This window comes from Streptomyces zaehneri, from assembly GCF_032248645.1.
Taxonomy (GTDB): domain Bacteria; phylum Actinomycetota; class Actinomycetes; order Streptomycetales; family Streptomycetaceae; genus Streptomyces; species Streptomyces coriariae.
Map to the genome: position 1 here is coordinate 168,662 of NZ_JASTTJ010000005.1, position 56,783 is coordinate 225,444.

At 72.9% G+C, this 56,783-nt stretch carries 46 protein-coding genes and 1 pseudogene (2 of these 47 running past the window's edge); 22 read left to right on the forward strand and 25 right to left on the reverse strand.

The annotated features are described in order from the left end of the window. The 6 genes from QQM72_RS10965 to QQM72_RS10990 all read left to right on the forward strand — a co-directional run. On the forward strand, positions 1-165 hold the 3' portion of the coding sequence (locus tag QQM72_RS10965; RefSeq protein WP_314220637.1) for a hypothetical protein. Its footprint begins 483 nt before the window's first position; the window shows 165 of its 648 coding nt (coding positions 484-648); its start codon lies beyond the left edge, outside the window; its stop codon occupies positions 163-165. Positions 166-214: 49 nt separating this feature from the next. Beyond that, the gene (locus QQM72_RS10970; protein ID WP_314220638.1) at positions 215-1,186 is read left to right on the forward strand and encodes a helix-turn-helix domain-containing protein; all 972 of its coding nucleotides are present in this window, start codon (positions 215-217) and stop codon (positions 1,184-1,186) included. Positions 1,187-1,611: 425 nt separating this feature from the next. Then, the gene (locus QQM72_RS10975) at positions 1,612-3,162 is read left to right on the forward strand and encodes an MFS transporter (protein ID WP_399076760.1); all 1,551 of its coding nucleotides are present in this window, start codon (positions 1,612-1,614) and stop codon (positions 3,160-3,162) included. A gap of 152 nt (positions 3,163-3,314) precedes the next feature. After that, positions 3,315-4,205, forward strand: a complete 891-nt coding sequence (locus tag QQM72_RS10980) for a DUF1932 domain-containing protein (protein WP_314220639.1) — start codon at positions 3,315-3,317, stop codon at positions 4,203-4,205. An 11-nt stretch (positions 4,206-4,216) separates the two neighbouring features. Next, positions 4,217-4,663: a hypothetical protein gene (locus tag QQM72_RS10985; RefSeq protein WP_314220640.1), complete on the forward strand. Its 447-nt coding sequence runs from the start codon at positions 4,217-4,219 to the stop codon at positions 4,661-4,663. Positions 4,664-4,868: 205 nt separating this feature from the next. Continuing rightward, positions 4,869-5,570 carry a 2-phosphosulfolactate phosphatase gene (locus QQM72_RS10990; protein WP_314220641.1) on the forward strand — a complete coding sequence of 234 codons (702 nt, stop codon included), beginning with the start codon at positions 4,869-4,871 and terminating at the stop codon, positions 5,568-5,570. A 155-nt stretch (positions 5,571-5,725) separates the two neighbouring features. Here QQM72_RS10990 and QQM72_RS10995 read toward each other — a convergent pair whose 3' ends face one another. Genes QQM72_RS10995 through QQM72_RS11015 form a run of 5 tightly spaced genes read right to left on the reverse strand, consistent with a single transcriptional unit; the run spans position 5,726 to position 9,897 of the window. Continuing rightward, positions 5,726-6,301, reverse strand: coding sequence for a hypothetical protein (locus QQM72_RS10995; protein ID WP_314220642.1), 576 nt, complete (start codon positions 6,299-6,301; stop codon positions 5,726-5,728). Next, positions 6,298-7,695, reverse strand: coding sequence for a hypothetical protein (locus QQM72_RS11000; protein ID WP_314220643.1), 1,398 nt, complete (start codon positions 7,693-7,695; stop codon positions 6,298-6,300). The genes QQM72_RS10995 and QQM72_RS11000 overlap by 4 nt, the downstream gene beginning before the upstream one ends. Then, positions 7,692-8,525 (reverse strand): ABC transporter ATP-binding protein, encoded by an 834-nt coding sequence (locus QQM72_RS11005; RefSeq protein WP_314220644.1) that lies wholly within the window; start codon positions 8,523-8,525, stop codon positions 7,692-7,694. Before QQM72_RS11005 ends, QQM72_RS11000 begins: the two co-directional genes overlap by 4 nt. Further along, the gene (locus tag QQM72_RS11010; RefSeq protein WP_314220645.1) at positions 8,522-9,340 is read right to left on the reverse strand and encodes a zf-HC2 domain-containing protein; all 819 of its coding nucleotides are present in this window, start codon (positions 9,338-9,340) and stop codon (positions 8,522-8,524) included. The genes QQM72_RS11005 and QQM72_RS11010 overlap by 4 nt, the downstream gene beginning before the upstream one ends. Continuing rightward, positions 9,337-9,897 (reverse strand): RNA polymerase sigma factor, encoded by a 561-nt coding sequence (locus QQM72_RS11015; protein ID WP_314220646.1) that lies wholly within the window; start codon positions 9,895-9,897, stop codon positions 9,337-9,339. Before QQM72_RS11015 ends, QQM72_RS11010 begins: the two co-directional genes overlap by 4 nt. A 499-nt stretch (positions 9,898-10,396) precedes the next feature. Here QQM72_RS11015 and QQM72_RS11020 point away from each other — a divergent pair, with 499 nt between their 5' ends. Together QQM72_RS11020 and QQM72_RS11025 are read left to right on the forward strand one after the other, a co-directional pair. Further along, positions 10,397-13,438, forward strand: coding sequence for a glycosyl hydrolase (locus tag QQM72_RS11020; RefSeq protein WP_314220647.1), 3,042 nt, complete (start codon positions 10,397-10,399; stop codon positions 13,436-13,438). 235 nt (positions 13,439-13,673) lie between these two features. Continuing rightward, positions 13,674-14,714, forward strand: a complete 1,041-nt coding sequence (locus QQM72_RS11025) for a YihY/virulence factor BrkB family protein (protein ID WP_314220648.1) — start codon at positions 13,674-13,676, stop codon at positions 14,712-14,714. Between the two features lie 8 nt (positions 14,715-14,722). On the opposite strand, the gene QQM72_RS11030 is transcribed toward QQM72_RS11025, so the two are convergent. The 3 genes from QQM72_RS11030 to QQM72_RS11040 all read right to left on the reverse strand — a co-directional run bounded on the left by QQM72_RS11030 (position 14,723) and on the right by QQM72_RS11040 (position 18,362). Then, entirely contained in the window at positions 14,723-15,499 is a 777-nt protein-coding gene (locus QQM72_RS11030) for a polysaccharide deacetylase family protein (RefSeq protein ID WP_314220649.1), read from the reverse strand. A 188-nt stretch (positions 15,500-15,687) separates the two neighbouring features. Next, positions 15,688-17,616: a glycoside hydrolase family 5 protein gene (locus QQM72_RS11035; RefSeq protein WP_314220650.1), complete on the reverse strand. Its 1,929-nt coding sequence runs from the start codon at positions 17,614-17,616 to the stop codon at positions 15,688-15,690. Positions 17,617-17,789: 173 nt separating this feature from the next. After that, complete coding sequence (locus QQM72_RS11040) at positions 17,790-18,362, reverse strand: AMIN-like domain-containing (lipo)protein (RefSeq protein WP_314220651.1); 573 nt, start codon at positions 18,360-18,362, stop codon at positions 17,790-17,792. Positions 18,363-18,547: 185 nt separating this feature from the next. Between QQM72_RS11040 and QQM72_RS11045 the strand changes: the two are divergent. After that, positions 18,548-18,742: pseudogene (locus QQM72_RS11045) on the forward strand (LLM class F420-dependent oxidoreductase); the annotation flags it as partial. A gap of 18 nt (positions 18,743-18,760) precedes the next feature. On the opposite strand, the gene QQM72_RS11050 reads toward QQM72_RS11045, so the two are convergent. Beyond that, positions 18,761-20,125 (reverse strand): hypothetical protein, encoded by a 1,365-nt coding sequence (locus tag QQM72_RS11050; protein ID WP_314220810.1) that lies wholly within the window; start codon positions 20,123-20,125, stop codon positions 18,761-18,763. A gap of 165 nt (positions 20,126-20,290) precedes the next feature. On the opposite strand from QQM72_RS11050, the gene QQM72_RS11055 reads away from it, so the two are divergent. Continuing rightward, positions 20,291-21,571, forward strand: a complete 1,281-nt coding sequence (locus QQM72_RS11055; protein ID WP_314220652.1) for a molybdopterin-dependent oxidoreductase — start codon at positions 20,291-20,293, stop codon at positions 21,569-21,571. A gap of 334 nt (positions 21,572-21,905) precedes the next feature. Here QQM72_RS11055 and QQM72_RS11060 read toward each other — a convergent pair whose 3' ends face one another. From QQM72_RS11060 to QQM72_RS11070, 3 genes are read right to left on the reverse strand one after another with little or no spacing between them, the layout of a single operon-like run. Next, positions 21,906-22,724, reverse strand: a complete 819-nt coding sequence (locus tag QQM72_RS11060; protein ID WP_314220653.1) for a class I SAM-dependent methyltransferase — start codon at positions 22,722-22,724, stop codon at positions 21,906-21,908. After that, entirely contained in the window at positions 22,721-23,338 is a 618-nt protein-coding gene (locus QQM72_RS11065; protein WP_314220654.1) for a TIGR04282 family arsenosugar biosynthesis glycosyltransferase, read from the reverse strand. The genes QQM72_RS11060 and QQM72_RS11065 overlap by 4 nt, the downstream gene beginning before the upstream one ends. Then, a complete protein-coding gene (locus QQM72_RS11070; protein WP_314220655.1) occupies positions 23,335-24,024 on the reverse strand; it encodes a glycosyltransferase family 2 protein in 690 nt (229 codons plus the stop codon). Before QQM72_RS11070 ends, QQM72_RS11065 begins: the two co-directional genes overlap by 4 nt. A 123-nt stretch (positions 24,025-24,147) precedes the next feature. Between QQM72_RS11070 and QQM72_RS11075 the strand changes: the two genes are divergently transcribed. Beyond that, positions 24,148-24,879 (forward strand): response regulator transcription factor, encoded by a 732-nt coding sequence (locus QQM72_RS11075; RefSeq protein ID WP_314220656.1) that lies wholly within the window; start codon positions 24,148-24,150, stop codon positions 24,877-24,879. 2 nt (positions 24,880-24,881) lie between these two features. Then, on the forward strand, positions 24,882-25,991 hold the full coding sequence (locus QQM72_RS11080) for a sensor histidine kinase (RefSeq protein ID WP_314220657.1): 1,110 nt from the start codon (positions 24,882-24,884) through the stop codon (positions 25,989-25,991). A gap of 54 nt (positions 25,992-26,045) precedes the next feature. Here the strand turns inward: QQM72_RS11080 and QQM72_RS11085 are convergent, their stop codons facing one another. Then, complete coding sequence (locus QQM72_RS11085; RefSeq protein ID WP_314220658.1) at positions 26,046-27,047, reverse strand: NAD-dependent epimerase/dehydratase family protein; 1,002 nt, start codon at positions 27,045-27,047, stop codon at positions 26,046-26,048. A gap of 145 nt (positions 27,048-27,192) precedes the next feature. Here QQM72_RS11085 and QQM72_RS11090 point away from each other — a divergent pair, with 145 nt between their 5' ends. Beyond that, a complete protein-coding gene (locus QQM72_RS11090) occupies positions 27,193-27,924 on the forward strand; it encodes a flavodoxin family protein (protein ID WP_314220659.1) in 732 nt (243 codons plus the stop codon). A gap of 295 nt (positions 27,925-28,219) precedes the next feature. On the opposite strand, the gene QQM72_RS11095 is transcribed toward QQM72_RS11090, so the two are convergent. The 3 genes from QQM72_RS11095 to QQM72_RS11105 all read right to left on the reverse strand — a co-directional run bounded on the left by QQM72_RS11095 (position 28,220) and on the right by QQM72_RS11105 (position 31,354). Further along, positions 28,220-28,717, reverse strand: coding sequence for a peptidylprolyl isomerase (locus tag QQM72_RS11095; RefSeq protein WP_314220660.1), 498 nt, complete (start codon positions 28,715-28,717; stop codon positions 28,220-28,222). Positions 28,718-28,812: 95 nt separating this feature from the next. Beyond that, complete coding sequence (locus QQM72_RS11100; protein WP_314220661.1) at positions 28,813-30,291, reverse strand: glutamate-cysteine ligase family protein; 1,479 nt, start codon at positions 30,289-30,291, stop codon at positions 28,813-28,815. Positions 30,292-30,415: 124 nt separating this feature from the next. Beyond that, a complete protein-coding gene (locus tag QQM72_RS11105) occupies positions 30,416-31,354 on the reverse strand; it encodes a hypothetical protein (protein WP_314220662.1) in 939 nt (312 codons plus the stop codon). A 303-nt stretch (positions 31,355-31,657) separates the two neighbouring features. On the opposite strand from QQM72_RS11105, the gene QQM72_RS11110 reads away from it, so the two are divergent. Beyond that, positions 31,658-33,280 carry an MFS transporter gene (locus QQM72_RS11110; RefSeq protein WP_314220811.1) on the forward strand — a complete coding sequence of 541 codons (1,623 nt, stop codon included), beginning with the start codon at positions 31,658-31,660 and terminating at the stop codon, positions 33,278-33,280. A 500-nt stretch (positions 33,281-33,780) separates the two neighbouring features. Here QQM72_RS11110 and QQM72_RS11115 read toward each other — a convergent pair whose 3' ends face one another. Continuing rightward, on the reverse strand, positions 33,781-34,980 hold the full coding sequence (locus QQM72_RS11115) for an MFS transporter (RefSeq protein ID WP_314220663.1): 1,200 nt from the start codon (positions 34,978-34,980) through the stop codon (positions 33,781-33,783). A 325-nt stretch (positions 34,981-35,305) separates the two neighbouring features. Then, entirely contained in the window at positions 35,306-35,746 is a 441-nt protein-coding gene (locus QQM72_RS11120; RefSeq protein ID WP_314220664.1) for a hypothetical protein, read from the reverse strand. 317 nt (positions 35,747-36,063) lie between these two features. Here QQM72_RS11120 and QQM72_RS11125 point away from each other — a divergent pair, with 317 nt between their 5' ends. Then, entirely contained in the window at positions 36,064-37,710 is a 1,647-nt protein-coding gene (locus tag QQM72_RS11125) for a sigma-70 family RNA polymerase sigma factor (protein ID WP_314220665.1), read from the forward strand. 106 nt (positions 37,711-37,816) lie between these two features. Here the strand turns inward: QQM72_RS11125 and QQM72_RS11130 are convergent, their stop codons facing one another. Both QQM72_RS11130 and QQM72_RS11135 read right to left on the reverse strand, forming a co-directional pair. Continuing rightward, complete coding sequence (locus tag QQM72_RS11130; RefSeq protein WP_314220666.1) at positions 37,817-42,994, reverse strand: hypothetical protein; 5,178 nt, start codon at positions 42,992-42,994, stop codon at positions 37,817-37,819. Between the two features lie 219 nt (positions 42,995-43,213). Continuing rightward, positions 43,214-44,392, reverse strand: coding sequence for a S1 family peptidase (locus tag QQM72_RS11135; RefSeq protein WP_314220667.1), 1,179 nt, complete (start codon positions 44,390-44,392; stop codon positions 43,214-43,216). 311 nt (positions 44,393-44,703) lie between these two features. On the opposite strand from QQM72_RS11135, the gene QQM72_RS11140 reads away from it, so the two are divergent. Continuing rightward, complete coding sequence (locus QQM72_RS11140; protein ID WP_314220668.1) at positions 44,704-46,461, forward strand: cation:proton antiporter; 1,758 nt, start codon at positions 44,704-44,706, stop codon at positions 46,459-46,461. After that, on the forward strand, positions 46,458-47,774 hold the full coding sequence (locus tag QQM72_RS11145; RefSeq protein ID WP_314220669.1) for a DUF2254 domain-containing protein: 1,317 nt from the start codon (positions 46,458-46,460) through the stop codon (positions 47,772-47,774). The genes QQM72_RS11140 and QQM72_RS11145 overlap by 4 nt, the downstream gene beginning before the upstream one ends. Before the next feature lie 113 nt (positions 47,775-47,887). On the opposite strand, the gene QQM72_RS11150 is transcribed toward QQM72_RS11145, so the two are convergent. Continuing rightward, on the reverse strand, positions 47,888-49,711 hold the full coding sequence (locus QQM72_RS11150; RefSeq protein ID WP_314220670.1) for a glycoside hydrolase family 15 protein: 1,824 nt from the start codon (positions 49,709-49,711) through the stop codon (positions 47,888-47,890). A 208-nt stretch (positions 49,712-49,919) separates the two neighbouring features. Here QQM72_RS11150 and QQM72_RS11155 point away from each other — a divergent pair, with 208 nt between their 5' ends. From QQM72_RS11155 to gap, 3 genes are all read left to right on the forward strand, one after another. Further along, positions 49,920-50,354, forward strand: coding sequence for a DUF7144 family membrane protein (locus tag QQM72_RS11155; protein WP_314220671.1), 435 nt, complete (start codon positions 49,920-49,922; stop codon positions 50,352-50,354). A gap of 226 nt (positions 50,355-50,580) precedes the next feature. Next, the gene (locus QQM72_RS11160; protein WP_314220672.1) at positions 50,581-51,540 is read left to right on the forward strand and encodes a GlxA family transcriptional regulator; all 960 of its coding nucleotides are present in this window, start codon (positions 50,581-50,583) and stop codon (positions 51,538-51,540) included. Positions 51,541-51,681: 141 nt separating this feature from the next. Continuing rightward, entirely contained in the window at positions 51,682-52,680 is a 999-nt protein-coding gene (gene gap / locus QQM72_RS11165; RefSeq protein WP_314220673.1) for a type I glyceraldehyde-3-phosphate dehydrogenase, read from the forward strand. Positions 52,681-53,014: 334 nt separating this feature from the next. Here gap and QQM72_RS11170 read toward each other — a convergent pair whose 3' ends face one another. Next, on the reverse strand, positions 53,015-53,674 hold the full coding sequence (locus QQM72_RS11170; protein WP_314220674.1) for a DUF305 domain-containing protein: 660 nt from the start codon (positions 53,672-53,674) through the stop codon (positions 53,015-53,017). 91 nt (positions 53,675-53,765) lie between these two features. Further along, positions 53,766-54,197: a DUF6153 family protein gene (locus QQM72_RS11175; protein WP_314220675.1), complete on the reverse strand. Its 432-nt coding sequence runs from the start codon at positions 54,195-54,197 to the stop codon at positions 53,766-53,768. Between the two features lie 201 nt (positions 54,198-54,398). On the opposite strand from QQM72_RS11175, the gene QQM72_RS11180 reads away from it, so the two are divergent. Continuing rightward, a complete protein-coding gene (locus QQM72_RS11180) occupies positions 54,399-54,716 on the forward strand; it encodes a hypothetical protein (RefSeq protein ID WP_314220676.1) in 318 nt (105 codons plus the stop codon). A gap of 103 nt (positions 54,717-54,819) precedes the next feature. Here the strand turns inward: QQM72_RS11180 and QQM72_RS11185 are convergent, their stop codons facing one another. Then, complete coding sequence (locus QQM72_RS11185; protein WP_314220677.1) at positions 54,820-55,737, reverse strand: SGNH/GDSL hydrolase family protein; 918 nt, start codon at positions 55,735-55,737, stop codon at positions 54,820-54,822. A 189-nt stretch (positions 55,738-55,926) separates the two neighbouring features. Next, positions 55,927-56,457, reverse strand: coding sequence for a TetR/AcrR family transcriptional regulator (locus QQM72_RS11190; RefSeq protein WP_314220678.1), 531 nt, complete (start codon positions 56,455-56,457; stop codon positions 55,927-55,929). A gap of 194 nt (positions 56,458-56,651) precedes the next feature. Here QQM72_RS11190 and QQM72_RS11195 point away from each other — a divergent pair, with 194 nt between their 5' ends. Then, positions 56,652-56,783, forward strand: the beginning of a protein-coding gene (locus QQM72_RS11195; protein ID WP_314220679.1) for an SDR family oxidoreductase. The gene runs 603 nt beyond the window's last position; 132 of the gene's 735 nt are visible here — the first part of the coding sequence; it begins with the start codon at positions 56,652-56,654; the stop codon falls past the right edge of the window.

The following is a 56,783-nucleotide window of genomic DNA, read 5'->3' on the forward strand; positions in this document are numbered from 1 at the left end:
GCGGAGGGCTGCCGCAAGGCCGTCTCCGAGGACCCGGTGCGCAAGACGTCCGTCTCCGTCGGCTACGCGATGTGCTACCTCGACCGCAACGGCGATCCCGGCTACATCACCGTCACCGCCTCCGACACCGCCTCCGTCACCGTCGACACCGCTCACCTGGGCTGATCCGAACGCTGTCAACAGGCCCGTGGCGCCCGTGTGGTTGACTACGCTCGTGCTGAACGAGTCGGTCTTCCGCACCACGGACCTGCCGGTGAGCGACCGGTTCGAGGCGTGGGCGGAGCGCATGGGCCGGACCCACGCGCCCATGCGGCTCAGCAGCGATCGACACGCGGACTACCGCGGCTCCCAACGCGTGATAGCCCTGGGCGAGGTCGTCGTGTGGCCGGCCACCTTCGACCAACTGGTATTCCGCCGTACGCCGAGACTCATCCGCGAGTCCGACCCCGAGACGTACCACCTGTCCCTTCTGCTGAAGGGCGAGGGAGCGGCCGACTGGGGCAGGCAGCAGGCGGCCTACCGGATGAACGACTTCCACATCAACTCCTCCTCGCGGTCGTGGGAGGTGCTCACCGGCTCCGAGCCCGTCACCGTCCTCGGCGTCGAGGTCCCGCGTGCTCTGGTGGCCGTGCCAGGGCACCGGGCGGATCAGGTGCTGGGGAGCCTCCTGTCGGGCCGCGAGGGGATCGGCGCGCTGCTCTCGCAGTTCCTCCGCCAACTGGTCGCCGACACCTCCTCGTACCAGCCCTCGGACGCACCGCGGCTCGGCACGGTCGTCGCCGACCTGGTCACGGCCCTCTTCGCACACACCGTGGACGCCGACCTCCGCCTCCCGCCGGAGACCCGCGACCGCACCCTCGTCCTCCACGTCAAGACGTTCATCCACCGGCACCTGGGCGACCCGGATCTGACCCCCGCCGGGATCGCCGCCGCGCACCACGTCTCCCGCAGCTATCTGTACCGCGTCTTCCAGGCCGAAGGCCTCACCGTGGCCTCCTACATCCGCGACCAGCGGCTGGAGCACGCCCGCCGCGATCTCGCCGACCCCCGGCTGCGCGCCCTGCCCATCCGGGCCGTCGCCGCCCGCTGGGGCTACCCACGGGCCGCCGAGTTCACCCGGGCGTTCCGCACCGCCTACGGTCTCCCGCCGAGTGAACTGCGCGAACAGGCGCTGACCGAGGCGTAGGACGGGCTGCTTTCGGGTTTCCTGCGGCTGACTCGGCCGCTTCGACCGCCCCTTGACTTCCCCCGGTACCACCGGTGGACGCTCCGCCAAGCAGATGTGGACCGTCCGCCAACGACATGCCACCCACCCCGCCCGCATCATGGTGATCACCGCGGCGCACCGCCGCGACAACGGGGGCCGTGCCAGGACGACGGGGGAGTCCTGGCACGGCACGGACCCGCCCGCCCACGCGCATCGCTCACGGACGGCTCGCGGACGGCTCGCGGGCGGCCCGCGGATGGGCCACGGGCGGCTCGCGGATGGGCCACGGATGATCGAGTGGTGACGGTCCGGCCACGGGCGTACCGTCAAACGGTGGACCCGACAGCGGACAGCTCCGTCCACTGGCCTCTCCCCAGGGCCCGCTCCCCAGCGGGCGACACGTCATGAGCAGCCTCCCGCAGCCGACCTCAGCACCCCGGACCACCGCCCGACAGGGCGGCGGGGGCAACGCGATGGCGCTGCTGGTGATCGCCTCGTGCCAGCTGATGGTGGTCCTGGACATCACCATCGTGAACATCGCGCTGCCGGACATCCAGCGCTCCCTGGACTTCTCCACCACCAGCCTGGCCTGGGTGGTCAACGCCTACACCCTCACCTTCGGCGGCCTGCTGCTGCTCGGCGGCCGGGTCGGCGACATCCTCGGCAGACGGCGGGTGTTCATCTTCGGAGTGCTGCTCTTCGTCCTCGCCTCCCTGCTCGGCGGACTCGCCCAGAACGAGGCCCAACTCCTCGCCGCGCGCGCCCTTCAGGGCGTCGGCGGCGCCATCGCGTCCCCGACCGCCCTGTCCCTGGTCAGCACGACGTTCCAGGAAGGACCCGAGCGCAACCGGGCGTTCGGGGTCTTCGCCGCGGTCTCGGCGGGCGGTGGCGCGATCGGCCTGCTCGCGGGCGGCATCCTCGTCGAGTGGCTGAACTGGCGATGGGTGCTGTTCGTCAACGTTCCCATCGGGCTGCTCATCGCCCTCGCCACGCCCCGCTTCATCAAGGAATCCGAGCGCCACCCCGGCCACTTCGACATCGCCGGCGCGCTGACGTCCACCGTGGGCATGGTGTTGCTGGTGTACGGGTTCATCAGAGCCGCGCAGGAGGGGTGGCGGGACACGCTCACGATCGCCTCGTTCGTCGCGGCCGTCGTCGTCCTCGCGGTGTTCATCCTGGTCGAGCGGCGCTCCCGGCAGCCCATCACACCGCTGCACATGTTCGCCGACCGCAACAGAGCGGGCACCTACGGCATCATGTTGTGCCTCGCCGCCGCGATCTTCGGCATGTTCTTCTTCCTCACGCTCTTCGTGCAGAACGTGCTGGGCTTCAGCCCGCTCGCGGCCGGGTTCGCCTTCCTGCCGGTCAGCGCGGTCATCGCGGTCGGCGCCGGCCTCGCCTCGCGGTTCCTGCCCACGTACGGTCCCAAGCCGTTCATGGTGGTGGGCGCGATCCTCGCGGCCGGAGGCCTCTCCTGGCTGACCCTGACCGACGTCCACTCCACGTACGCGGGCAGCGTCCTCGGTCCGATGCTCGTCTTCAGCCTGGGCATGGGCATGGAGTTCGTCTCGCTCACGCTGATGGCGCTCTCGAACGTGTCCCCACTGGAGACCGGCGCGGCCTCCGGACTCCTCAACGCCACCCAGCAGGTGGGCGGTTCGCTCGGCCTGTCCATCCTGGTCACCATGTACGGCACCGCCAGCCGCAACGAGGCGGAGAAGCAGATCCCCGACTTCCTGGCCCAGGCGACCCCGGCCGAACGCCTGGACTTCCGGCGCACCGGCCAACTCCCCGCGCCCTGGTCCGACGAGGTCCTCACGGCCGGCGTCTCGGCCGCCTTCGTCATGGCGGCGATCTTCACGGTCCTCGCCGCCCTGATCGCGATCATCGTGATCCAGGTCCGTCCCTCGGACCTGGAACGTCTCAAGGGCGGCACGGTCCCTGGCGGCGGCTGAGACGTGACTCACCGGCAGGCGCGGTGAGAGTGACGGGACATGAGGGTCGTCTGGTCAGCGATGCGTGCGGTGGGCGGTCGGCGCCCCGCCTCGTGCCGTTCGCGGTCGAAGGTCGTGGTCCGAGCGGGCCGACTGCCGGTTAGGGTCCGCACATGGGGCATCGAGACGTGGGAATTCTGCATCCGGGAGCCATGGGCGCCCGCGTGGCGGCGCAGGCGGTGACGGCGGGAGCCGCGGTCTGGTGGCTGCCGCAAGGGCGTTCGGAGGCGAGTCGGGACCGGGCCGTCGAGCACGGACTGCGGTCCGCCGCCGGCGTCCAGGAACTGGCCGAGACCTGTGAGGTCGTGCTGAGCGTCTGTCCTCCCGCCGCCGCGCTCGACGTCGCCGGACAGGTGGCCGCGGCCGGCTTCCGGGGCGTCTACGTGGATGCCAACGCGGTGAGTCCCGAGCGGATGGCCGAGATCACCGGCGTGTTCGCGGACAGCGCCGTGACCGTGGTGGACGGAGGGATCACCGGACCGCCCCCGCGCGAGACGGGCCGGACCCGGCTCTATCTCTCGGGCGACGACACGGCCGTGGCAAGGGTCTCGGCCCTGTTCGACGGCACCGTGCTCACCCCGGTCACCCTGGCGGGGCCGATCGGGCGGGCGTCGGCGCTCAAGCTGGCCTTCGCCGCGTACAACAAGATCTCGTACGCCCTTGCCGCCCAGGCCTGCGCCCTGGCCGACGGTCACGGGGTTCTGGACGACCTGCTCGACCTGGCGCGACAGATGCTGCCGGACACCCCGCTGGCCGGAACGGAACACCTGGCCGCCGCCGGGCCGCGGGCCTGGCGCTGGGAGCCGGAGATGCGCGAGATCGCCCAGGCCTGCCGGGGAGTGGGCGTACCGCCCGACTTCGCCGAGGCGGCCGCGGAGACGTTCGCCCGGTGGGAAGCGCACAAGGACGACCCGGCCGTGACCGGTGAGCGGTTGATCGCCGATCTCGTTCAGGGGACTTCGCCGTCCATGTCGCGCGACCGGACGGGTTTGCCGTCGCGGTGAGCGGCAACGCGATGTCCATGAGTGAACCGAACAGGAAGACGAATGAACAGTCCGCGGCCGAGCGGGTGACCGCGTCCAAGGCGCGGCGCACGGCGGACAAGGCGACCGCTCCGGCGGCCCGCGCCGCGAAGAGCGCCGCGACGAAGACGGACGACGCCGCGTCGGCCGCCAGGGCCGGAGTCCAGCGCTCGGCCGAGGCGACGACCGGTGCCGTGCAGAGCGCGGCGCACAGTGCCTCACGCGGTGTCGAGGCGGGCCGTCAGGCGATCGTCGCGACGTCGGGCCAGGTCGCCGCGACCGCCAAGACGGCCTGGACGGTCATCGCGCACCGGAAGCTGATCGCCGCCGGTGTCGGCGCCGGCCTCTCCGCGCTGACCGCGGCCTCGTACGCCGTGGGCCGTCGCTCCGGTCGCCACCCGCAAGGCCCTCTCACCCGGCTCACCGGCGGTCGGATCTGACCCTTTCAGGTCGCGGTCAGGAGATCGGCCCCCGGCGGGTTCCCGCCGGGGGCCGGGTCGTGCCCGGCCCGATCGCGCCCAGGTCGTCCGCGGCGGAGGCCCCGCGGCGGGAGGCGTTGCATTCCAGGCGCGACGGTGCGACCTTCGATGTGAGGCGCGCCACTTTCCGGGCGTTTCGGGTGGGGCATAGGCGATCGTGACCGGAATGGACGCTCGTTTCCTTGGCATCGCTGATCTGGTCGAAGTTCCGTCCGTGGCGGTCGTGGTGGATGTCATGCGTGCTTTCACGGTGGCTGCCTGGGCCTTTGCCCGCGGGGCGGAAAAGATCGTTCTCGCCGAGTCGCTGGACGAAGCCCTGGCGCTCAAGGCCCGCCACCCGGATTGGGTGGCGCTCAAGGACGGTCCGCCCGCGCCCGGGTTCGACGCCGTCAACTCCCCGGGCCTGCTGCGGTCTGCCGACCTCGGCGGACGTACCGTTGTACAGAAGACCACGGCCGGGACGGTCGGCGCCCTGGCGGTCAAGGACGCGTCGCTGGTGCTCTGCGCCGGTTTCGTGGTGGCGCAGGCAACGGTTCAGCTCCTGCGGACACGCAGGAGTGACACCGTCACGTTCGTCGTCACCGGCGAAGACGGCCAGGCCGATGAGGATCTGGCGTGTGCTCAGTACATCGCACGCAGGGTCACCGAGGGCGGGACGGGCGCCGCTGAGTTCCTCCGCCGCGCTGCCGAGTCGCGCGCCGCCGCCGAACTGGCGCAGGGGATGCGTCAAGGAGTCCATCCTGACGACGTCGCGCTCTGCCTCGAGCTCGACCGGTTCCCCTTCGCCATGGTGGCGGCCTCGGAAGGCTCACTCATGGTCCTGCGCCCACACACCATGCCTTCGCCGGCCGGCGATGCCCCGATCTGACGACCCGGAACGCCGAGCCGTCCCGGCAGCGCGCCGTCTCCGTCCTGGAAGAACCACTCCTTCGCCCGCCCGTCCAGGCACGAGTCGTCCACGGTGACCGGGCCGAGGGGTGTGGTCCGACGCGTGCGGATCCGCACCCGACCGCGCCGCGGTCGTCACCGTCTCGGTCCCGCGACGGCGTAGGCCGCGGTGCCGGTGACCGCGAGGACCAGGGCCGTCCAGGTGCCCGCTGCCGTGCCGGGCGGCAGCAGCATCCAGCTCATCACCCGCATCGGGGCACTCGCCGGGGGCGGGGCGAAGAACGCGAACGAGAGCCAGGCGAACGGCGGCGTCCAGGCGTACTGGCCGCCCGAGAGCGCCGCGCCCAGGGCGACCAGTCCCGTCAGGCCCGCGCTGTCCCGCACGACGAACGCGGTGGTGGCCAGGTCCTCACCCATCGCCTGCACGGTCAGCAGCATCATGCCGACGACCGCCCCGCAGAGCAGCACGTGTGCCGCTCTGCGGGGCACCCAGCGGATCGCGGCCGTCCGGTCCAGCGCGAGGTCCTGCCCGCTGAGCCCGACCGAGGCCGCCATCGCCCCCGTGGCGAGGACGAGCACGGGCAGCCGCGGATCACCGGGCCCCCCGCTGCCGTCCCGGGCGAGTGAGCACACCGCCACCGCGCTGATCAGCACCGCGGCGAGCGACGCGGGTACCTGACGCGAGCGCGCGTACAGCGTCAGCCATCTCACCTGGACGCACCACCGCTCAGCGCGTCGAACGCGTCGCCCTTGCAGGAGAACGCGGCCGTGCGCATCGCGTCGATCCGCGAGAGCTGTTCGGCGCGCGGCAGCGCCTCGAGTTCCTTCCACACCGGGCGGGCCTCGGCGTCGACCTCGCGGCGCAGACTCGCCGACAGGGTGCCGGGAAGCGGCCTGAGGTCCCCGAGGACCCAGCCCACCGCGACGGTCTGCGCGAAGTCGTCGTTCCCGAAGCCGCTCCAGCCGACGGGCGAACATCCCGGCACCATGCCCTTGGCGATCAGGGCCCGGGTCAGCTCCTCGCCCTTCGCGGCGGTGATGATGTCGTCGTCGAAGTCGAAGAGCACCGTCTTGCGGGTCCACCGGGGCGTCGAGCCTTCCGGCAGCACGGTGGCGTTCTCCCGGACCGCGACCGGCGCCCGGCTGCCCAGGGCGGCGTGCAGCCGGCGCAGCGCCTCCTTGCCGGGGCCCGCGAGGTCGGCGAGTCGCCCCTGCTGTGTCTTCGTCACGCACACCGGGCCGTCGCACACCGGCTCCGCGGCGGCCTCGTCGACGACGTATATCCGGTGCGGGTCGGAGGGCAGGACGAGCAGGGCGAGCGCCGCGCCCGCCAGGACGGGTGTCAGGGCGATCAGCCGGGCGCGCGGGGTGGCGGCGACCAGCAGCGCGAAGCCGGTCGTGGCCATGGCGAGCAGCCAGATCGTCTGCCCGACGTGCACGGAGGCGGAGAGCGTGAGGAGTGCGCTGCGTGCCTCCTGCACCGCCGGTGACAGCAGGGAGACCCGGTTCGGCTCCGTGCTCGGGACCCCCGTCGCCGTGGTCGTCTCCGTCCGGCCCAACGACATCTGCAGGAGAGCCGTGAACACGAAGGCGCCCATGGCCAGCGCGGGCGGCGTGAGCACGGACGGCAGGGCCCGCCCGGCCCCCATGCCCAGCAAGGCCCCCGCCACCAGAGAGAGTGCCCCCACCAGCGAGATCGGCAGCCATCCGAGGTGCGTGTACTCGGTGTTGGCGACCACCTGGACCCCGCCCACGAGGACGAGGAGAGCAAATGCCGAGGTCAGCGTGACCGCCGTGGGGCCTGCCAGCGCGGCCGCGCGGTGCCGGGCGGGCCGCGGCGTGCTCGTCAGCAGCTCGGACATCTTCGAGCGGTGGTCGCGCAGGCCCTGCAGCGCCCCGAGCCCCACGGCGAGCGGCCACAGGTAGAACAGCAGACCGCGGGTCCGCAGGGCCATGGACGTCCACTGGGCCGTCCACGCCGTGGTCCCCGTCCACCACGATCCGGGAATCAGGTACAGGAACGCCAGCGCCGGCACCAGGACCAGGGCACCGGCCCACAGGGCGACGGAGCGCCTCAACTCGATACGCAGAACGCGGACGTTCACCAAGTTCCCCTTCCCTGCTCGGGGTTGAGCAACAGTGCCGAGTAGCCGCGCTCCAGCGGGCTGTCACCCACGTGCTCGGGGCCGCCCACCGAGGCCAGTTCGTCCGGGGGGCCCTGGAAGACCAGCCGCCCCTCGGCGAAGAGCACCACACTGGTACAGGCGGCGGCGACGTCCTCCACCAGATGCGTCGAGACGACCACACAGGTGTCCGTGCCCAACTCCTGCAGCAGCTCACGGAAGCGGAGCCGCTGCGCCGGGTCCAGACCCACCGTCGGCTCGTCCAGCAGCAGGATGGCCGGGTCGTTCACGATCGCCTGGGCGATGCCGACCCTGCGCACCATGCCGCCCGACAGGGTCTTCATCCTCTCGTCGGCGCGGTCGGCCAGCCCCACCCGCTCCAGGGCCCGCTGCACGGCGGCGGGGATGTCCGCCCTGGGTACCTCCTTCAACCAGGCCATGTACTCGACGAACTCACGCGCCGTGAAGCGCTTGTAGTAGCCGAACTCCTGCGGCAGGTAGCCGATCCGGCGGCGCAGCGCACGATGTTCGCCCCTGCCGCCCGCGGACTCGCCGAGCATCTCCAGGGTGCCCTCGGTGGGGCGCAGTACGGTGGCCAGCGTCCGGATGAGGGTGGTCTTGCCTGCCCCGTTGGGGCCGAGGAGGCCGTGTACACCGGTGCCCAGCGACAGGTCGAGGCCGTTGACGGCCATCCGTCTCCTGCCGACCCTGACCTTCAGTCCGGTCGCCCGGATCTCCCAGGCGTAGGTCGTCGGTGCGATGTCGGCCGCACTCACCGCGGACGTCATGTGGTGTTCCTCTCCGCTCGTCATCGATGGACTCCCAGCACGGAGTACGCGCCTCTGCGGGCGATCACGACACCGATGCCGAGAGCGAGAACCAGCCCCCACGCGGGCAGACCGCCCGTCTGCAGGGCGAAGCTCGTACGGCTGGTGGCCAGGGTCGGCGCCACGACCACGGCGGCCCACACGGCAGCCAGCGCGACGGCGGCGCGGGTCACCCCGACCACACCGCCGAGCGCCAGTGTCGTCGTCGTGAAGGCCAGACACGGCAGCAGCCACTGAGCCACCATCACCCCCGTCACCCATCCGCCCACCAGCAGCGCGGGGACGACCACGGCGAGCACGGACGCGGTGCGTCGCAGCACCAGACAGAGCCCGGCCCTGGGCACCGAGGCAGTCAGTTCGTACGCCGGGTCCAGACCGCGCGACCAGGACGCCGCGACGCCGAGCACCGGCAGAACCGGAGCGAGCAGCAGCACCAGCGACACCTCGCCGTAGCCGGTGTCGGCCAGGTCGAGCAGCAGGGCCAGCAGCGTCACGCCCACGACCATGGCCAGCCACGGCACCATCGTCGGCGTCATCCAGCGCGAGAGCGGCGCCGACCAGCGCCGGCCGCGCGGCATCGTGGCGGTGACCGCCAACCGGGGTTCGAGGCCGGACCATACGGCGTCGACCAGCGCCGCCACGGCGGGCACCTCGGCCTCGACGGTGGCGGACAGCCGGTCACGGCACCCCCGGCACGTCTCCAGATGGGCCTCCACGGCCCACACCTCGTCGGCGGTGAGGTCCGCGCCGCCGCGCCCGTAAGCGTCGATGATCCGCTTCGACGCGTGTTCCCTGCTCATGCCAGCGCCCTCCGCATCGCGATCCTGGCCCGGCGGGCACGGGTCTTCACCGTTCCCTCGGGCAACCCGAGCAGGACCGCGGTCTCCCGGACGGACAGTCCGTCGAGCACCATGGCCTGCAGTACCTGTCTCAACTCCGGCGCGAGGCACCGCAGCGCGTCCCCGACATCGCCGCCGACGGTCGCCGCGAGGGCTTCCTCCTCGGCGGCGGGCGCGGCATCGGGCACAGCGGCGGCCGGCGGCGGCTCCGCGTGGTGGGCCCTGCGCCGGAACGCGTCGACGAGACGGCGCGCCGCGATCGTCCACAGCCAACCGGTGGCCGATCCTCCGGCGGCTGCCCCGGCGAAGGCGCCCGCCGCGCGCCACACCGCCAGATACGTCTCCTGCATGACCTCCGCGACGATCTGCTCGTCCACGCACCGGCGGCGCAGCCGCACCGCCAACCATGGCGACGTACGGCGGTACAGCTCCTCGAACGCGGCACGGTCACCTCTTGCCACCAGCCGGACGAGACGCTCCTCGTCCAGTGCGCGCGGTCCCTTGCTGATTGATCTCACACCGGCTAGACGCCCGAGCCGGACCGCAGGTTTTCCTCCCGACGTGATCCCCGCCACATGCGGAGGAACCCGCGGGCTCCACTCCACCGAAGCGTCACCCGTCGACGCAGCGGCTGTCCCGCCGGTCCGCAGGGGCTCGCAGGCGCCGCACGCGGACTGCCTGACGGGGAGCCCGGCGCCGCTTCCGCGCCGGCCTGCCGTCCCCGAACTCCTTCGGTATCGCCTCCCGTCCTGCGCAACTTCCCCACCGCAAAACAGGCGTCGTCGTCACCCGTCACCCCAGGGCTCACCGAGGACCTCGCCGCGATCGAGCCTCGAAGTCCATCGCGCTCGCCCCCCCACCCCCGTGATGTGCCCACCACCCCGCCGTCACCCCGCGCCATCTCCTCGACTTGATCCGTCCGACATCTTGACCTTGCTCCGAGCCGAGGCTTAGCGTTCCCGCGTTCGAGTCGGATTGAAACGATTCAAAACCAAGAACGATCATCTGGGAGCGCTCATGCGGGAACCGGTCGAGCAGGTCGAGCAGGGCGGCGGAATGTCACGGCGGGCGGTTCTCGCCGCCGGGGCGACGGTGGGCATCGCGGCCGGGATCGTGGCCGCCCTGGGATCCGGGACGGCGGCCGCTGCGGCGCCCTCCGTCACCGGGGAGCCCGGTCCGGCCGCCGACTGGTTCGCCGCTCCCGCCCGTTCGGTGCGGCCCAAGTTCCGCTGGTGGTGGCCGGACGGTCTGGTGAACACCGACGAGATCGCCCGCGAGGTCGACCAGATCGCGGACGCGGGGTTCGGCGGCGCGGAGATCGCCGCCGTCCATCACAGCATCAAGGACAAGTCGGTCCTGGACACCGCGCACCACGGGTGGGGCAGCGGGCCGTGGCGCGACGGCGTGGAGGCCGCGCTGCGCCGGGCGGCGAGACGGGGCCTCACCATCGACCTCACGCTCGGCCCGAGCTGGCCCGTCGCGGTCCCCGGCGTCACCCCGGACGACGACGCGGCCGCCAAGGAACTCGTCCACGGCCGGGCCTCGTTGAGCGCCGGAGCCACCTTCCAGGGGCCGGTGCCGCCACCCGTGCACGCGCCCGCCGCCGGCGTGACCCGGCAGCGACTCCTCGCCGTACAGGCCGCCCGCGTCGAGCCCGCGTACTCCACGCGCAAGGAGACCGGACTCGACCCCTCCAGCGTCCGCGACCTCACCTCCACCGTCGCCGAGGACGGCACCCTGACCTGGACGGCTCCCGACACGGGGGAGTGGACGCTGATCTCCTACTGGACGCGCGGCAGCGGTCAGCAGCCCGAGTCCGGCCCACACTCCGCGCCCGCCGCCTACGTCGTCGACCACCTCGACCCGGCGGGGACCGCGGCCGTCACCGGCTTCTGGGAGCGGCAACTGCTGACCCCGACCGTGCGGAGCCTGCTGAAGGCGGCCGGCGGCGCCTTCTTCGAGGACTCCGTGGAGCTGGAGACGGACGGCCTGACCTGGACTCCTTCCCTGCCGGACGCCTTCGCCGAGCACACCGGCCGGCCCCTGCTGCCCTACCTGCCCGCCCTCGTCCTGAGCGACAGCAACCAGGTGTTCGCCTTCGAGGCGCAGCTGACCCGGCAGATCAGACACGACTTCTGGGAGACCTTCTCGGAACTCTTCAACCGCCACCACGTGCGCGCTCTGCGGGACTGGGCCCATTCCCTCGGCATGACCCTGCGCGCCCAGCCCTACGGACTCCAGACCGACGCGATCGAGTCCGCGGCGATCCTCGACATCCCCGAGGGCGAATCCCTCGGGTTCAAGAACCTCGACGACTTCCGCTGCCTCGCGGGCGGCAGGGACATGGCGGGCCACACGGTGCTGTCCTGCGAGTCCGGCGCCTACAACGGCTCCGCCTACAGCACCACCTGGGACCGCTTCCTGCGCACCATGGGCGGCGCCTACGCGGCGGGCGTCAACCAGACCGTCGTCCACGGGTTCTCCTACGCCACCGCGCCCGGCGTGAGCTGGCCCGGCTTCGCCGCCTTCAGCCCGTACAACGGGGCCTCGGGGTACGGCGAGTCGTGGGGACCCCGGCAGCCCAGCTGGCAGCACGTGGCGGACATCGCCGCCTACCTCGGCCGGGTGCACGGCGTGCTCCAGTCCGGCACCGCCCGCGCCGACGTCGCCGTCTTCCGCCAGACCGGTTACGCCGCCACCGGCATCGGCGCGTCCTGGTTCACCGCGACCGGCATCCCGCTCGGCTGGACCCACCAGTTCCTCAGCGGTCCGCTGCTCGACCTGCCGAACGCCACCGTCTCGGGCGGCCGGCTGGCTCCGAACGGGCCTGCCTACAAGGCCCTGTTCGTCGAGGGCGACTTCTTCTACTCCTCCACCCCCACCCTCGCCACGGCCGACGCCCGCCGCCTGCTGGCGCTGGCCGAGGCCGGCCTGCCGATCGTCCTGCTGGGCGCCTTCGACCAGCCGCTCACCCCGGGGGTCCCCGACGACGGCGAGACCGACCGGCTGCGGGAGCTCCTGACCCGGCTGCTCGCCCTGCCCCACGTCACCCGGGTCACCGACAAGGCCGCCGTGGGCGACGCCCTCGCCGGGCTCGGTGTCACCCCGGACGTACGCCACGCCACCGCCTCCACGCTCTTGAACGCACACCGTGTCACGCGGGACGCCGACTTCTACTACCTCTGCAACGGCAAGCACGCGGAGACGGTCAAACCGCCCGTGGCCGCGATCGACCACCAGGTGACACTGCGGCACACCCGCCGCACACGGGGCGCGACGACGATCCCCTATCTGCTCGATCCCTGGACGGGAGAAGCCACGCGGATCGCCCGTTACACCGAGGACGACGGCGACGTCACCGTGCGGGTCGCCCTCCAGCCCGGCCAGGTGATGATCGTCGCACTGGGACGTCCGGGACTCTTCGGCGACCGGAACGGGGCCAAGCCGCACGTCGTCGACACGGACGCCTCCGAAGTCCTCTTCGACGGGAGCTCGCTGACGGTCCGTTCGGCCGAGGCGGGCACCCGTACGACCCGGCTGTCGTCGGGCCGTACGGTCACCACGGCCATCTTGTCCGTACCCGCCCCCATCACCCCGGGCCGCTGGCAGCTGGACGTCGACGACTGGTACCCCGGATCCTCCCCGACCCGGACCGACCACGTCCACCGCACGCTGACCCTCGACACGCTGCTGCCCTGGTCGCGGATCCCGGAACTGGCCGACTCCGCGGGCATCGGACGCTACCGGACGACGATCGACCTGCCGGCCGGGTGGACCTCCGCGCACGGCGCCCACCTGGAACTCGGCCAGGTCTCCGACACCGCCCGCGTCACCGTCAACGGCACCGTGGCCCCGCCCCTCGACCGTCTCCATCCGGTCGTCGACGTGGGCCCCCTGCTCCGGCGCGGCCACAACGTGATCGAGATCGAGGTGGCGATCCCGCTCGTCAACCGGCTCCGGGTCGCCCAGCCCACGGTCTTCGGAGCCGTCGCCCGACAGGACTTCGGTCTCATGGGACCCGTACGGCTCGTCCCGTACGGGCAGGGCACGATCGGCTGAGCGGACCGGGGGCCGCGGCGCGACACCTTCCGGGCGACGCCTTTCGGACGTGTCCCTGCCGCCGGGACGACCGCGGGCCCGGCCCCCTCACCGACCTTCGTCGCGCCGGCCCCGGCCATCGGCGGACCGCGGGCACGAGGCGGGCGACGCCCCCCGGCTCCAGCAGCACCCGGCTGCGTTCCGGCCGCTGCCCTGGCCGACGCATGGAACGGCCGGTCGCGGTTACTCCGTTGTCATGGCACGCACATCGAAATCCGACCATGACGACACCACGCCGTCGGCGACCGGTCGGGCGGGCAGGTCGGGGCCGGACGAGCAGGTGGAACGGCGCACGCCGGACGGTCCTGGACAGTTGCCGAAGCGCTCCTGGCCGGCCGTGCTCAAAGGCACCCTGCGGGAGTTCAAGGACGACGAACTCACGGACCGGGCCGCGGCACTGACGTACTACGGGGTGCTGTCGATGTTCCCGGCCCTGCTGGTGCTCGTGTCGCTCCTGGGACTGGCGGGGAAGTCGGCCACCGACGAGGTCCTGGACAACCTCCGCAAGGTGGCGCCCGGTTCGGCCCGCGACATCATCAGCGACGCGGTGCAGCAGTTGCAGGGCCGGGGCGGCGTCGGCTCGGTCATGGCGATCGTCGGTCTGGTGCTGGCGGTGTGGTCGGCTTCCGGCTACACGGCGGCCTTCATCCGCTGTGCCAACGCCGTCTACGACATGCCCGAGGGGCGGCCGGTGTGGAAGGTGCTGCCGCTGCGCGTGGGGGTGACGGTGGTGCTTCTGGTGCTCGCGGTCGCCAGCGCGCTGATCGTGGTGTTCACCGGCGGTCTGGCCCGGCAGGCCGGCGCGGCGCTGGGCATCGGGGACACGGCGCTGACCGTGTGGTCCCTCGCGAAGTGGCCGGTGCTGGTGCTCCTGGTCACGATCATGATCGCCCTGCTGTACTGGGCGACGCCGAACGTCCGGGGGCGCGGACTGCGGTGGATCACGCCCGGGAGCGTGCTGGCGTTGGTGATCTGGCTGGTCGCCTCCGCCGGCTTCGCCTTCTACGTGGCCAATTTCGGCTCGTACAACAAGACGTACGGCACGCTCGCCGGTGTCATCGTCTTCCTGGTGTGGCTGTGGATCAGCAACATCGCGATCCTGCTCGGCCTGGAGTTCGACGCCGAGCTGGCCCGGCAGCGGGCCGTGGCCGACGGGCTGCCCGAGGGTGAGGAACCGTACGTCCGGCCCCGGGACACCCGTGCCTGGAGCGAGGACGACCGGCGCGACGCGCAGTGACCGCGCGTTCAGCGCACCGGGAAGCCGAAGGAGTACCCCTGCTGCCGCAGCCACGGCAGGATCTCGCGCAGGGCCGCCACGGTCTGCGAGCGGTCCCCGCCCGCGTCGTGGAAGAGGATCGTCGGGCCGCCCGACACCTCGCTCTTCACGGTGGCGACGATGGCGGCGGCGCCCGGCCGTTCGAAGTCCTTGGTGTCGACGTTCCAGCCCAGCGGCCGCATCCCGCGGGAGGCGGCGAGATCGCGGCTGTAGGGCGTGAAGGCGCCGCCCGGCGCCCGGTAGTACACCGGGCGGACGCCCCCGGAGGCCTCGGTGATCATCCGTTCGGCGTCCAGGATCTGCTGCGACTGGTAGGAGTCGGGCTTGGTGTCCATGGTGGTGTCGTGCGAGACCGTGTGGTCGCACAGCCGGTGGCCGTCCGCCACCACGGCCTTGACCAGGTCCGGGTGGGCCTGGGCCTGCGTGCCGACCATGCAGAAGGTCGCCTTCACGCCGTTCTCCCGCAGCACCTCGAGGACCTGCGGCGTCCAGTCGGGGTCCGGACCGTCGTCGATCGTGATGTTGACGCCACGGGCACCGTGGTCAGAGGCATGGGCGATGTCCACCGACACCCGGGACGGCACGGAACCCGCGGAGGGGTGCGCCGAGGCGCCCGCTCCCGCCTGCCCTGCGTCCACCGGTCCGGCCTGCGCGGTCCATACCGAGGTGACGGCGGCCATGGCCGTCACACCGACCGCCGCCGCGATAACCCGGCCGTACCATCCCCGCCCGCCATGCCGCGCCATGTCTGCCCTGTTCGTGTCGTGTCGGCGGATCCCGTGCCCCGGTGATCCCGTGCAGTTGTCAGGACGGGGAAACGGCCCGGCGGGATCCGCCTGTTACCGAGCACGGACAATTTCGCAGGGGTTCCGGGACGCAAGGACGTCCACGCCCCCAACGGGCGGCTGTGAGCAGCCCGTTGGGGGCGCGCCGGTCACGGCCCCAACGGGACGCACAGCAGGGCGGCGGGGCCCGGTGCGCTGCCGAACCGGGTGGTGAAGGCGATGCCCGCGGCGTACTCGTCGGCGGCGCACTGGCCCTTGTAGTGGCCCTGGGCGAAGTCGCCGCCGGTGTCGGCGGGCCGGTTGTCGGACCGGTCGAACCAGACGGTCCGCCCGGCCCGGCCCAGCGCGGTGCGGGCGGGCACGCACAGGGCGGCCGACACGCGCTCCCCGCGGCGGCTGTAGCCGATGAGGAACTGCCCATCGGGGCACTGGAGTTTGGTGTACCCGCCGGCCCAGTCGCCGCCGGCGGGGACGTGGCGTTCGTCGGTGACGACCGTCTGCGTGCCGTCCGGGGCCCGCAGGTCGCCGCCGGTGGTGTCGGTGCACATACCCCGGCCGCCGGTGTGGCTGAGGCCGATCAGCCGAAGGCCGTCCGGGCAGGCGGCCTTGGAGGCCCCGGGATCCCAGTCCCCGCCGGCCCGTACCCGCCGGGACTGCACCGCGTCGCCGTGGTCGGTGGCGAGCATGCGCCGGACCGGCACCGGCGGGACGGTCCCGGTGCGGGTCGCGGACGTCATCAGGTGGTCCCAGGCGGTGGCGCGCCAGTCGGCCTGGTCGAGGATGCCGAACCGGCGCCCCGACGTGTCGTAGCGCAGCAGCGACCAGTCGTCGTGGCCCTCCCAGCCGACCAGGGGCCAGTACGCGAAGTCGGCGTCGTGGTCGGCGAAGTAGTCGGTGAGGTTGCCGAACCAGGTGCGGGCTGCGACGCCGGTCTCCTGGGCGCCGATGCCGAACTCGCTGATCCACACGGGGGCGGAGTAGTGCTGCCCCTCGGCGGTGACGAAGAAGGCCTGGTCGGTGAGGACCTGGGACAGCTGGTCGCGGGTCAGGTCCTGGTAGCGCGGGTCGTGGGTCTCGCCGATCCCGGTGGCACCGCTGTGCCGGGGGCCGGTGTAGCCGTAGAAGTGGGCGGAGTAGACCAGCTTGTGCGCGTCCAGGAGCGTGTGCGAGAGCGTGCGGACGGGCGTGAGGGTGGGGCGCTCGTGGGGCAGCCCGTCCACGGGCAGCCCGGTCCAGTTGATGCCTTCGACGACGATGAGGAGGTCGGGGTCGGCCTCGGTGAGGATGCGGTCCGCCGCGAGCTGGGCCGCCGCGTACCAGTCGTGGTCGTCGCCGAGGCCCCAGTTGGGGTCGTCCAGGACGTCACGGCGCACCTCGTTGTAGAGGTCCGCGCCCACGACACGGGGGTCGGCGGAGTATCGGCGGGCCATGAAGACCCAGTCGTCCGTCCACTGCCGGGTGGTCCGGCCGCTGTTCCAGCGTTCGTTGCCGTCCAGGCCGCAGCACCAGCGGGTGGTGTTGGTGTGGTTGTTGAGGATGACCGCGAACCCGTCGCCGGTGAGGGCGGCCACGACGGCGTCGAAGATCTGCAGGGGTGTGCTGCCGCGCAGTCGCGGGTTGGCCGCGACCGCGGTGTCCGGCACCGGGGTCGTCGTGCGGATCATCTCGTTGGAGAACGGCAGCCGGATGCTGTTGATGCCGAGCCGGTGGAAGTCGGCGAGCAGCTCGGACAGCGGGGCGCGGTCCAGGCCGAGGGGTATGCCGGAGGAGTCCTGGCCGGCGTGGTGGTTCGCGGGATCGGCGGTGCTGCCGCTTCCCGACCACGACCCCTGGGCACCGTCCCAGTTGGCGGACTTCAGGCGGAAGCGGCGCCCCTGCGCGTCGACGATGTAGCGGCCCCGGGTGGACAGGGGTGGCTGCCAGTCCTCCGCCGCCGGGGGAGCGGCCTCGGCGGCGGACGCGGCGGCGTCCTCGGCGGCGGCGACCGGGATCGCGGCTGCCGCGGTCGGTGCCGGGGCCAGCAGCGTGAGAACCACGGCTGCTGATGTCAGGTACTTGACAAGTCTGAAGGTCTGCATCCGGTCCTCTGCGGGGCGCGGTGGGGGTGGCGAACGGCGACCGACAGCCTACGAAATCCCGGCCGGGATGTCCCGGGGGCTGCGAGAACACGCGCTCGCGACGGGCGTACCCTCGCCGCGCCCGGCGCCGGCCCCTGGAGGCCGGGCGCCGGGGACGGGCCGGACGGCCGGTGTCACCAGGTGTGCGCGACGTCCACCACGAGGTGGTCGGCCAGGCGCTGCACCCGGAACGGCAGGCGCGCGCGAACGCCGAGCCCGAACTGCGTCACCCCTTCGAAGCTCCCGGCGTACCGGGTGTCCCGGAAGGTGCTGTATCCCGTGAGGTTCACGCCCGGCAGCGGCTGTGCCACCCGGCCCGGATAGGTGGGTGTGCCGGTCTCGGGGTCGTAGGAGGGCGCGTTGACCCGCACCTCCAGGATGGCACCGCCGCCCACGGTGATGGGGCGGCCCGAGCCGTCCTGGTAGAGCCGGTCGACATACGCGACCGAGAAGCCGAGTTCGGCGGCGCCCGCGCCCGGCACGTCGACGACGAACCGGTCGTAACAGTCGTGGCGGCCGGTCCTGACGTTCGTCAGCGGCGTCGCCGTGCCGGCGGAGTAGGTCTTGTCCAGGCTGCCCCAGCCGGTGGGGCAGGCCGTGGCGGCCCGGGTGGCCGTGGCCGGGGCGGCGGTTGCCGGGACCGCGGCCACACCCAGGGTGGCGGCCAGCAGAGCGGCGGTGGCCCAGAGTGTTCTGTTTCGCACCATGATCTCCCCCGAAGGACGTGTGTGGTGATGTGTCGGTTAAAAACAGAGACAACCTGATTGCCCCATAGGTTGCACTGTTTTCCGTCTCGATGTGGCGTCGGTGTGCCCGGCCGCCTCGGGCGGTCGCGCGGGCTCCGGCGGGCCGGGCGCCGGACGCGCGTCACGCGCTCGTTCACACGACTGACGCGCGGGTCGTCGAACTCTCCGGCGGCCGGCGGGCCGGCGACGTGGCGGTGACCGGCGACGAGCGGACGGTCGCCGCCGAGGTGCGCCGCCACCGCGACGCCGGGGCGACGGAGGTGGTGTTCTCGGGCACGGGCGTCGCCGGGGAGGCCGCGCGCCGCCGCACCTGGGCACTCCTCGGAGAACTCGCCGGCTGAGCGCCGTCGCGCCCCGGCTCACCAGCCGGTCAGCAACAGGTGGTTGACCAGCAGGGCCAGGACGGCCTGGGCGGCCAGCCAGGCACGCGGGCGGGTGAGGAACGCGCAGGACGGGAGGAGCCACAGGGCGAAGGGGAGCCAGATGCGTTCCGTCTCGGCCTTGCTCATGCCGGACAGGTCGGCGACGAGCAGGGCGAGCACGGCGGCGGCCACGAGGAGGGCGAGACGGGCGTCCGCGCCGGAGCGGTGCGGACCGCCGGGCCGCGCGGGGCTCTCGCCGCGGTGGTGGCGGAGCGTCGCGCCGGTCCGCCGAAGGCCGGCCGCCGTCGCCAGGCCCGTGATCAGGACCGTGCAGGCGAGATTGGCCCACACCCAGTAGCCGTAGGGGCGGATCCCGCCCGCCCCCTGCCGGTAGCGCGTGACCAGCAGCCGGTACGCCTCCCACCAGTCGAATCCGGCGAGGGTGAACGCCGTCGGCACGACGGCCGCCCCGGCCAGCAGGAGGACGAGCAGTCCGGGGCGCTCCCGGACGCGCCCCCGGCCGAGCAGCAGCACCGCCGCGCCGATCAGCGCGAAGAGCGTGAGGCCGTAGGAGAGGTAGCAGCTCAGGCCGAAGAGCAGGCCTGAGCCCAGCGCCCCGCTCCTGACCCGCCGTCCGGTGACCGCCAGGGCCAGCAGCGCCACGGACCACGCGGCGACCGCGGCGAAGTACGCGTCCGCCGACGTCCCCATCCACACCGCGGCCGGAGCCAGCACCAGGAAGGGCGCCGCCCGCCGCGCGAGCCCCTCGTCGGCAAGCGCCCGCACCGCCACCAGGACGGCCACACAGGCCGTCGCGCCGACGGCGACGCACCAGGTTCCGGCCCAGCCCCCGCCCCGCAGCCCGATCCGGTCGAGCAGGACGAACGTCAGCGTGGCCGCCGGGGGATGACCGGCGACATGCGCGGGCCAGTTGTCGGGGGACTCCAGAAGGATGTGGTGGGTGAAGTCGCGCAGTGCCGCCGGGACGTCGTGGAAGCGGCCGACGACCTGGAGGTACTCGTGGCGGGAGGTGAGCCGGCCGGCGACGCCGCGCTGCCAGCCGTCGATCAGGGCGAGGGAAAGGATCCAGGCCGTGGCGGCGCCCCAGGCCGCAGCGAGCAGGGCCCGCCAGGGCAGGCGGGCGGCCAGGGCGGGACCGTATGCCACGGTCGCGACCGCCAGCACGACGGCCACCGGCGTGCCCGGTCCCAGATGGGGCCCCCAACTTCCAAGCAAGGGAGGCCAGTTGACGCGCAGGGTGTGACGGGTGTGCTGGATGTGGTGGCCGATCAGCACGGCCGCCGTCACGAGCAGGACGGCGGCGCCCACCGCGTACAGGTCGCGGCGGAGGTCGCGGGTGATGCCGCCGGAGCGCCGGACACGCGGCTCGGCGGAGCGCAGGGTGCTGTTCACACCGGCACGCTAGGCCGGGCGGCGGGCCGCGGACCGCCGTCCGGGGCCGGACGTCAGCGTTTCGTCATGGGTCGCGCACCCGTTTCCGGGGGTGCCGCGGCCTACGGTCGGATCATGCGAGACGACGCACGGCTCCCCACCTCCCCCGGCTTCTGGCGCAGCCCGCTGCGCGGCCCCTGGTTCACCTCGGTGCTCGGCCTGGTGCTGCTCGCCGGCATCACGGTGCTGTTCGTGACGGGCCTGCTCTCGTACGCCGCCTACAACCCGGACCTCTCCCCGGTGAACGACAAGACCCCGGACAAGGGGATCCTCGGCTTCTACCTCTTCTCCTGGCCGACCGGCCCGCACTGGCTGTACCGGGTCAACCAGGGCGTGCACGTCACCCTCGGCGTCACCCTGATCCCCGTCCTGCTGGCCAAGCTGTGGTCGGTCGTGCCGAAGCTGTTCACGCTGCCGCCGGCCCGCTCGCTCGCCCACGCGCTCGAACGGATCTCCCTGCTGCTACTGGTCGGCGGCGCGCTGTTCGAGTTCACGACCGGCGTCCTCAACGTCCAGCTCGACTACGTCTTCCCCGGCTCCTTCTACCCCCTGCACTTCTACGGCGCATGGGTCTTCTTCGCCGCGTTCGTCGCCCACGCCGTGCTGAAGGTCCCGGCGGCCGTCCGCAATCTGCGCCGCCTGCGGGCGCAGGAGCCGGCCTCGTCGCAGGAGCCGGCCTCCTCGCAGGAGCCCGCGCCCGAGCAGGAGCTCGTCTCCCCGCGCCCGGACCCCGCGACCGTCTCCCGGCGCGGAGCGCTGTGGTTCGTCGGAGGGGGCTCGCTGCTGCTGTTCGCCACGACGGCCGGCCAGAGCTTCGACGGACCGCTGCGGCGCACCGCCCTGCTCGCTCCGCACGGTGGACCCGATCCGGGGAGCGGTCCGAACGGCTTCCAGATCAACAAGACGGCCGCGTACGCCGGGATCACCGCGCCTCAGACGGACGAGGACGCCTGGCGCCTCGTCGTCACGGGGCGCACCGGCACCCTCCGTCTCGGCCGCGCCGAGCTCCGTGAACTCCCTCTGCACAGTGCGGCGTTGCCCATCGCCTGCGTCGAGGGCTGGTCGACCTCGGACCAGTGGTGGCGGGGCGTACGGCTACGGGACCTCGCCGCGCTCGTCGGCTACGACGACCCGCCGGACGTGTTCGTCGAGTCCCTCCAGCGGCGCGGCGCCTTCCGCCACGCCGCCCTGCGCGCCAACCAGGTCGCCGACCCGCGCTCCCTGCTCGCCCTGTACGTCAACGGCGAGTCCCTGAGCCCCGACCACGGCTACCCGGCGCGCGTCATCGTGCCCGCCGCTCCCGGCGTGCTCAACACCAAGTGGGTGGCCCGGATGACCTTCGGAGAGACGCGATGAAGCCCGTGCTGCGACGGCCCGTGCTGCGACGGCCGGTGATCGGCAGCCCCTTCCAGATCCTCCTGCTCGCCTTCTCGTTCGCGCTCGCCGCCTACGCGGGCGTACGTCTCCTCGCCGACGACTGGTTCGGCGTGGCGCTGTGGTGGGCGGGGGCGGCGTTGCTGCACGACCTGGTGCTGCTGCCCATGTACGCCGTGGCCGACCGGGCTGTCGTACAGGGGCTCGGCGCGACCGGCCGGCGGCGCCTGACGATGTACGTCCGGGTACCGGCCGCGCTCTCCGCGCTGCTGCTGCTCGTGTGGTTCCCGCTGATCAGCGGGAAGGTGGAAGTCCGCTACCGGTCGGCCACCGGCCGCTCGGCGGACGGGTTCCTCGCCCACTGGCTGCTGATCACCGCGGTGCTCTTCGGCGGCTCGGCGCTGCTCCTCGCGCTGCGGGTGCGCAGGGCGAGGAAGCAGCGGTCGCCGGCCGTCCACTGACCGGCCGTCCGCCAGTCCCCGCGGCCCGCGTACCGCAGCAGGGCCGGCGTGCCGAGCCGCGCCCAGGGGAACGCGCGGCCGGTGCCGCCCGCCCCGGGCGGGCCGACGACCTCGACCTCGGCCCGCTCGTCCACGTCCACCGGCGCGGTCTCGGCGATCAGCAGGCCACCCGGGACGAGCAGAGCGGCCGTCCGGCGCAGCAGGGCGAGCGGATCGCCGCCGATGCCGACGTTGCCGTCGATGAGCAGCACGGTCGCCCAGCGCCCCTCGCCCGGCAGCGGGTCGAAGACCGACCGCCGCAGCGCCTGGCCGCCCAGCCCCAGCGTGTGGGCGACGGCGGCCTCGCTGACGTCGATGCCCAGCACGGGCCGTCCCCGGGCGGCGAGTTCGGCCACCAGCCGGCCGGGCCCGCAGCCCACGTCGAGTACGGCTCCCTCGCACCGGTCCAGGATCGCCAGATCGGCCGCGTCGGCGCGGGCGCACCACCGTTCCACCTCCAGCGGCAGCAGCCAGCCGTCGGCGCGGCGCAGGAACAGCGGGCCCCGGCCGGTGCGCAGGGCGGCGCTGTACGGGTCGGCGGCGGCCCAGTCGGTGGCGGCCCCCGCGACCCTCGCGGCCTCGGCCACGCCGACGTCGGCGGGGTCGGCCCCCGTGAGGTCGTACGCGGTGCTCATCGGCCCACCGCCGCCGTGCACCCGGCGAGACGGTCGGCGAAGCGGCTGCGCGGGGCCAGCGCGGCGACGGCCGTCGCGTCCGCGGCGGTGTCCACGTCCCGCAGACACGGCAGGTCGCGCACCCGCAGCCCCGCGCCGACGAGCCGCGCCCGCTGCACGGCCCCCGTCGCAGGCGTCGACATGGGCACGCCCCGCAGCAGAGCGGGATCGGGCTCGGCGAGCCCCAGCGCCCAGAAGCCGCCGTCCCTCGCCGGGCCGAAGTACGCGTCACAGCCGTCGAAGTCGGCGGTCAGCAGCTCCGGCGTCACCTGCGGGGTGTCCATCCCGATGAGAAGGGCCGGGCCGTCGCACCGGGCGAAGGCGTCCGCGAGCCGTTCGTCGAGCCCGCCCGCGCACTGCGGTACGACCTCGAAGCCGGACGGCAGCCAGGGTCCGGGGACGCCGTCCAGCACCAGGACACGGCGGGAGGCGGGCGTGGCCGCCACCGCCCGCAGGGTGTCGGACAGCGCCGCCTCCGCCAGCGCGGCCGCCTCCCGTGGGGTGAACGGCGGGGTGAGCCGGGTCTTCACCCGGCCAGGCAGCGGCTCCTTGGCGATGACGAGCAGCGTGGTCACCGTGCGACTCCTTCGCGCGCCGGAACGCCGTTGAGGACGCGGCTCATGTCCCGGACCGCCTGCCAGGTGCCACGCCAGGTGCCCGTCACCTTCGACACGCCCGTACGGGGCAGGTAGGGGACGTCGTGCTCGGTGATCCGCCAGCCCGCGTCGGCCGCGCGCACCACCATCTCCAGCGGGTAGCCGCTGCGCCGGTCGGTGAGACCGAGCGCGAGCAGCGGCTCACGGCGGGCGGCCCGCAGCGGGCCCAGGTCGTGCAGGCGCAGACCGGTGCGGCGGCGCAGCAGCCGCGCGAGCGCGAGGTTGCCGGCCCGGGCGTGCGCGGGCCACGCGCCCCGGTCGGTGGGCCGCCTGCGGCCGAGCACCAGATCGGCCGTGCCGCCGCGGACCTCGTGGACGAACGGCGCGAGCAGCGCCGGGTCGAGGGAGGCGTCGCAGTCGCAGAAGCAGACGACGTCGGCGGTGGCCGCGGTCAGTCCGGCGTGGCAGGCGGCGCCGAAGCCCCGACGGGGCTCGTGGACGACTCTCGCGCCGAGTGCGCGGGCGATCTCCGGCGAGCCGTCGGTCGATCCGTTGTCGACAACGATGGCCCGCCAGCCCTTCGGAATGCGGGCGAGCACCCAGGGGAGGGCCTCGGCCTCGTTCAGACAGGGGAGTACGACATCTGCTTCTGCGTCCGTGGTCACGGTCTCACCCTACGAACGCGAATCGGGCAAACCGGACCTCGGCTCCTTACGAAACGCGGACGTCAAGCCGCCTGGGCGCCCCCGGACGCCGCACGGAGCCGGGCGCGGTGCGAGGCTGGGCGCATGGAGCAGCCGCACGAGTCCCCGCCCCCTCCACCGGCATCGGCCCGGGTCCTGGTCGTGGACGACGACCCCACGGTCTCGGAGGTCGTCGCCGGATACCTGGACCGGGCCGGCTATGTCGTCGACCGGGCCGACGACGGCCCGTCCGCGCTGAGCCGGGCCGCCGCGCACTGGCCCGACCTGGTGGTGCTGGACCTGATGCTGCCCGGCATGGACGGTCTCGAGGTGTGCCGCCGGATGCGCGGACACGGGCCCGTGCCGGTCATCATGCTGACCGCGCGCGGCGACGAGGACGACCGCATCCTGGGCCTGGAGGTCGGGGCCGACGACTACGTCACCAAGCCCTTCAGCCCCCGTGAACTCGTGCTGCGGGTGGAGTCGGTGCTGCGCCGCAGCCGGCCCGCCACCGGTGCGCGGGTGCTGGGCGCGGCCGGCCTGTCTCTCGATCCCGGAGCCCGCCGCGCCACCAAGGACGGCGCCGAACTCGCCCTCACCCTGCGCGAGTTCGACCTGCTCGCGTTCTTCCTGCGGCACCCCGGGCGGGCGTTCGGCCGGGAGGACCTGATGCACGAGGTGTGGGGCTGGGAGTTCGGTGACCTGTCCACCGTGACCGTCCATGTGCGCCGGCTGCGCGGCAAGGTCGAGGACGACCCGGCGCGGCCGCAGCTGATCCGGACGGTGTGGGGCGTGGGCTACCGCTTCGAACCCGGACCCGACCGAGAGGGGGAGTGACTGTGCGCGACACCCTGCTCATCGCCCTGTTCGCCTTTCTCGGCGCCCTGCTCGCCGGGCTGCTCGGCGCGGGGGCGCTGTGGCTGCTGCGCCGCCGTTCGCTCACCGCGTCGCTCACCGTGGTGGCCGCCGTCGCCGTGACCGCGATGCTGGCGGGCACACTGGCCGTGGCGCAGGCGATGTTCCTGTCCGGGCACGACCTGAGCGTCGTGACGACGGTCGTTGCCATGGCCGCGGTGGTCTCGCTGGCCACCGCACTGCTGCTCGGCCGCTGGGTGGTCGCCCGCAGCCGTGAACTCACCCGTGCCGCCCGTTCGTTCGGCGACGGCGGAGCCTTCACCGCCCCCGACGGCCCGACCACCGCCGAACTGGACGCGCTGAGCCGTGAGCTGGCGGCGACCAGCGGGAAGCTCGCCGAGTCCCGGGACCGCGAACGCGCGCTGGAGGCGTCCAGACGCGAACTCGTCGCCTGGATCTCGCACGACCTGCGCACTCCGCTGGCCGGACTGCGGGCGATGTCGGAGGCGCTGGAGGACGGCGTCGCGGCCGACCCCGGCCGCTATCTGCGCCAGATCCGCACCGAGGTCGAGCGGCTCAACGACATGGTGGGCGACCTGTTCGAGCTCTCCCGCATACACGCCGGCGCGCTGGCCCTGTCCACCTCCCGCATGTCCGTGTACGACCTGGTCGGCGATGCCCTCGCCGGCGCCGACCCGCTCGCCCGCGAACACGGCGTACGGCTCGTCGGCGGCCGGGTCGAGCCCCTTCCGGTCGAGGTGGACGGCAAGGAGATGAGCCGGGTGCTGGGCAATCTGCTCGTCAACGCCATCCGGCGCACGCCGGCCGACGGCACGGTCGCCGTCGCCGCCGAACGCTCGCCCGCCGGGGTCGTCGTCTCCGTCACGGACGGCTGCGGCGGCATCCCCGAGGAGGATCTGCCGCGTGTCTTCGACACCGGATGGCGCGGCACGCACGCCCGGACGCCGCCGGCCGGCGCGGGGCTCGGCCTCGCCATCGTGCGGGGGATCGTGGAGGCCCACCAGGGATGGGCCACGGTACGCAACATCCCTGGCGGCTGCCGCTTCGAGGTGACCCTGCCGGCGGCCCGCTGAGACCCCGCCGACGCCCGGCTCACGGCGCCCGGGGCGCCGTCAGCCGGGCGCGGTTCAGTCCCCGCGCAGTCCGGCCCGCGCGAACTCGCGCATTCCCTCCTGGAACCCGACCTGGGGCTTCCACCCCAGCTCGGCCCGCAGCCGGGCGGAGTCCGCCGTGATGTGGCGGACGTCGCCCAGTCGGTACTCGCCGGTGACGACCGGCTGGGGCCCGCCGTACGCGGCGGCCAGGGTCCGGGCCATCTCGCCCACCGTGTGCGGCTCCCCGCTGCCGGTGTTGTACGCCGTCAGCATGCCCTTCGGCATGTCGGCGTCCAGCGCGGCGAGGTTGGCGGCGGCCACGTCCCGTACGTGCACGAAGTCCCGCCGCTGCCGCCCGTCCTCGAAGACGCGCGGGGCCTCGCCCCGGGCCAGCGCGGAGCGGAAGAAGGAGGCGACTCCGGCGTACGGGGTGTCCCGGGGCATCCGGGGCCCGTACACGTTGTGGTAGCGCAGCGACACCGCGGTCCCGCCCGTCGACCTGGCCCAGGAGGCCGCCAGATGCTCCTGGGCGAGCTTGGTCGTGGCGTACACGTTGCGCGGGTCGGCGGGGGCGTCCTCGGCGACGAGCCCGGGGGCGAGGGCCCTGCCGCACGCCGGGCACGGCGGCTCGAACCGTCCCTCGTCCAGATCGGCGACGGCCCGGGGCCGCGGTCGCACCACCCCGTGCTCCCGGCACTCGTAGCGTCCCTCCCCGTAGACGACCATCGACCCGGCGAGCACGAGCCGCCCGACGCCGGCCGCGGCCATGGCGGCGAGCAGGACGGCCGTTCCCAGGTCGTTGCGCGAGACGTATTCCGCCGCGTCGGTGACCCCGTCGCCGAGCCCGACCATCGCGGCCTGGTGACAGACGGCGTCGACGCCGTCGAGGGCGTGGGCGACGGCGACGGGATCGCGCACGTCGGCGGCGGGGTCCTGCCGGACGTCGTACACGAGCGCCTCGTTCCCGCGCGCACGCAGGGCGTCGACGACATGGGACCCGATGAATCCGGCACCGCCGGTGACCAGTACACGCATACGGCCACGCTAGGGCCGCGGCCGGGCCGGACCCCGCGACCCGCCCGGCACGTCATCACTCCGTAAGACGCAGAGCGCGCGTCGGACCGGGACGGAACGGACCCCCCGCGAGACGCTTCCCAGGCCTTCAGCAAGGGAGACCGTCATGGCAGCCTCGCCCTCCTCCGGCGACACGTACCGCTTCGCCGACCTCAGCGCCCTGTTCGTCAACTGCACCCTCAAACCGTCTCCGCAGCTCAGCCACACCCAGGGCCTGGTCGACAAGAGCCGGGCCCTCATGGACGCGCACGGGGTGACCACCGACGAGATCCGGGCCGTCGACCACGACATCGCCCCCGGCGTCTACCCGGACATGACCTCACACGGCTTCGCCACCGACGCCTGGCCGGCCCTGTACGAGCGGGTGATGGCGGCCGACATCCTGGTGCTGGCCGGACCCATCTGGCTCGGGGACAACAGCTCCGTGACGAAGAAGGTCGTCGAGCGTCTCTACAGCTGCTCCAGCCTGCTCAACCCGCAGGGCCAGTACGCCTTCTACGGCCGGGTCGGCGGCTGTCTGATCACCGGCAACGAGGACGGTGTGAAGCACTGCGCGATGAACCTCCTCTACAGTCTCCAGCACCTCGGCTACACGATCCCGCCGCAGGCGGACGCCGGCTGGATCGGTCCGGCGGGTCCGGGGCCTTCGTACCTGGATCCCGGCTCGGGCGGTCCGGAGAACGACTTCACCAACCGGAACACGACCTTCATGACGTGGAACCTGATGCACCTCGCGGCCCTGCTCAAGCGCAACGGCGGCGTTCCCGCGCACGGCAACCAGCGTTCGGAGTGGGACGCGGGCTGCCACGTCGACGCGCCCAACCCCGACTACCGCTGACGCCCGCCGTCGACTACCGCTGACGTCGGACGTCGACAACCGCCGACGTCCGACTTCGAGGAGCTGATCCCGCGACCGGCGGGCATCCGGCCGGCCGGCGAGGTCCCTCGCGTGCGGTCCGACTCGTCAACGGCATCAAGAAGCTGCCGGTCGAGGTGACCCTGGCCTGACCAGGTCGAGCGCGCCCGTGGATCCGCGCATGCGCATCCGCTGCGGTGCATCCGCGCCCGGTACGACGGCGCTCGCGCCGCCGGCCGGGGGCGGACCCCCGGCCGGCGGCCGCTCGATGCCCCGGTCAGAGCTGGCCGGACTCCGCGATGGTGATCTTCGCCGAGGTCTTGCCGCTGCCCGAGCCGTAGGACTCGATCTTCCTGACGAGAGCCATGCTCTCCTCGTCGGCGACCTCGCCGAACACCACGTGCTTGCCGTCGAGCCAGCCGGTGACGATCGTGGTGACGAAGAACTGCGAGCCGTTGGTGTTGCGGCCGGCGTTCGCCATGGAGAGCAGGCCGGGCCGGTCGTGCTTGAGCGTGAAGTTCTCGTCGGCGAACTTCTCGCCGTAGATGCTCTTGCCGCCCGTGCCGTCGCCGCGGGTGAAGTCACCGCCCTGGAGCATGAACTCGGGGATGACCCGGTGGAAGGAGGAGCCGGCGTAACCGAAGCCCTTCTCGCCGGTGGCCAGCGCGCGGAAGTTCTCCGCGGTCTTGGGGACGACGTCGTCGAACAGGTTGAAGTTGATCCGCCCGGCGGGCTTGTCGTCGATGGTGATGTCGAAGTAGATCTTGATGGTCATGGTTACATCCTGCACGCTCCGGCGAGCACTGCCGAATCGAGGGGTCGTGTCGGCCCTCACAGACCCCGATCGGGGCGGTCGGCGAGGGGCGCCGCTCAGTCGACAGGCCAGGTGTGAGCAGGGGCGTTGAGGTGCATGTAGTCGATGTAGAGCTGTGTCATCCGCCGCAGCGCCTCATGGCGGCCGGTCCGGGCGGAGCCGGCGATGCGATGGAACATCTCCTTCTGCCAGACGGCGCCGTTACGGCCGGTGACGCACCGCTGTTCGATGATTCCGAGCAGTGGCTCCCGCCAGGCCGCGTCCATCCCGGAGAGTTCCAGCCCCCGGTGGGCCAGCGGCAGCAGCCGCCGCAGGACGAGCTCGGCCACCGGCGCCTCGCCCATGCCGGGCCAGTACAGCCGGGCGTCGATGCCGTCCCGCGCCGCCGTGTGCAGATTGTCCTCGGCGGCCCGGAAGGACATGCGCGACCACACCGGCCGCTCGTCCTCCACCAGGGCCCGGGTGAGGCCGTAGTAGAAGGCGCCGTTGGCCAGGGTGTCGGCGACGGTCGGACCGGCCGGCAGACAGCGGTTCTCCACCCGCACGTGCGGCTGGTCGTGGGCGACGGCGTAGACCGGACGGTTCCAGCGGTAGATGGTGCCGTTGTGCAGGGTCAGCTCGCCCAGTTCCGGCACGTCCCCTCCGGACAGCGTCTCGCGCGGATCCTGCTCGTCGCACAGGGGCAGCAGCGCGGGGAAGTAGCGCAGGTTCTCCTCGAAGAGGTCGAAGACGCTGGTGATCCACCGCTCCCCGAACCACACCCGCGGCCGTACGCCCTGCACCTTGATCTCCTGCGGGCGGGTGTCGGTGGCCTGCTCGAACAGCGGGATACGGGTCTCGTGCCACAGTTCCTTCCCGAACAGGAACGGTGAGTTGGCCGCCAGCGCCACCTGGACGCCGGCGACCGCCTGCGCCGCGTTCCAGTAGGCGGCGAACTCGTCGGGGGAGACCTGGAGATGGAACTGCGTGCTGGTGCACGCGGCCTCCGGGGTGATCGTGTCCGCGTACGTGCGCAGCCGGTCGACACCGTCCATCTCGATGTGCAGATCCTCGCCCCGCGCGGCGAACACCTGGTCGTTGAGCAGCCGGTAGCGGGCGTTCTCCGACAGCGCCGACTCGCCGACGTCCTCCTGCCGCAGGGTCGGGAGGATACCGATCATGATCAGATGCGTGCCGACCGTCCGGGCACGCTCCTCGGCGTGGTTGAGCGCGGCACGGATCTCCGCTTCCCAGGCGTCGGGACCACCCTGCGTCAGACGGCGCGGCGGCAGGTTGATCTCGAGGTTGAAGCGGCCGAGCTCGGTGGACCAGGCGGGATCCGCGATCACGTCCAGCACGTCGCTGTTGCGCATCGTCGGCTCGGCCTCGTCGTCGACCAGGTTCAGCTCGATCTCGAGACCCACCTGGGGCCGCTCGGACTCGAACCGCGCCTCGCGCAGCATCTGCGCGAAGACGTCGAGGCACTCCTGCATCTTGATCCGGTACCGGCGGCGGTCCTCGCGGGTGAAGACCAGCGCCGGGACATCACGTCCCATCGGCCCTCCCGGCTTGCCCTGTGTCGGACGCCCTTGCCTCCAGCGTCGCACCACCGGACGCCCCCCACCATGCGGGAAGCGTGGCCGCGGGCGCGTCCCGCCCGGCGCCCGGACACCAGTGGGCCTACGTGATCGGCTCGGTCAGCCGGGCCACCTCCTGCGCGGCGTCCCGGGCTGCCCGCTCGGCCCGGTCCACCGCCTGAGCGGCGGTCCGCAGCCGTTCCTCGGCCTCCTTCCGCTCCTGCTCGGCCTGCCGGAGCTCCTGGCGCGCCGCGCGCAGCCGCTCCTGCGCCGCGGACTCGCGCTCACGGGCCCGGTCGTGCCGTTCGCGGGCCTGCCGGAGCGACGCGTCGGCATCGGCCCGTCCGGCGCTCAGCGCACGCAGCCGCCGGTCGGCCGCTTCCGCCGACCGGCGGGCCTGGCCCAGCTGCCCCTGCCGCAGGCGGCGCCGCTCGGCGAGTTCGTCCTTCGCCCGGGACCGCGTATCCGGCGCTGCGGGCGCCGGACGGGCCGGCCTGTGCGCAGGGCCGGCGGCCGCCGGCCCACGGGAGGGGAAGTCGGCCGGCGGGGTGAGGGCACTCTCCAGACGTCCGGTGGCCCACCGCTGCGCCGCGTCCTCGTCGGCGAGCACCGCGCGCAGGGTGGACTCGACGTCCTGCCGAGCCGCGCCCGACAACTCGTGCCCGGCCTCGCGGGCCAGCTCGGCGGCCTGCCGGGACAGCGCGGAGACGATGCTCCGGCGCTGCTCGGACAGTTCCCTGATCCCGTCGGAGTCCAGGGACCGGTACGCCTCGCGCAGTGCCCGCCCCAGCTCCAGGAACCGCCCGCTCTCCTGCGGCTGCGAGCGCAGCAGCAGGTTCGCCGCCCAGGCCGCGAGCGTGGGACGCCGGGCGGCATGGATCCGACGGGCATCGTCGCCGCGCCCGTCGCTCTTGGCCTCGACGGCCAGCTGCTCCCTTCGGGAGACGAAGCCGGACGGCGGTGCGGCGTAGAGCTCGTCGAGTATCCGCTCCACGTCCTGTCCCGCAGCGGGCCGAGCGGATCGTGCACCCTTTCGCGCCATGATCAGCAGCGTCCACCCGGCCGGGCCCCCACGCATCCCGACGCCGGGGGACCGGCGCGGGGCCGGGGGGTTCCGGCCGACGAGCGGGCCCGCGCGGCCGTACGGACCCCGCGTCCACCGCTCGCGGTTCCCACCGGTTCTTCCCTGCTCCCCGCCCTGCGCGTGGCCGCCGCCGCGGCCGCCACGACCGGTCAGGTGCCCGTGGCGGGAGCGCCTGCCCCATCCGATGACGTGCCCTCCTGACGCCGATGTGCACCGGATGCGTCGTCAGCTGACCCGGTTCAGACTGAGGGCGTGACTGGCATGTACACCAAACAGCCGGCGGGGAGTGCGCGGGAGGGACCGCGCAGGCCTTCGCAGTCGGTGGCACTCGCGGCCATGATGTTCGCGGTCGCGATGACGTTCATCGACCAGACCATCGTGGCGATCGCCGCACCGGACATCGTCAACGAACTCGGCCTGTCCGCCTCCGGTATGCAGTGGGTCGTCAACGCCTACCTGCTGGCGTTGGCGGCGTTCTTCGCCCTCGGCGGACGGCTGGCGGACCTGCTCGGTCCTCGGCGCGTCGTCGTGGCGGGCACCGTGGTGTTCGTCGTCTCGTCGGTCCTGTGCGGCTGTGTACCGAGCGGCGACTTCGCGCTGGCCTGGCTCGTCGTCTTCCGCTCGACCCAGGGGCTCGGCGCGGCCCTGCTCTTCCCGGCGGCGCTCGCGGTGGTCGTGGCCGTCTTCCCGGTGGAGCGACGCGGCCGTGCCCTGGCCCTGTTCTTCGGTGTCACCGGGGCCCTGACCGCCGTCGGGCCGCTCCTCGGCGGCTGGCTCACCGACTGGACCTGGCGGGCGATCTTCTGGGTCAACGTGCCCGTGGCCGTCGTCGCGTTGATCCTGACCGCGCTCGCCCGTGTGTCCGACCGCCGCCGTGACGAGTCCCTGGACGTGCGGGGCGCGGTGCTGATCGCGGTCGGAATGGGTGCGAGCGTGCTCGGCTTCCAGCAGGCGTCGGCGTGGGGCTGGGACAGCGTGCTCACCTGGGTCTGCGTCGTGGGCGGTCTGGCTGTGCTGTGGCTGTTCTGCCGCTACGAACTGCGCACGGCCCACCCGTTGGTCAACCTCGGGGTCTTCCGGGACAGCGCCTTCGTGGCGGACGGACTCGTGCTGTTCTTCGCCATGCTCGCGTTCGTCCCGCTGTTCTTCTTCGCCTCCGTCTACGCGCAGGTGTCCCTCAGCGCCTCGCCCAACCAGGCGGCCCTGTACCTGCTGTACTTCTTCGTGGGCTTCGCGCTCGCCTCGCAGTGGGGCGGGCGGATCCTGGACAAGCGAGGCGCGCGGCCGGCCATGAAGATCGGCTGCGTGGTCGGAGCGGTGGGCTTCGCGCTCTGGGCCGGGAAGCTGACCGACCTGTCCATGCACGACCAGTGGCCCTACGCGGCCCTCGCGGGGGCCGGAATCGGCTTCATCCTCGCGCCCGCCTCCACCGACGCCGTGAACCGGGCGATCGACGCCTCCTACGGTGAGGTCACCGGCATCACGCAGACGATCCGCAACTACGCCGCGAGCGTCGGCCTGGCACTCTTCGGCACCGTGCTGACCCATCGCACGACCGACAACGTCACCGACACGCTCCAGTCGCGCGCAGTGCCGTCCGGGGCCGCGGAGAGCGCGGCGAGGAACGTCGCCGAGGCGATCACCGGCAATGCCGACGACCGGCAGCTCGGCGGAGGCGGCCCGGTCGCGCGGACGGTGCAGGACTCGATGGCGGCGATCCGGATGGACTTCGCCGAGGCCAACCAGTGGGTGTTCTACGGGATGGCGATCGCCCTGGGTGTCGGATACCTGTGCGCGCTCCGGCACCCGGGCGGAACGAGCGGCGCGGAACGGGCCGACGTGCCGTCGGACGATCGCTCGCCCGTCCGTGACCGGGCTTCCTGACGACGTGCGACGTGTGCTGGGCGGCGGGCGGCGGGCGAGGGCGGGCAGCGGGCAGCGGGCAGCCGGGAAAGCCGGAAGGCTTCCCCGGCTACCGGGTCTCAGCGGCTGCGAACGGCGCTGGTGGTGAAGAAACCCGTGGCCGCGGCGCTGAGCAGGGCGCAGACGGCGAGGAAGGCGGTACGTCGCATCGGGGGGCCTTTCCGGTGATGACGGATGGGATCTGCACAACGCCGGTCGGCCCCCTGTCGCTTCGCCCCGGGACCGACCCCACCCGTACGGCCGCGGCCAAGCGTGTATGCGTGCCGCCCGGCGCGCCCGCACCCGACTCCGGCGCGCCAACGACTTTGCTCCCGGCGGCGCCCGCGCAGGCACCGGAAGCCGGTCACGCCTCCGCGGGCGCGCCCGAGGGCCACTGGCCGCCGCCCCGCAGGGTGCCCCGGCCGCCGGACGCCGGTGTCGTGGCCCGGTGCGCGACACGCCGCGTCCGGGGGCTCAGGCGTTCAGGCGTTCTGGTCCTCCACCCGTACCGGCCGCCGGAGGAGATAGGCCCCCGCCGCCGATACGAGGACGGCCATGCACCCGATGAACACCAGCCCGGCACCCTCCAGGCCGAGCGGCCCCACCAGCACGCCGACGCCGATCACCGGCACCGAGATGCCCGCGTAGGCCACCACGAAGAGCGTCGAGATCACCGCAGCGCGCCGGTCCTCGGGAGATGCTCCGGCCACCGCGGACAGTGCCCCGCGAAACGCCAGCCCCTGCCCGGCGCCGCCGACGATCGCGCTCAGTACCACCAGCGCCAGCACCTCCCACCGCAACGCGCCCGCGAGCAGCGCCAGCCCGGCCAGAAGCGCGGCGCAGCCCAGCGGCAGGGAGCGCCCGACCCCGACCCGGCCGACGAGCAGCTGCCCGGCGGTGGAGGCGAAGAAGGCCAGTGCGACGACGAGACCGCTCACCGCGTGGTCGCTCACGTCGAGGGAGTCGGCGAGGAACGCCGGGCTGACCGAGGTGAACACGCCGAACAGGGCGAATCCCACGAACGAGGCGATCGCCGCCGGCCCGAACACCGCCCGCACCTCGGGGGGCAGGCCGGGCCGCTGCGGCCGTACGGTGTTCAGCGCCCTGCGGTGCCGTACGGTCTCCGGGAGCCACGCCACGACGCCGACCGAACAGGCCACCAGGGCGAGATGCACGGCGAACGGCAGGTACAGCGGCCAGTCGGCGTACTGCGCGAGCACTCCGGCGAGCAGCGGACCGCAGCCCAGCCCGCCCATGTTGGCGGCCGTCGCGACGAACGTGGCCCGGGAGGCGCCGCCGGGTGGAGCCAGGTCCATCACGTACGCGGTGGCGGCCCCGGTGAAGAGCCCGGCGGACAGCCCCGACAGCAGCCGTCCCGCGTACAGCCAGCCCAGCCCGGTGGCGGCCAGGAATGACACGGCGCTCGCCGCCGCGCAGCCCAGGCCCGCCATCAGCACCGGACGTCTGCCCACGGTGTCCGAGGCGTTGCCGGCCAGCAGCAGCACACCGATGACCCCGAAGGCGTAGACCGCGTACACGACGGTGACCGTCAGCTCGGAGAACCCGAACTTCTCCTGGTAGAGGGGGTAGAGGGGGGTCGGCAGCGTGGTGCCGGCCATGCACACGGCAAAGACGGCTCCGCCGAGCAGACAGGGGAGCCATCCTCGGTGATCACGGTCCATGGCGGCGACAGTAACCCCGCGCGGGGCCCCGCCGAGGTCCGACGTGCCCGGCTTCGCGTGAGTCGCCGCGCCGTCCCGGCTTCCCCGCCGGAGCCCGTTCGGGGGCGCCGGTCCGCCCCGGCATCCGACGATGATCACGCGACGGTCGGCTCCCGCGGCCGGCGGGCGATTCCGGGCGTCGCGGCGGCGGTGTCCCCGTACGAGAGAAGGTGCGGAGCACCGGGAGTGAGTGGCGGGGCCGCACCGGAACACGGGACCGTCACCTCCTCGGCGGTGCGGTCCACGCGGTCGGTGGCGACATCAACGCCGGTCGTCGCGCCGTGACTTACCGCGACAGCACGGGCTTCGAGGCTTCGGTCGGTCCGGCCGGCGGGAGCGGCGCCCGGTCGAACCACTGTCTGGTCGCCGCACCGCCGGCGAGGGCCACCAGCAGCGCACCCAGGGCGGCACCCGCGCTCCAGGCCGCGTGGTGGGCCAGGGCCGCGACCGAGCCGCTCACGACGATCACCCAGCCGACGACGACCGCGCCCCTGCGCACCGCCCCACCGCCTTCGGCGAACCTCGCCGACACGACCAGCGACGTCACGGCGAGCGCCGCGCACGCGGTCGCCGCGAGCAGCAGCAGCCCGACGGCCGGCGCGCCCAGCGCGCCGGACTCGAAGACGGCCGCGGCCGCGGCCAGTCGTACCGAACCGGCGATCCCCGACAGGCCCAGCACGACGAGCAGCGTGCGCGCATATCTGGCCGTAACAGGCATTCGCGTCATAGGGATTCCTTGTGCCGTGCGGACGTCGGTCGCCGGGTGCGTGGGACACGGCGGGCCGGCCGGGTCACCGTAATCGCCCTGGCCGTCAGGGCGACACCCCTGTGACGCCAGGCGGCGACGACCCGTCGCGCAGCCCGGGAATCGCGAGAGGAAGGCCGATGCCCCGCTCGCGATGTGACGGGTCCCATTGCACTCATGGCCCCGCACCCGCGACCCTCTCCTCGCACGAATTTCCGAGGAACCGTTATCCGTTGCTTCCGCGGAGATCCCCCATATGACGGACAGCATCATTCGGCGTCGAGGACAGGGAAGTCTCCATGAGTACACGGCACACGGTGGAGGCGGTGGCGCTGGTCGCCGCCGCCCGAGCGGGCGATCAGGCGGCCCAGGACGCGCTCGTCGGCGCCTACCTGCCGCTCGTCTACAACATCGTGGGCCGGGCGTTGAACGGTTCGGTGGACGTCGACGACGTCGTGCAGGACACCATGTTGCGCGCCCTTGACTCGCTGGGCTCGCTGCGGGATCCCGCGAGCTTCCGCTCCTGGCTGGTGGCCATCGCGATGAACCAGGTCCGTGCGCACTGGAACCGGCAGCAGCCCGTCCAGGGCGCCATGGAGGAGGCCGACGACGTCGCCGATCCGGGCGCCGACTTCGTCGACCTGACCATCGTGCAACTCCAGCTGTCCGGCCAGCGGCAGGAGACCGCACGGGCGACGCGCTGGCTGGAGCCCGACGACCGGGGACTGCTGTCCCTGTGGTGGCTGGAGTGCGCCGGTGAACTGACCCGGGCCGAGATCGCCGCGGCCCTGGAACTGACTCCGGAGCACACGGCGGTCCGCGTACAGCGGATGAAGGCGCAGCTGGAGGCGGCCCGGGTCGTCGTGCGGGCGCTGGACTCGCGGCCCCAGTGCCCGCAACTGCGCGGCGAACTCGCGGGCTGGGACGGCCGGCCCTCGGCATTGTGGCGCAAGCGCACCGCCCGGCACGCACGCGGTTGCGCACGCTGCTCGGGCCTGTGGAGCGGGCTGATGCCCGCCGAGGGGCTGCTGGCCGGGCTGGCGCTGGTCGCGGCCTCGTCCGCGCTGCTGGCGCGGACGAACGCGGCCACCGACACCATCGCCGTGGTCGGTTCGGCGTCCCCGCTCGCCCGGGGCGAGGAACCGGGCGGATCCCTCCCGCCGGTGAACCGCCGTGCCTCGAAGGACCGGACCACCTCCCGCACCGACGCCCGTCGCCGGCGGCGTACCCGCCGACGGGCGGTCGGCGGCGCGGTCGTGGCCGCCTGCGTGGCGGGCGGCGGCCTCTACTACTTCGGCACGCAGCCGGACGGCGGGACGGGGGAGAGCGCCGCCGTACAGCCCGCTGACGACGTACTCGCCTCGGACCGCCCCACGCCGGACAGCGCCCGCAGCACCTCACCGTCCCCGTCCCCGTCCCCGACGGCGTCCGCGTCGAAGTCGCCGCGTGCGAGCGCCTCGCCGTCTGCCCGCGCCAGCAGGACCGTGGTCGCGGCGGCCCCCGCGAAGTCGGCCGAGCCGAAGCGGACCGCTTCCAAGACGCCGACCGCGCAGGCGGGTTCGTCCGATCTCGCCACCCAGGTGATCGCCCTGGTCAACAAGGAGCGGGCGACGGCGGGCTGCGGCCCCCTCACGGACGACAGCCTGCTGCGTGCCGCCGCACAGGGCCACTCCGACGACATGGCCGCCCGCGACTTCTTCGACCACACCAACCCCGACGGCGCCGACCCCGGCCGGCGCATCACGGCCGCCGGGTACCGCTGGTCCACCTACGGCGAGAACATAGCCAAGGGGCAGCAGACGGCCTCGTCGGTGATGACGTCCTGGATGAACAGCGAGGGCCACCGGGCGAACATCCTGAACTGCTCCTTCAAGAACATCGGCATCGGAATCCACGACGGTGCCGGCGGCCCCTGGTGGACCCAGAACTTCGGCGCCAGACTCTGACCCGCGCGCCGGCCGCCGAGGGACCTGGGCCGCGGAAGGCGACGGGATCGTCGTCCACCTCCGCGGCGCCCCGGCCCGGCAGGACGGATCCACCGAGACCGACGCGTCAGGCCAGGTGGCCCCCCGGATCCCGCAGCCGCCCGGCGTTCGCCGCGTCGGCCAGCATGCGCCGCACCGCGGGCGCGGGCATCCGGACGACCACCGGCTCCGGCAGCGTGACCTCCTGTACGGCCGTCCCGCGGCGACCCGAACGCACCCGGTCGCTCACCTCCGCCACCGCCCGCACATCCAGCGTGAACTGCACCAGCACCGACTCGGCCTTGGGCTTGTGCAGCGGTATCGAACCGGCGGCGTCGGCGGCGGTCGCGGTGGCGCTGCCGGAACCGTCCACGGTGCCGAGGAGCTGGTTCAGCCGGAACTCGTCCGCGTTCAGCACCCCCGCCCCCACCAGGCCGCGCGCCGACCGTCCGTGCTCGTTGGCCTGCTGGCCGTCCGTACCCGCCGGGCGCGGCGCGTCCAGCCCGCTCTGCGCGACCGTCTCGAAGGTCATCTTGTCGCCCACGCCCAGCACCCGGCCGCCGCGCAGCCGGGCGTGCAGCGAGGCACGCAGATCCTGGCCCGACGCGCCGGTCGCGTGCACCGGCGGAAGGTCGACGCCCGCGGCGGTCAGCAGCGGCAGCGCCGCGATCAGCCACTCCGTGGAGACGGCCTCGCGCAGCAGGTGAGAGGCCGCCTCGCCGCCGGTGCGGAACCGCGCGCCGCCCCCCGCCCGCCGGACCGCGTCGTCGACCGCCTGCTGCACCCTGGGCGTTCCCCGGAACCCGTTGACCTGGGCCTCCATCGGCAGCCGGACCCCGGAGTCACGCCAGGGACCGAGCCGGTCGGCACCGGCGTCCGCCGCGTCCACCGCGTGCACGCCGACCTGCTGGGGCGGTACCGGGGCCAGTTGCGACAGCGCACGCAGATCCGCGGCGAGCACCCGGTGGGTCAGGCTCAGGCCCTTCAACGGCGCGAGGGCCACCCGGCGGTTGCCGGAGAACACCTCCAGGGTCGCCTCGATCGGCACGTTCATCCGGGCCGACGGGGCGGAGCCCGCCTCGGCGACGGTCTTCACGCCCAGCTGGGCACGCCCGACGCCCACGGAGCGGCGCGAGTCGCTCACGCCGAGACCGAGTCCCGCGGCGGCGCCGACGCTCTTCAACTGTCCCGCGCCCCCGTCGGGTTTCCCCGAACCGGCCAGGACCGCCTCGACGCCCCGGCTGTCGCTCTCGTCGTGCGCACCGGCCCGCTGGGCGGCGGCGGAGGTGATGTACTCCATGTCCCGGCCGTCGGACGCGGTCTCCACATAGCTGCCGCGCCCGGTCCTGCGGATGCGGAACAGCGCCCGGTAGGGCCGTTTGCGCCCGTCGAGCAGCTCGACGCCGACCCCGCCGTCCATCGCGCTCGACAACAGGCCCGCCGAGCCGTCCCGGTCGAGCACCCGCAGCAGCCGCTGCACGTTGTCGTTGCGGTCCGTCAGCCGGGTACGCGGCAGGAGTTCGTCCGCGAGGGAGGCGCCGAGGCGGGCCCGGATCCCCTCCAGCAGGGGCACGAAGTCGGGCAGGTCCTCGATCATGCCGAAGCCGAGCGGGAGCGACTCGGCCAGGGCGGGAACCGGGGCCGGGGGAACCAGGGGCGCGCTCTTCGGGGCACCGCCCGAAGCTGACGTGTCCGCTGCCGTGGTCTCCGTCTCCTGGCCGGCCCGTACCTTCCCGGCGGGCCGCGCGGACCGGCCGGTCTTCCCGGTGTCCCCGTCTTCCCTCGTTCTCCCGGACTGGCCGGACGTCCCGGCCGACGTCGTGCCCGAACCGGAGGCCTTGTCCTCGCGCCCCTGTTCGCCCGGTACCTTCAGTCCCGCCGCCCGCAACTGACGCTCGGTCAGCCACACCGCGACCGCCCCCGGCACCGTACGGCCACCGCGCGCCACGTACGGCCCCCCGCCCGTCACCGCGACCTCGGCGACCATGCGTACCACCAGATCGCACTGGACCAGATAGAGCGGGCTCTTGCGGGAGGTGTGCGCGTTGCGTTCGACGGTGCCGACCAGCGTGGACGCCGTCGTGTCGCCGCTGCCCAGGGTACGGCCGGCCGCCACCCCCTCGGCGAGCCGCCACTCGGCGCCGTTCTCCGCGCCCGTCAGGCCGCCCTGCACGGAGACCTGGTGACTCGTGCCCTCCTGACCGGTGACCTGATGCCCGCCCAGCACGAAGGTCTCGGTGCCCGCCCCCGTGCCCTGGTGGACGACCCGCCCACCGGTCAGCGCGAACCGGGTGCCGACCGCGCCGGTCAGTCCGGCCAGCCGCCGCGCGTGCCGCAGGTTCTGCACCACCCAGCCGGCCGAGACGGCCTGCCGCAGCGCCGCCGTCACCGCCTGCGGGCTGAACCGGTCCTCGATGGCGAGCCGCGGCGCGAGCCCCTCGGTCTCCAGCGCCCGGTCCTCCCGCGCCTCCTTGTTGCGGGCGGCGGCCCGCGCCAGCAGCTCGAAGGCCAGGTCCCGCACCGGCTGCCCGTCGCCCACGGTCTCCACCAGCGTCCAGTCCCGCACGCCCCGCCTGCCGCCCAGCTGGCGCGACGCCAGTCCGGCCAGGTCACCGATGCCCGCCGCCGCGAACTCCGTCCGCGTGTCACGGTGGCCCGCCCTGCTGGCGGCGGTCGACTCGTCCAGCTGCCGCTTGGCATCGCCGTCCAGGGTGAACGCGCTCGGGGTGAGCAGCCGCACGTCCTGCGCGTCGAGGGGCAGCGACCCGACCCGTTCGGCGGCGGGCGCGTCCCGGCCCGGCGCACCGGGGGTGAGCGCGCGGGCCGCCTTGCGCTGCCGGGACGTCATGGTGACGTCGACGTTCAGGCTCAACGCCCCGCCGAACACGCTGGCGTTTTCGGAACCGTTGGTGAGCACGTCGGTGCGCAGGGTCGGCCCGGCCAGGCCGCGCCGGGTCGTCGTACGGCCCTTCTCGGCACGCGCCGACAGGGTCAGGGCGCCGGGGACCAGCCGGAACTGGCCGAGCGCCATCCCGCCGACCGTGCGTGAACTCGCCCGCCCGCTCTGGAGGTTGCTCGTGACGCCCGCGTGGCTGCGGACGAGCCAGTCCTCGGTCTCACCGAGGTGACCGGTCTCCCGCAGCGAACCGGTGACCTTCAGCTGCACGTCGTGCGCGTGGAAGCGGGACTTGCGGCGCAACCGCACCCGGACACCGGTGGACAGCAACTGGTCCTTGTTGACCCGCAGGTTGGTCTCCGACAGTACGCTCACCAGCTCGCGGTAGTTGCGCCGCTGGACCTCGGCCTCCTCAGGGCTGAGATCACGCGGCTGCTCCTCCTCGCCGAAGGCGGGAAGATACCCGGCGAGCCGCGCATCGGTGGCGAACAGCCGCGTCACGGCCCGCATCATCGGCGCGGTGTCCAGCCGGCTGATCGCCACGCTGGAGCCCATCGCGCCGAACGGCAGGTGCCGCACGTCGTGCTCGGCGGCGCCGTCCTCGCCCGCCCGGTCGCGGTTCTCCGCCGGGTCCCGCTCGGTCGCGGTGGCCCTCCCCTTGCCCTTGACGTCCTTCCCGGCGCGTTCCGGACGCTTGACGAACTCGCCCGCCGTCACCCCCTCGGGCAGCGGCAGCCCCAGCTCCTGGGCCTCGTCGGCCCGCAGCGAGACCCACACCCGCATCGTGTGGTGCGCGGTACGGCCGCCGCCCCGTGCCCTGGTCAGGGGCGAGGTCGGACCGGTGCCCTCGACGGTGAACAGCACGGTGCCCAGATAGAGCACCTTCTCGCCGCGGACCTCCGCGCCCTGCCGGCTGGACACGGTCTGCTCGGCCACGCTGAACCGCGCCTTGCGCGCCCCGGCGACCGGCATGACGGTGCCGCGGACGGCGGCCGCGTTGCCGAGGACACCGAACCCCGCCGCCGGACCGGCGCCGAAGGCGCCGCCCCGGCCCTTGCCCGCGGTGTCCGTCACCGCGTGCTGCGCCTGCTGGTGGGTGCGCAACTGCGTCTTGCCGGTACTCCAGCCGGGGGCCAGCTCCGTGATCGCGGCCCGCATCCGATAGGTGCCGGTGGTGCTGCCGTCCCTGCTGGTCAGATCCTCGCCGACGACCCCGTCACGCAGCAGCCGGGGCAGGTCCTCCAGCACGGTCGCGGTGGCGGTGGCCTCGTACAGCCGGGCCCGGCCGGGAGCACCGGGCCAGGTCAGGGACGGATGCAGCGCGGAGGCGACGGCGTCGAAGAGCCCCCCGCCGCCCTGGTGCGGCGCTGCCTGGTCCGAGACGGCGACCGGGGCCATGGAATCCGCCAGCGACACGGCCCGGGCGGTCTGGGGCGCCACCGGACGCGGTCGGGGCACCGCCCCGGCGGCCGTCGGGACCAGGTGCTCCACCGGCACCCGCATGGTCAGGGCGCCGGCCCCTTCGGCGCTGCGGGCCGAGCGTTCGCCGTCCTTCATGATCCGCACGCGGTAGCGGACCCGGCGCGGTACCTCGACCGATCCCTTGTCGCTGCGCAGCACCCGCGGCTCCGCCACGTTCCGCTGGCTGCGGGAGTCCCGGGACGACTGGAAGGGCTGGGCGTTGACGGTGGCCGCCCCGCCGACCCAGACGCCGGGTGCGACCGGGGCCAGTCCGAAACCGGTGAACGCCACGCCCTTCGACGCGGACCCGCTCGTACTCTGTGCCACGGTGGCGGCCGTGTTGTGCTGCACGTCGACCTTGGTGGCCGCACCCTCGCTGTCCGGACCCGCGGCCGAGAAGACGCCGGGGCGGTCGTCGTCGGCGGGCGAGAGGCTCACCGTGACGTCGTAACGGTCCGTACCCCGTACCCCGGTGACGGCGAAGGCCCGGCCGCGCCCGAAGAAGGACTCGGGCCGTCCGGCGAGCTCCGCGGCGATCTCGGCGACCACTCCGTCGCGCCGTCCGACGGCATCGGCCAGCGTGGTGGTGACGAACTCGTGGCCGGTGAGCCCGTACGCCGTGGACAGCCCCGCCGCCTCCATGTCCCGCAGATACGAAGGGAGTTCGAGGGCGTCGTTCTCGACCTCCTCGATGGCGGGCGGCACCTGCGGGGGCCTGCGACGGGCGGTGGACGGGCCGGCCCCGTTCAGCGCGGCGACGGTCGCCGCGTTGCCCGCGGTCTGCTGAAGCCCCAGGAGAGGGTTCGGGCCGCTGCTCCGACCGGACACGTGGGGCGTCCGGGTCGCCCGCGGGGACCGTTCGAGGGCACTGCCATGACGGTCGTCGCCCGCCTGCCGCTGTTGTCGCACGCGCGTCAGCGTAAGGACGCTCAGGCGGCTGGTCAGGCAACACGTCAAGTGTTCAACTGCCGTACGCCAGAAGGTCGTCGGACCCCGCCCGGGACGGGTTCGACCGTCCCGGGCAGGGCGTCCCCGCGATGTCCGAGCGACCAGGGAGGGGTTCCGCGCAGCGGGCGCGCACCGGGCGTACGCGGAAGCACGGAACCCCCCCCGGGCCGTCCCTCGCGGTCAGTAGGTGTGGAGGGTGAGCCCGTAGCGGCCGAGGATCTCGTTCACCGGCTGGAACCACGTCTCGCCGCCGCCGGAGCAGTTGCCCCAGCCGCCGGAGGTGACGCCCTGTGCCTGGTCGCCGCTGATGAACGAGCCGCCGGAGTCGCCGCCTTCGGCGCAGACGCTCGTCTTCGTCATCTGGTGCACCGCCCCCTGGCTGTAGTTGACGGTCTCGTTCTTCGCCAGCACCGCGCCGCAGTGCCAGTGCGTGGTCGACCCGGACCGGCAGACGGAGGCGCCCACCGGCGCCTCGGCCGAGCCGCGCACCAACTGGTCGGAGACCGTGCCCCAGCCGAGCACCACCGGCACCGTCCACCAGCCGCTGCCCACGTTGACCCAGGCGTAGTCGTTGTCGGGGAACGAGGAGCCCTGGAAGTTGCCGATGTACGAGCCGTCCCAGCCCCGGACACCCGCACCGGCCTGGCCGCAGTGGCCGGCGGTGACGAACCCGCCGTGGACCGAGAAGCCGATCGAACAGCGGACGTTGCCCGTGTAGTAGGGGTCGCCGCCGACGGTGCCCGCCGCGAAGGTGCGCGGGGCCGCGGCGACCGTCTCGACGGTCACGGGACCGGCGTCACGTGCCTGCGCCAGGAACCGCTGGACATCGTTGTCGGAGGTCTTGCCGCGGACGACCGTGACCACGACGGTGTTCGCCGCCGGGTCGACGTGCCAACCACCCACCGCCGAGGGGGCGGAGAGCCGGTCGATGCGTGACTTCGCGGCGTCCAGCATCCGTGCGCTGTGCTCGACGACCCGGACGCCGGCTCCCTGGGCGCGGATCGCCGCGCGCGTGGCCTGCGAACTCTGTGAGGTGACGGCCACCGTGAGGCGGCCGTCCGCGGCGTCGAACCAGGACCCGGCGTACGCCGCCCCCGCCGTGCGGCGCGCCCTCGGCTCGAGCGCGGTGGCGTCGCGCTCGGCCTCGAGCCGGGCGACCGCCTGCTCCTGCGTGAGCCCGAACTCCTGCCGCATGCCGGCGAGCAGTGCGGCGGAGGCGGGGGCGGCGTCGGCGGCCGACGGGGAGGAGGCCGTGGCACCGCCCCCGCTCGCCGCCGCGGGCAGCGTGCCCGCGCCGCCGAGCCCGGCCAGCGTGAGGAGCGCGGCCAGGCAGACGTGCTTGAACCTTGTGCGTCTCATGGGAGTTGCCCTTCGTCGTTCCAGGAAGTGGGGTGGAACAGCGGATGGGTGAGAGCGCTCTCAGATGTGGCGCGGCAGAGCCTAGCCGGGTCCGCTTGTCAGGTCTAGGCCAATGCGATCCTTCTTTCCGCCCGGTTTCCGCCCCGCCTCCGGCCGCCGAGCGGTCCGCTCGGAGCCTCCACGGGGCCCGGCCGGGCCGCGGTGGGGCCGATGGGGTGGTGGGATCCGTGTCCGGCCGGGATGGGCGGGTGCGGGACGTGCGGACGCGGTTGAATCCCACCGGCCCGAGAGTCAAGAGGAGGACGACCGCTATGACCGGCGAGGACATCCTCCTGGGTATCGCCCTGACCGTCGCCCTCGCCACGGGCTCGCAGATCCTGGCGAACAAGCTGCGTGTCCCCGCGCTGATCGTCCTTCTGCCGGTCGGCTTCGCGGCCGGTGCCCTGACCGACGTCATTCACCCCGCGCGGCTCGTCGGCCCCGACTTCCCCGCGCTGGTCTCGCTGTCCGTCGCCGTGATCCTCTACGACGCCGGCCTCGGACTGAACCTGCGCAACCTCACCGGCCGCACCCGCAGCGTCGTCGTGCGGCTGCTGATCATCGGCATCCTGGTCACCTTCTTCGCCGTCGCGGGCATCGGACCGGCCCTGTTCGGCATCCCGCTGCGGGTGGCGGCGATGATCGGCGTGATCCTCGTGGTGTCCGGCCCCACCGTCGTCGGCCCCCTGCTCGAATACGTCAGGCCGACGGACAAGCTGCGGCGCATCCTGATCTGGGAAGGAACGCTGACCGACCCGATCGGCGGCATCCTCGGCGCCATCGTGTTCCACGCGGTCGCGACCAGCCATCGGATCGACATCGGCCGGGGCTACCAGATCGGGCAGTTCCTCCTCAGCATGGGCGTGGGCCTCGCGGGCGGCGCGGTGGCCACCGTCGTCCTGTGGCTGGCCCTGCACAAGCTGAGGCTCGGCGAGACGCTCGGCACCCTCGCCCAGCTGGCGACGGTGATCCTCGTCTCCGCGCTCTGCGACGTCGTCCGCGACGACACCGGCCTCATCGCCGCCATCGTCACCGGACTCGCCATCACCAACCTGCCGGGGATGGACATGCCGGCCCGCAGACCGTTCCTCGAAACACTCGTCCAGATGATCATCGGTCTGCTGTTCATCTCCATCTCCTCCGCCGTCACCCCCGCGTCCGTGGTGCCCGTGCTCGTCCCCTCCCTGATCCTGATCGCCGTGCTCGTCCTCCTGATCCGGCCGTTCGTCGCGTACGCGGCCGCCCGGGGGTCCGATCTCACCGTGGGCGAATGGGGCTTCATCGGGTGGATGGCGCCGCGCGGCATCGTCGCCGCCTCGACCGCGTCCGCCTTCTCCGCCACCCTGGTGGAGAAGGGACTGCCCGGCGCGTCCAAGATCCTTCCGATCACCTTCCTCGTGATCGTGGGGACGGTCCTGCTCTACGCGCTGAGCGCCGCGCCCGTGGCCCGGAAGCTGGAGGTCGTCCGGTCGGCGCGGACGCGCCCCCTTCTGGTCGGCGGGGCGCCCTGGGTGATCGGCCTGGGACAGGCCCTGAAGACCGCGGGACTCGACGTGCTGATGTGGGCCGGACTCGACGAGGAACGCGAGCGGATCACCTCGGCCGGGATCGAACTCGCCCATGGCGAGATGCTGGCGACGGCGACCAACCCGCGAGCCCGCCTGGAGGGCGTGACGGCGGTGTTCCTGCTCACCGACGACGACGATTTCAACGCCCTCGCCTCGGTCGTCGTCAAGGACAACGTGCAGGGGCCCGTCTACCGGGTGGGGCCGCCGCGGGACAGCCACGGGGTGGTCGCCCCCTACACCGGCGGCGACATCCTCTTCGGCCGCGCACTCGTCCGGCAGCGCCTCGCGGCCCGCTACGAGCGGGGTGCCCGCTTCCACGTGCAGCCCGGATCCACGCCGGTCCCCCCTGACCACGACATCCTGTTCGTCGTCCGCGCCGACGGCCGGCTGGCCCCGGTCACCGCGACCCAGACCGTCACCCCGCTGCCGGGCGACACCGCCGTTGTGATGGGTTCCGTATGACCTCCTGGGCCGCCCGTTTCCGGCTGCGGCAGTACGTCAAGGCCAGCCTGTGGATCGTCCCGCTGTGCGGGCTCGTGCTCGGCGTCGCCCTGGCCGAGGTCGCGGCCTCCGTGGACGGGGCGTCCTGGCTGCCGACGAACTGGGACTACTCCGCGTCGACCGCGACCAGTGTCCTCAGCTCCGTGGTCGGATCGATGATCGCGCTGCTCGGGTTCGTCGTCACCATCGGCGTCCTCGTCATCCAGCAGGCCACCGGCACCCTCTCACCGCGGTACATGCGGCTCTGGTACCGCGACCGGTTGCAGAAGGCCGTGCTGGGCACGTTCACCGGCACTTTCGCGTTCGCGTACACGCTGCTGCGGAGCATCGAGACGGACTCCGTGCCCAACCTCGGCGTGTCCATGGCCGGTATCGGCGTCTCCGCAAGCCTCCTGCTCCTGCTGATCTACCTCAACCGCTTCACCCACAACCTGCGGCCGGTGGCGATCGCGGACATCGTGGGACGCTCGGGCGAACAGGTCGTCCATCGCGCGGCGGCACACCTGCGGAGCACCGCCGCGCCCGACAAGGCGCCGCCGACGACCGGCTCGGTGACCCGTATCCAGTCCGAACGCGGCGGTGTCGTACAGGCGTTGAACGCACCCGGCCTGGTCTCGCTCGCGGCCCGGCACGACTGCGTGTTCGTGCTGGTCGCCTCCGTCGGCGACTTCGTGCCGCCCGGCGGCACCGTCGTCGAGGTCCACGGCGCCGCGTCCCCGCCCGACCCGCACCGGGTGACGGACCTGCTCGCCCTCGGGGCGGAGCGGACGATCGAGCAGGACCCGGCCTTCGCCCTGCGCATCCTGGTCGACATCGCCATCCGCGCCCTCTCACCCGCCGTCAACGACCCCACCACCGCCGTCCAGGTGCTGAACCACATCGAGGCGTTCCTGCACACCGTAGGCCGCGCCGGCCCCCGCAGCCGCTACCAGCTCGCCGACGGCCGTGGCAGGCTGCGCCTCGTGCTGTCCGGCCGGCCCTGGGAGGACTACCTGGAGCTCGCGGTCACCGAGATCCGCGACTACGGCGCGACCTCCGTCCAGGTCTGCCGACGGCTCCGGTCCCTGCTCGAAGGTCTCCTCACGAGCCTGCCGGACGAGTGCGGGCCCGCGCTGCACGCCGAACTCCGCCTCCTCGACGAGGCTGTCGCAAGGGAGTTCGGAGACGATCTGCGCCGCGCCGAGGCACGGACGGCCGACTCCCAGGGCATCGGGGGACGGCGCACACGGGAGGCAGCCCCCGGTGCTTCGCCGCCCGACGAGCCCGGTCCGTAGCACCTCTCCCAGACCGGGCGCCGTCCGCTCCCTCCCGGCGGGCGTGCGGGCCGGCACGGTCATCGCGGACCGTGGGGCTCGAAGTCCGCCGGCGCGAACCCGCCGGCTCCGGCTCAGCCGAGCTGCCGCTGCCGGTCGATGGCCTCGTCCAGCGTCGATGCCGCCATGATGAGGGACAGATGGGTGAACGCCTGCGGGAAGTTGCCGAGTTGCTCGCCACTCGGGCCGATCTCCTCGGCGAACAGGCCGACATGGTTGGCGTAGGTATGCATCTTCTCGAAGGTGTAGCGCGCCGGCCGGACGCGCCCGGCCCGGGCCATGGCGTCGACGTAGAGGTAGGTGCACAGGCTGAAGGTGCCCTCCGAGCCGCGCAGGCCGTCAGGGGACGCCGCCGGGTCGTACCGGTACACGAGGCTGTCCGATACCAGCTTGCGCTCCATCGCATCCAGGGTGGAGAGCCAGCCGGGGCTCTTCGCGGCGAGGAAACCCACGCGCGGGATCAGCAGGAGGGAGGCGTCGAGGACGTCCCCGCCGTAATGCTGCACCAGGGCCTGCTCGGCCCGGCTCCAGCCCTTGTCCATCACCTGGTCGAGGATGCTGTCGCGGGCGTTGCGCCAGCGCGGGATGTCGGCGGGGCGGCTCAGCTCGGTCGCCATGCGCATGCCCCGGTCGAAGGCGACCCAGCACATCACCCGGCTGAACGTGAAGTCGTTACGGCCCCCGCGCGTCTCCCAGACGCCCTCGTCGGGGCGGTCCCAGTTGTCGCACAGCCAGTCCAGGGTCCGGGCCAGCCCCTTCCAGCCGTGGTAGCCCAGTTCCACGCCGATGTCCATGCCCTCGGCCATCGCGTAGAGGGACTCGCCGTAGATGTCGAGCTGCAACTGGTCGGCGGCCGCGTTGCCGGCCCGGACCGGCCTCGACCCCCGGTAGCCCTCCCAGTGGTCGAGGGTCTCCTCGGTCAGGTGCGGGTCCCCGTCCACCCGGTACATGATCTGCAGACGTTCGCCGGGCAGTTCCGCCCGGTCGTGCATCCGGTCGCCCAGCCACCTGGTGAACGCCGACGCCTCCTCGGTGAACCCGAGGTCGAGCAGGGCCCGTACCGAGAGCGATCCGTCCCGCACCCACGAGTACCGGTAGTCCCAGTTGCGCTCACCGCCGACCTGTTCCGGCAGGCCCATGGTGGCGGCGGCGACCGGCGCACCGGTCGGGTGGTAGGTGAGGAGTTTGATCGTGATGGCCGAGCGGTTCACCATCTCGCCCCAACGCCCCCGGTAGTGCGAGGTGCGCAGCCACTTCTGCCAGAAGTCCACCTCGCGCCACAAACCGGACGTCACGCCCTCCACCGTGGGCGGCGGCGGTGCCTCACCGTCGACCGCGCACGTGGTGAAGACGGCGACGGCCGACTCGCCGCTGCCGAGCGTGACCGCACCCCGCACGTCCTGCCCGTCCCGCGCGAGCGGGAAGCTGGCCTGCAGATGACCGGCGATCCCGGGGCCCCGGAACACCGCCTCCTGGGGCCGCAGATCGAGCTCGTGCCCGGCCCGGCCGTAGTCGAAACGCGGCCTGCACTCCAGCACGAACCGCACGGTGCCGCGCACCACGCGAATCACCCGCATCAGGCAGTGGCGGTCGGTGGGGACCCGGCTGGTGTTCGCCGGCATCCAGTCGATGACCTCGCCGACGCCCTCCGGTGACATGAACCTCGTGACCAGCACGCCGGTGTCCGGGTAGTAGAGCTGCTTGCTCGTCATGTCGGCATGCTCCGGTGCCACCCGGAAGTAGCCGCCACGGTCGTGGTCGAGCAGTGAGGCGAAGACACTGGGCGAGTCGAACCTCGGCGAGCAGAACCAGTTCACCACGCCTTGGGAGGACACCAGGGCGGCGGTCTGCAGGTCGCCGACCAGACCATGGTCGGCGATGGGGGGATAGCGGTCCATGAGCGTCCAATCCCAGGGGTGCCGTCGCCGTCCACTATCCGGCAGGCCATGCGGGGGCGCCTGTCGGAGCCGCCGCCGGCAAGGCCCGTCGGCCGACGGCCGGTCGCCGGCGCGCACGAGCCGGGCGCCCGAGGACACCGGCGGCCGCGCAACCCCAACGGGCCACCACCGATTGCGGCCTGCCGTGGTGCTGCGTCTGATGAATCCCATGCAGCGACAAGCCTCTCTCGCAGACGACGCCACACCCCCGATGGAGCGCTCGCACTGGGTGGCCTTCGCCGGGATCCTGCTGCTGGTCAGCGCTCTGTTCAACCTGCTCAACGGATTCGTGGCGATCTTCAATCACGGCTACTACTCGAAGGTCTACTCCCAGGGCAACCGGCTGCTCATCTTCAACTACACGGCCTGGGGCTGGATCTGGGTCGTCATCGGCATCGTGATGGCCCTGGCGGGTATCGGCGTGCTCGTGGGCTCCAGGGCGGCACGGCTGACGGGCCTCTGTCTGGCGGTGTTCTGCCTGGTCGGGCAGATGATCTTCCTGCCGGTGTACCCGTTCTGGTCGCTGGCCACCATGGTCGTGTCCGCGCTGGTCGTCTACGGGCTGATCGCCGAGCCGCGGCACGTGCCCGGGGCGCACGTCTAGGCTCTCTCCGGCGGATCGCGGACGGAGCCCTGAGCGGATCGCCGCCGCGGTGCCGGTGCCGTGGAAGACGTAGGCCCTCAGACGCGGGGCGGCGCAGGACGGCGCCGCGTCGAGGATCCACCCCACCACCCGGCGCCGGGTGTCGGGGATCCTCCCCACCACCCGGCGCCGGGGGCGCGGGCGGTGCCTCCGGTAGCGCGGCCCGTACCCCCGTACCCTGTTCCGGGTGTCGTCCTCCTCCCGCCTGCAGCGTGTCGCCGTCCTTGTGCTCGAGGGGGCCAAGCCGCTCGACGTCGGCATTCCCGCACAGGTGTTCACCACCCGCGCGAGCATGCCGTACGAGGTGCGGGTGTGCGGCGCGGCGCCCGGGCTGGTGACCGGCGGGGACGGGCTGTCGTACCACGTGGCCCACGGCCTGGACGCGCTCGAATGGGCCGACGTCGTCTTCCTTCCCGGCTACCGGTTTCCGGACCTCGACGACCCGCCCCGAGCCGTCCTGCGCGCGCTGCTGGCCGCCCACGCGCGGGGCACCCGGCTGGCCGCCATCTCGACGGGGGCATTCGCGCTCGCCGCCACGGGGCTGCTCGACGGCAGACGCGCCACGACCCACTGGCACTACACCCGGGCGCTCGCGGCGAAGCATCCGCTCGTCCAGGTCGACGAGAACGTCCTGTTCGTCGACGAGGGCAGCGTGCTGACATCGGCCGGCGCCGCCTCCGGGATCGACCTGTGCCTGCACATCCTGCGCCGCGACCTCGGGGTGGCCGCCTCGAACCACGCGGCCCGGCGCCTGGTCGCCGCGCCCTACCGCAGCGGCGGTCAGGCACAGTACGTGCCGCGCAGCGTGCCGGAACCGCTGGGCGAGCGGTTCGCCGCCACCCGCGAGTGGGCGCTGCACCGACTGGACGAGCCCCTCACCCTCGAGACGATGGCCAGGCACGCCGCCGTCTCGGAACGCACCTTCTCGCGGCGCTTCGTCGAGGACACCGGTTACACGCCCATGCAGTGGGTCATGCGCGCCCGTATCGACATGGCCCGTGAGCTGCTCGAACGCTCCGAGCGCGGCGTCGAGCAGATCGCCGGCGACGTCGGACTCGGTACGGGGGCGAACCTGCGGACGCACTTCCAGCAGATCCTCGGCACCACACCGAGCGAATACCGGCGCACCTTCGCCAAGGGCGAGTAGCCGGTCCGCCGGACAGGCGGGGCACGGCCGGACAGGCCGGGGACGCCGGGTGGCGAGATCCTTTCGAACCATGGCGCCCACGCCCAGGTCACCGACGGCCGCCACACGCGAGGCTGGTGGCGAACCGAAGGGACACCATTCATGACTCGCATCGCCGTCAACGGATTCGGCCGCATCGGACGCAACGTGCTGCGCGCGCTCCTCCAGCGCGACAGCGACCTCGAGATCGTCGCCGTCAACGACCTCACGGAACCCGCCGCGCTCGCGCGACTGCTCGCCTTCGACTCGACGGCCGGCCGGCTCGGCCGCCCGGTCGACGTCGACGGCGACGTCCTCGTCGTCGACGGCCGCCGCATCAAGGTGCTCGCCGAGCGCGAGCCGGCGCGACTGCCCTGGGCCGAGCTCGGCGTCGACATCGTCCTGGAGGCGACCGGCCGGTTCACCTCCGCCAAGGACGCCCGCGCCCACCTCGACGCGGGCGCGAAGAAGGTCCTGGTCAGCGCACCCTCGGACGGCGCGGACGTCACGCTCGCGTACGGCGTCAACACAGACGCCTACGACCCCGAGCTGCACACGATCGTCTCGAACGCCTCCTGCACCACCAATGCGCTCGCCCCGCTGGCCGCCGTACTCGACGACCTCGCCGGCATCGAGCACGGCTTCATGACGACGGTGCACGCCTACACGCAGGAGCAGAACCTCCAGGACGGTCCGCACCGCGACCCGCGCCGCGCCCGCGCCGCCGGCGTCAACATCGTGCCCACCACGACGGGCGCCGCCAAGGCGATCGGCCTCGTGCTGCCGAACCTCGACGGAAAGCTGTCGGGGGACTCGATCCGGGTGCCCATCCCGGTGGGTTCGATCGTCGAGCTCAACACGACCGTCGCCCGCGACGTGACGCGCGAGGACGTGCTGGCGGCGTACCGCACCGCGGCCGAGGGCCCGCTCGCCGGCGTCCTCGAGTACTCGCAGGACGCGCTCGTGTCGTCCGACATCGTCGGCAACCCGGCCTCGTCGATCTTCGACTCGGCCCTCACCCGTGTCGAAGGCCGCCACGTCAAGGTGGTCGCCTGGTACGACAACGAGTGGGGCTTCTCCCACCGTGTGATCGACACCCTCGAACTCCTCGCCGCGCGCTGACGGCAGGCTCTCCAGGCCGCTCCGGCCGTTCGCGGATCGCTCCGCGGACGGCCGGCGGCACGTCACCGGACGGTTTCCCGGCGCGACCGGCGGCAGCCGGACCTGCCGGACCTGCCGGACCTGCCGGACCTGCCGGACCTGCCGGACCTGCCGGACCTGCCGGACCTGCCGGACCTGCCGGGGTAACGGGAGCACATCCGAGGCTGGTCAGAAGGTGCGCGTCGGTGCGCTGTCGAGATCGGCGGCCAACGCGATCCGCGACCGGCCCGGCCCGCAACTCGGGCGACGGGGGCGGAGGGGGCCGGTGTGTGATCCGGCCCCCTCCGCCCGTTCGTCAGCTCTTGCCGAGGAGCTTCTTCATCTCGGCGATCTCTTCCGTCTGCGTGGAGATGATCGAGTCGGCCATGGCCGTGGCGGGGCCGTACAGCCCCTTGCCCTTCTCGGTGGTGGCCATGGCCACGGCGCCCTCGTGGTGGTCGATCATCATGGTCAGGAACATGGTGTCGAAGTCCGTGCCGGACGCCTTGTCCAGGTCGTCCATGTCCGATCCGTCCATCATGCCGGGCATCGCGGACCCGGCCGAGTGGTCCATGCCGGGCATGGACTCCGTCGTGCTGTCGGACGACGTCGGCACGTCCTCGCCCCAGGACGTCAGCCAGCCGCCGAGGGTCCTGATCTCCGGGCCCTGCGCCTTCTCGATGCGCGAGGCGAGGCCCTTGACCCCGGCGGAAGAGGCCCGGTCGGCGGCGAGTTCGGCCATCTCGAGGGCCTGCTGGTGGTGGGGGACCATGCCCTGCGCGAAGGACACGTCCTGGGTGTTGTGCGCTGCGGCCGCGGCGTCGGCGCCCGTCGACGACGACGCGGATGACGCGGAGCCGTGACCGCCCGGGTGTCCGCTGCCGCTGTCGTTGCCGCATGCGGCGAGGACGAGCGCGACTGTGACGGTGGCGGCCGTGAGAGCGGCGCGCCGGGTCAGGGTACGGGTGTTGCGCATGCTGGAACTCCTGCTGTGCTGTGGGAAAAGGGATCTGGACCTGTCGGGGCGCACCGCGTCGTCGTAGTGGTGACGCGGCGCCGCGCGGTGTCTAGATCCGCAGGAGTTGGAGTTCGGCCAGGGAGGGTGGCGCGCGTGCGCTGTCCGGGGCCTCGGCCGCGTACGAGCGGACGGCGTCGGCGCTCACGGGGACGGTCACCGGGTCGGGAACGAGCGCGGGCAGAGCGGGCGCACCGCTCACCGCGGCAGCCAGGCAGGTCGGGTCGGCGTGATGGAGGTGGCCTCCACCGCAGTCCCCACCGTCCCCCGCGCAGTGCTCATGAGCGCTGACCGAGACGGCGCTGACCGAGACGGCGCTGACCGAGACGGCCGCCATGTGCCGGGGCACGGCGTGTGGGTGGACGGTGCCGCCGGGGGACAGGGCGTGCATGCCCAGCAGCCCGGCGAGCAGTCCGAGCACGAGCAGCGCCCGCCACCGCCACACGGGCGGTCGCGCCTGGTGCTGCTGCTCGCGACTCCTCATCGCGATCATCCTAGGCGGAGTCTGTCCAACACCTGGGCGCCAGCCCGACAACCTCGGCGGGTCGGGTCGCTCGGACGCGCCGACGGCGGCCTTACGGGGGAGAGCGGAGATCGATCGCCCCGCTCCGGGGTATGCGGGAGGAAACCTGAGGACCTCAAGGACCCGAGGCCCCGAGGACCCGAGGAAGGGAACAGAATCCCCATGACGACGTACGTGATCACCGTGCCCGGCACCTTCACCGCCGGGGTCGAGGACGAGACGCGAACGCGGCTGAGTCAGGCCCTGCGCCCGGCCGATCCGCATCACACGCGCATGGGCAACGCGCAGGACCTCGACCCGCTCACCGTGAACGAGGACGACACGTTCACCATCCGGCTCGCCGTCGAGGCGGACAGCGGTCCGCACGCGGAGGAGGACGCCCGCAGGCTCGCGGACTCCGCCCTGCACGCCGTGGGGCTCGACGACTCCAGCGCGCCGCTCGGACCGGCGGTGGTCACCGGCATCGACTCCGACGTGTGAGCCGGCCGCGCGAGCCGGGACCGCGATGTGGCCCCGGCTGAGCGGACCGAAGCGAAGCCGGACGGCGGCGGCCATCCGCCGCCGGACAGCCGTCGTCCCCCGGTCAGTGACCGCCCCGGCCGTGCGTCAGGCGCTGCCACACGGCTCCCGCCATGGCTGCCTCACCCTTGGCGTTGGGGTGCGCGGGAGCCGCGGGGGACGTGGGCTGCAACGGCTCGATCCACCGCTTTGCCGGGGGCTTGCACATGTCGTGGCCGATGGTCGGGCCGTAGGTGTCGACGTACTCGGCGTGGTTCCAGCGAGCCACCAGACGGAGCATCAGGTTGAGCCGCTTGCCGGTGTCCCGCAGATAGGGGAAGTCCTGCGTGGCGAACGGCACCGAGGGCGCACAGCCGCTGCCGTCGTCGGGCAGCAGGTCCGGGTACCCGACGACGAGGATCCGGGCGTGCGGGGCCCGGTCGTGCACGGCCTGGAGCACCCGGGCGACCTTGGGGCCGGTTCTGGCTATCGCCACGGTGAGCTGGTCGACGCCCGAGGCGCCGTAGTGGCGCTGGCACGGGTTGCCGGTCGGGTCCTGCGCGGACAACTGGGCACAGGTTCCGATGATGGAGCCGAAGCCCACGTCGTTGCCGCCGATCTGGACGGTCACGAGGTCGCTGTTGCGGCTCACCGCGTCGAGTTGCGGGCCGTTGGTCCCCTGTGCCTTCCACATCTGCTCGGTGGTCGCCCCGCTGCAACTGACGTCCTTGAACGTGGCGTCACGAAGCCGCGCGGCCACGATCGACGGGTAATTGTGGTCGGAGCGGGCGCAGTTGGCGTCCACCTGCCGGGGGATGAGGGGGCCGGAGGTGTAGGAGTCGCCGAGCGCCACATACCGGTTGCCCCCGCCGCCGCCCCCGCCGTGCGCCGCGGCCGGCGCCGCGGAAGCGGCGACCAGAGCACAACTGCCCAGTGCGGCCAGGAAGGTGACTGCCTTTCGGCGGTGACCGGCCGGTCCTCCCGTGCGAACGTCGCGCTGCATCGAGTTCCTCCCCCTTGAAGCCCACGCCCCGTCGACGACGCCGTCCCGTACGGTCGGCGTACCGTTCGACTGGGCTTGTATACCGTCCAGTAGGTCACCGGGGCCAGAGCCGGGAGCGAACCCGTTGCCGGAAGAGGAGGCGGGACCGCGTCCGGGGGAGGGAGCCGCGCCCGTGTCGTCCCTGCCTCGTCAGGCGCGGACGCCGTGCAGCAGGTTGGCGATCAGGCTGGTCGCGAACTCCTCGGTGACGGGCAGGCTGGGCATCAGCAGGCGGTGGTAGCACGCGCCCCACAGTTGGTCCACGAGGACCTCGGGATCGACGTCGGGGCGCAGCTGGCCTTCTGCCTGTGCCCGCCGCATCCGTCGGACCGCCAGCTCCCGCCGCGGGCCCGAGTAGCGTTCCAGCAGGGCGGCGGACAGCTCGGGATCGGTCTGTGCCTGGCCGATGAGCTCGGCGATCACGCGCCCGGCGGGCGTCTCGGTGAGTATCCGCACGAACGCGTGGAGCTGCGCCGTGAGGTCGGCCCAGACGTCGTCGCTCTCGGGGAAGGCCAGCACGGACTCCACGGCGTGGAAGTAGCCGTCGAGGGCGAGCGCGCCCTTGGACGGCCACCATTTGTAGATCGTCGTCTTGCTGACCCCGGCTTGCTCGGCGACCGCCTCGATGGTGAACGTGCCCATGCCCCCGGCGAGGAGCAGGGCGCCGGCCGCGTCGAGCACGTCCGCCCGCACCTCGGCGGCAGGCCGCCGGCCCCGACCGCGTCGTGGCTTGGGGGCGGCTTCGGGTTCCGACCGTTCCTGCACTGCGCCGACCTCCAGGCATCGTCCGACAGGCCCACAGCCTGACATATGGACGCCGCGTTCACAACGTGGTTATATGGACTCGGCGTTCATAAACGACTGGAGGCAACATCATGTCCGAGACCACGCGCGTCGCACTCGTCACCGGCGCTTCCGGAGGGATCGGCCGGGCCGTGGCCCGGCGGCTCGCGGCCGAGGGGATGGCCGTCGGTGTGCACTACGCCGGCAACAAGGTGGCGGCACAG

What these genes read in the sequence shown, in the direction of transcription:
- QQM72_RS10975 (WP_399076760.1), top strand. Translation starts at nt 1,612, where the DNA reads ATGAGCAGCCTCCCGCAGCCGACCTCAGCACCCCGGACCACCGCCCGA.
- QQM72_RS10980 (WP_314220639.1), top strand. Translation starts at nt 3,315, where the DNA reads ATGGGGCATCGAGACGTGGGAATTCTGCATCCGGGAGCCATGGGCGCC.
- QQM72_RS10985 (WP_314220640.1), top strand. Translation starts at nt 4,217, where the DNA reads ATGTCCATGAGTGAACCGAACAGGAAGACGAATGAACAGTCCGCGGCC.
- QQM72_RS10990 (WP_314220641.1), top strand. Translation starts at nt 4,869, where the DNA reads ATGGACGCTCGTTTCCTTGGCATCGCTGATCTGGTCGAAGTTCCGTCC.
- QQM72_RS11005 (WP_314220644.1), bottom strand. Translation starts at nt 8,525, where the DNA reads ATGACGAGCGGAGAGGAACACCACATGACGTCCGCGGTGAGTGCGGCC.
- QQM72_RS11010 (WP_314220645.1), bottom strand. Translation starts at nt 9,340, where the DNA reads ATGAGCAGGGAACACGCGTCGAAGCGGATCATCGACGCTTACGGGCGC.
- QQM72_RS11020 (WP_314220647.1), top strand. Translation starts at nt 10,397, where the DNA reads ATGCGGGAACCGGTCGAGCAGGTCGAGCAGGGCGGCGGAATGTCACGG.
- QQM72_RS11025 (WP_314220648.1), top strand. Translation starts at nt 13,674, where the DNA reads ATGGCACGCACATCGAAATCCGACCATGACGACACCACGCCGTCGGCG.
- QQM72_RS11030 (WP_314220649.1), bottom strand. Translation starts at nt 15,499, where the DNA reads ATGGCGCGGCATGGCGGGCGGGGATGGTACGGCCGGGTTATCGCGGCG.
- QQM72_RS11035 (WP_314220650.1), bottom strand. Translation starts at nt 17,616, where the DNA reads ATGCAGACCTTCAGACTTGTCAAGTACCTGACATCAGCAGCCGTGGTT.
- QQM72_RS11040 (WP_314220651.1), bottom strand. Translation starts at nt 18,362, where the DNA reads ATGGTGCGAAACAGAACACTCTGGGCCACCGCCGCTCTGCTGGCCGCC.
- QQM72_RS11055 (WP_314220652.1), top strand. Translation starts at nt 20,291, where the DNA reads ATGCGAGACGACGCACGGCTCCCCACCTCCCCCGGCTTCTGGCGCAGC.
- QQM72_RS11060 (WP_314220653.1), bottom strand. Translation starts at nt 22,724, where the DNA reads ATGAGCACCGCGTACGACCTCACGGGGGCCGACCCCGCCGACGTCGGC.
- QQM72_RS11075 (WP_314220656.1), top strand. Translation starts at nt 24,148, where the DNA reads ATGGAGCAGCCGCACGAGTCCCCGCCCCCTCCACCGGCATCGGCCCGG.
- QQM72_RS11085 (WP_314220658.1), bottom strand. Translation starts at nt 27,047, where the DNA reads ATGCGTGTACTGGTCACCGGCGGTGCCGGATTCATCGGGTCCCATGTC.
- QQM72_RS11090 (WP_314220659.1), top strand. Translation starts at nt 27,193, where the DNA reads ATGGCAGCCTCGCCCTCCTCCGGCGACACGTACCGCTTCGCCGACCTC.
- QQM72_RS11095 (WP_314220660.1), bottom strand. Translation starts at nt 28,717, where the DNA reads ATGACCATCAAGATCTACTTCGACATCACCATCGACGACAAGCCCGCC.
- QQM72_RS11100 (WP_314220661.1), bottom strand. Translation starts at nt 30,291, where the DNA reads ATGGGACGTGATGTCCCGGCGCTGGTCTTCACCCGCGAGGACCGCCGC.
- QQM72_RS11105 (WP_314220662.1), bottom strand. Translation starts at nt 31,354, where the DNA reads ATGGCGCGAAAGGGTGCACGATCCGCTCGGCCCGCTGCGGGACAGGAC.
- QQM72_RS11110 (WP_314220811.1), top strand. Translation starts at nt 31,658, where the DNA reads ATGTACACCAAACAGCCGGCGGGGAGTGCGCGGGAGGGACCGCGCAGG.
- QQM72_RS11115 (WP_314220663.1), bottom strand. Translation starts at nt 34,980, where the DNA reads ATGGACCGTGATCACCGAGGATGGCTCCCCTGTCTGCTCGGCGGAGCC.
- QQM72_RS11120 (WP_314220664.1), bottom strand. Translation starts at nt 35,746, where the DNA reads ATGACGCGAATGCCTGTTACGGCCAGATATGCGCGCACGCTGCTCGTC.
- QQM72_RS11125 (WP_314220665.1), top strand. Translation starts at nt 36,064, where the DNA reads ATGAGTACACGGCACACGGTGGAGGCGGTGGCGCTGGTCGCCGCCGCC.
- QQM72_RS11135 (WP_314220667.1), bottom strand. Translation starts at nt 44,392, where the DNA reads ATGAGACGCACAAGGTTCAAGCACGTCTGCCTGGCCGCGCTCCTCACG.
- QQM72_RS11140 (WP_314220668.1), top strand. Translation starts at nt 44,704, where the DNA reads ATGACCGGCGAGGACATCCTCCTGGGTATCGCCCTGACCGTCGCCCTC.
- QQM72_RS11145 (WP_314220669.1), top strand. Translation starts at nt 46,458, where the DNA reads ATGACCTCCTGGGCCGCCCGTTTCCGGCTGCGGCAGTACGTCAAGGCC.
- QQM72_RS11150 (WP_314220670.1), bottom strand. Translation starts at nt 49,711, where the DNA reads ATGGACCGCTATCCCCCCATCGCCGACCATGGTCTGGTCGGCGACCTG.
- QQM72_RS11155 (WP_314220671.1), top strand. Translation starts at nt 49,920, where the DNA reads ATGCAGCGACAAGCCTCTCTCGCAGACGACGCCACACCCCCGATGGAG.
- gap (WP_314220673.1), top strand. Translation starts at nt 51,682, where the DNA reads ATGACTCGCATCGCCGTCAACGGATTCGGCCGCATCGGACGCAACGTG.
- QQM72_RS11170 (WP_314220674.1), bottom strand. Translation starts at nt 53,674, where the DNA reads ATGCGCAACACCCGTACCCTGACCCGGCGCGCCGCTCTCACGGCCGCC.
- QQM72_RS11175 (WP_314220675.1), bottom strand. Translation starts at nt 54,197, where the DNA reads ATGAGGAGTCGCGAGCAGCAGCACCAGGCGCGACCGCCCGTGTGGCGG.
- QQM72_RS11180 (WP_314220676.1), top strand. Translation starts at nt 54,399, where the DNA reads ATGACGACGTACGTGATCACCGTGCCCGGCACCTTCACCGCCGGGGTC.
- QQM72_RS11185 (WP_314220677.1), bottom strand. Translation starts at nt 55,737, where the DNA reads ATGCAGCGCGACGTTCGCACGGGAGGACCGGCCGGTCACCGCCGAAAG.